A 57,005-nucleotide genomic window follows, 5' to 3' on the forward strand; every position below is an offset into this window, starting at 1 on the left:
ATCGATTGTGGCGGTAACATTGAGTCTTGGCAGGAGGCGAAATTGCAGCTTCTTGACGGGCGAGGCGCGAAGCACATAAGCGTTGGCAAGTTCCGCAGCATCGTCTCCAAGAGCTTGTCTGCCATGCCAGAATTGAAGCACGTCTCATTGAGAGTCGAGTTTGGAAACGACAACACAGACCTGTGCCTCATGTCGCTGGAAAATCCTAAGCATCGCGGTGATCGCGTCGTGATTGGGCTTGGCAATACGCGCGCCGTCTGCAAACCGGCTGAAAAAGCTTGGCGAGAAGTCAGTGGATCAGGTCAGTGTTTTGGCAGCGAAGAAGTATCAGCGAAACCATCCTCTTGTTGCTCTACATCCAAGGTGCCGGAAGGTGTCAGTTCTTGCTGCGCATAGCAACGTAAATTCGGCAAAGCTGACATTCTTTGGAAATTTGACGACGAACGCTTTGTCCCGCGTCTTTCCTACTCGATGATGTCGAAGCCAACGAGAGCTCGCCGGTCAGCCTTCGTTCATTCATCGAGCGGCGAAGCATCTTGAAGAGCCCGTTTCCATTTGAATCCTGCAATGCAGCGAAGGGCCGCTATCAAAAGCAAGGCTACGAACCTCATCAGCCGGTTTGGGTTCGAAGTGCATTTGTGGCTGCGCTACGCGAGGTGGCTTGCGCTTGCATGGCAAAAGAGCTCTGTTGAACAGCCTAGAAGATCCGCTGTGCTGCAAAAGGCGGTCGAGGCCCCGCATCTGTCATGCAACGCCATGATGTGCAACCAACCCTGTGCGGAACGGTTCAAGTGAAATGAGGAAGCCAATGAGAATTACCACAGTTGCATTGTTGGCCTTTTGGGCTGCGTTCGTTTCAATGACGACGACGCTTCGGGCGACTGCGGGTGAGCATAACGCAGGGGTGCAGCAGATCGCAATTCCCGCGCCAGAACGCGGAACTCATATTGATGTGACCATCTGGTATCCGGCATCTTCGGGGGGCGAGACTGTCCTCCTTGGCGACAGTGTTTTCTTCGAGGGAACCGAAGCAGTGCGAGATGCGCCAGTCTCAACTGGGCGGTTCCCCGTCATCCTCCTTTCGCATGGTGCGGGTCTGGCTGGACGTGCGGAGGCGATGAGTTGGCTTGCTACGGCGCTCGCCAAACAAGGCTTTATCGTGGCTGCTCCTACGCACCCTGGCAATACCGGCCCGGACCGTTCTGCGGCAGAGACAATGAAGCTTTGGCTGAGACCGCCCGACTTATCGGAGACACTTAACGCCATCGAAAAAAGCCAGGCTTTCCAAGCCCATATTGAAGCCGACAGAATCGGCGTTGTGGGGCTGTCGATGGGCGGCAATACCGCCCTTTCTATCGCGGGCGCTCGCCTCGATTACGAGCTTCTGGCAAGCTATTGCGACACGAATGATCTTAACGCATCGCTGTGCGATTGGGTGCGCCTAAGTGGCGTCGATCTGCGCGAGATGGACAAGGAGGCCGCCAGTAGGGACAATCGAGACAACCGGATGAGTTTTGTCATGGCGATAGATCCAGTCCCCGCCGACGTTTTTTTGGTCGAGTCATTTGCGGGAATTTCGATCCCAGTCACGCTGATAAACTTCGGCGCAGAAGGTGAAATTCCTTTGACCGCGCAAGCGGCGAACATCGCGGAAGCTATTCCCAACGCCACCTACGAGGTGATCGAAGATGCCAGTCACTTTTCCATGTTCGCAAATTGCAAACCGGGGGCTGAGGAGATCGCCCGAGAGGAAGGCATTGAAGAGCCGATCTGTGCAGATGGGAACGGGTACTCGCGGGACGCGATACATGCACAACTGATCGAGATGATTGCGACAGCCTTTGATCGTGTAGTGAGATAGGATCAATTCACGTTACGGATGATGCGATTTCACGCACCCATTGGACACATCAGAAGGTGACCGGGCTCTAAGCATTCGCTGGATGCATCTACGCTACCTACCAAAAAGACCGCTTATTCAACGTTATGAATACCGATGGTTGAATACCTTGTTCTTTATGAAGCAGTCATTCATCCGCGAATTGGAAACGGCAACTAAGTCCCGCAAATCGTGAGTTCGCCCATCAACTGATTTTGCGGTTGCAGCGAAAGTCCGCAATGACGGGCCGCGCCGCAGCATGGCGAGGCCATGACGGATGTCCGGTTTGGGCCGTCCGTATCGGGTCGTAAAGGATGGTTTCGAACCGATGCAGCGCCCGCCCCGAAGTCGGCAGCGAGCCCATAGTGCGCAATGCTGCACGCTGCACGAAGGTCCGCTCTTCAATAGATGCCACTGAACTTGCTCGCTAGAACTCCCTTTGGAAATTCGAAGCAGCGACCTGCACACATCTTGGCTTGACGCGTTCGAAGTGTGCGAGAAGGGGATTGACGAGCCAGCGTTCTTGGTGCTCGCTTGATCTGCTATGATTGAATACATTGTCGAAACCGTTTCAAGTGCGTCTCCGCTTGCTTTGGGGTTGATGTGTGGAGGTTTCTTACTATCCATTGCAGCCTGGGCTGAAAAGGAAGCTAACGACGAGATAAAAGGACGTTTAATCGAACGAATTGAAAGATTCGTTGCATATTCGACCATCTTAGACATACGAGAAATTGTCACTTCAGGATTCGATGTGATTTTTGGGAAGCACCCTTTAACGCTTCGCTTCATCGTTTCATCAACGCTGTATACAACAGCTTGGCTGGTGTTGATCAGCATTTTCGTTGCTGCCTACTGGCACAAGACCGACAACGTAAATGAAAGCGAGACACTACTATACATAATCAGGGATATTTTGAGCTTCAACTCAGATGCACAATACTGGGTTTTAGTGCCAATTTTGGCAGTGAACTACATCGGAGACTTTCTTTCAATCATTGTGACGCGTGTACTCGTATCCAGGATTCAAGGCGTCATAAGTCTGCTGGGATTGCTAGTGGTCGATGTCGTCACAAGCTTCCTAATATACCTCGTTAGCTTCAACAGCATCATTACAGCATTTGGAGCGAGAACCGTATGGGGGTTCGAGGAGGTGCTAGGAATCATCTTGTTGACTGACGCGGATGCGGGTCCGGAGCTACTGCTATCAACGTTTAGCACAACATTCTGGTTTCTTTTTGTTGCGCTTGGGCTGTTGATCTTACAGGTTGCGAAGCGGTTCTTTAAATTTCAGAACTACAAAAAGCGGCCATTTTTTTTCATTGGGTATTTGTCGACGATACCAGCTTTTTTGTTTGGCGCATTTGTTGCCATAGTCCTTTGATTGGCGAGCGTTTGTTTTTGGTTTGGCGTGCACCGCCCGAGTGGAGGTTTCGTTGATTGAGTCAAAACCCCAGAGCGGCATTATTCCGACTTTTATAAAAGCCGACATTGGCGCAAACGCAGCAAAAGCGCGCTTCGTCCCGCGTTGCTGACATCGGAAGATAAAATATTAGGAGGGCGATATGACAGACAGAGACAATGTGCGCGCTTTGGTTGGGGATATCATTAGCGAAAATAGGTCAAAGGTTTCTGACCCTGAGTGGGCTGATCACGTAGTGTCTGAGCTGCGCGGTATGCCGGTGAATTTGGTGCAATACGCTTTGCTGGCTGCGATAATGCGTGACGCCGCTGACTTGATTGAGCATCTGAAGTCGAGAAAAGAATAGGAGCCAAAGGTCGCCTCCAAGTCCGAGTTTGTCAGTACTGGCCCTTCAGCTACCATCTCTTCGTGAAGACGATAAAACGTAGCGCCGGGCGCTCTGCCACGGCAGCCGCTGCCTACCGTGTCGGGGAGCGCATCGAGTGCCAGCGTGAAGGCCGCGTCCAAGGTTGCACCCGCAAACAGGGGATCGAGGTGTCCTTCATCCTGGCACCGAAGGACGCCCCGGACTGGGCCACGGATCGCTCTCGTCTCTGGAACGAGGTTGAGGCCAGCGAGACCCGCCGCAACTCCGTCACCGCCCGTGAGTGGGAACTGGCGCTGCCGCCCGAGATCAGCGCCGAGGATCGGTGGCAGATCACCCGCGACTTCGCCCAGGAGCTGGTCAGCCGCTATGGCGTAGCCGTCGATGTTGCAATCCACGCGCCGCTCCGCGAAGGCGATCAACCGTCTGTGAATGAGCGACTGAGGGACGTTCTGAACAAGCCGCGTGAAAAGCTGGAGGTAGAGGACGAGCGCGAACAAGAAAAGGACCAGGAGGTGGAGAAGGATCGGGACATCGACCGGGGGCCTACGCATGATCTCTAGTTGTTGACTCGCCTAAGTCTTATGAGCGGTCGTGCCGGTCGATTGGCTGAATGAAGAGCACTAGGCCCTGCACTATGGAAGTTAGTGCCAAGAGAATTACCGCCGCCAGCATCGCCTCGCCCCTTCCACCGCCAATGTCCATAGTAAGCACGTAAATCTGAACCGCCAGCGGACTAGCGGATTCATTCAACCCACTAAGAATGACGAAGCTGACCCCAGAAGTCAGAAGCAGGACGGCTGCATCTCCAAGACCTCGCCCTACAGCCATTATCGTAGATGCGACGAGTGCGGGCATGGCAGCACGGAACTGCACAGAGCGCACAGCATGGTTCGCGTCAATACCGAGCGCAGAAAGTTGTGGCCGATACATCCGATCAGCGCTCAGTAAGCCGTCAACAAAGCTGTTGAACATGATCGGAACCATCATGCAGGCTAGGGCGGCAATTCCAGTAGCCGCACTAACTCCAAGGCCAAAAAGACTGCCAAAGAGAACGGCGCCCGCGACGCCCCAAACCAGACGCGGAAGACTTGCCCCGACTTCCATTATTCGGCGCATGATCCGCGCAAAACTACGTCCGCTATCAGAACTTGATGTTGAGGTTTCCAAAAAAAGGATCGAGGACAGCAGTGCAATCGGTGCGCTTATCGTGGTGGCACTCCCGACAATGACCAATGTGTTCAAAGTCGTTTCCAATACGCTACCTCGGTAGGATAAACCTAAGGGATCAGAGTCTGCGAGGTGGTTGTAGGCCCCATGGCCGAGCATAGAGAGTAAAGCCAAAATCACAACGACAGGCAAAAGAACGGAACTTTTTTCAAGGATGCGCATCATATCCAGAGCTCCAATCTAGCGGTTTTTCATCAGTTTGGACGCGAGAAATGCCCCGAGTACATTTATGAACACGATGAGCGCCCCCAGGATGAGAATGGCTACATACACCATTCCAAGATGCTCCCCAGATGCGGCCCCATGGTTCTTCAAAACCATTGTCGTAAGCGTGTGTGCGCCCTCAAATAGGGCAGGGAGAAAGCCGGCATGCGGAACGTTTCCAATCACGAAGGAGACGGCCATCGCTTCCCCCGCGCCCTTGCCGAGCGTGAACGTTGCCGCAAGCGTCAAGTCGCCACGAATTTTTTGGAATACGAGACGGTACACCGCTTTACGCTCAGGGATTCCCAAAGCCCTAGCGGCATCCACGATTTGACCACCTTGCTGTCGGAGCCGCGCATAGAGAACCAGTGTGAAAGATGGCCAGGTCATGAGGAAGAGCGCGATCACGCCACTTGCAACTGACAATCCAATGTACCGGGCAACGAGCTCGAGGCAGAAAAGACCTACGAGTACCGACGGTAGTGACGCAAGTACTGTCAGAACGAGTATAGACACTCGCCTTTCAGATGTGCTGGCGAAAAACGCCAAACTCACGGCTGCTGGGACACCTACCAGGACGCAGGCAATCGTTGACAAGAAGGCGCAAAATACGGTGCCAACCAGTAACGGCAATACGCCAAACGCGCCCGTTTCGGGTGCCCAACTGGCCGACAGCATCATACCAATTTCAACGGTTTGAAATGCGGGCACGGCCCTGATTGCCAAGAGCAGTACTAGTGCAATCACTGTGATGGGGGGGATCAGCCCCACGCCAAAGATAAGGACCATTCGCCAGCTTGGCTTAAGAGCAGGCATCAAACGACCCTCTGAATCCGATTGGGAGCTTGCCCGACCTTATTCAGTCGAGGATTCGCTAATTCGTCTCCTGCATTCAGCAGACGCTGTACAGTAAACGGAGCAGATGACGCACGTGCTTCGTGTGCTGGTCCGTCGAACTCCACACGCCCCTTGTTCATGACGATAACACGACTAGCCCAAGCAACCAGCCGAGTGTCATGCGTGATTAAGATGACAGGTTTTTCGGCGGCTTCCGCATGGATCATGCGAACGATATCCAAGCTCACTGGGTCATCGAGGCCAGACGTAACCTCGTCTAGAACCAGCATTTTCGGTCTCATGATGACGGCTCTCAGGATGGCTAAGCGCTGTCGCTGCCCTCCGGACAAGTCTGTAGCGTTCATGCCCAAATCGATCTGTCCGAGACCGTATTTCTTTAGCAATGCTTGTAATTCGTCGTTGTCCAACACTGGGTCGGGTTTGCGGAGAGCGAGTTTAGGGATCTCGACTAGGTTCTCCCAAGGCGTCCCAGGAAACATGATCGGGTCCTGAAATACCAAACCAACTTCAGAGCCAAGTTCCGGCAGTCCCCACTCATCAATCGGTCGGCCCAGTACGGAAAGCAAGCCTTTGAACTTGAGCCCAGTGCTGCCTTGGCCCGGCCGAAGCTGCCCGGTGAGAGCCTTAGCAAGTGAACTTTTGCCCGACCCGGAGTCGCCTAGGATCACGATCAAACCTGGTTTGTCGACGCGAAGCTGGACCCGGCTCAGTATGGTGCTTTCACCCGCCCGGACAGAGAAGTTACTCATATACACGTATTGCATGACCGCGCTCCCTTTCGACCCGCGCTTTACGAAGCAGGCGTGAAGCCTGCCTCCCTAATCGCTTGATGACCTTCCGGGGATTGAAGGAGGTTCAGAAAGTCGCGCGCGAGAGGTGTTGTAGACGGAGCCATCTCCAGACCTTGACGCGGCAACAAGCAGAAGAGGGTCCGTGTCAACGGATAGTCCGCATTACGCTCCGAGGAGGTGCCGGTGCTCAAATCATCGACAGCCAAGATCTTGAGCGGCTCGCCTGAAGCAATAGCCCGTTCTGCATCGGCAACAGAAACATAGCCGATACCACGGGTCGCACTGATAAGATTCAGGACTTCCCCATTGGAACCGCCCACAGCGTCCGAGCTGAGAGGCTCGCCTGACATCCCAATACCGTCCTGGAAGGATTGATAGGTGCCATGGGCGGCTGCTTTCCCGATGAAGGTCACGTCTTCGAAGCCTTCAACTCTGAGACCACTGCTCAGCGCTCTCAGCTCATTAGTGGTGACATTCTCACGGGCGAAGGTTTCATGGGCCACAATTGCAATCTGATCAATTGCCATAGGGATGAACAATACACGACGCAGCTCGTTCTCGGTTGGCTCTCTGGCCGCCGCCCCGGCGTGCGCATGACCGGATGCAACATCAAGAATGGCAACGGCAGAGCCGCCTGCAACAATTGTCACGCTTACGCCTGGGTTCGCTTGCTCGAAAGCAGGTGCCAAAGCCATGAACAACGGTGCGGCAGTTGTCGCAGTGGATATGTTGAGTTTTTCACGTCCACTGCAAGCCGGTAATCCAGCAAAGAACGTAGTTGCGAGTGCAGCCTGCATAAGCGATCGACGTGTCATGTCGGGGGTTTCGTTGTCGCCGATAGAATGCGGCATGTGAGAAGTGTTGACCCCAAGCATCGTCACCTCCTTTTTATATATCCTGTAATCACTATAATAGCTAAAATAGCTATTAAGTACATTTAAGAGATATCGGTGAGAGCGATTCGAGTCAACCTTTATGGCCGTTATGTACATTTATAGTACTATATAGATCTGGCAAGAAGTGCTCAGGTTAAGCCGTTCAGCCAGGATGCTCGTCTACTTGCCAGTCTTTTGCCAACTGGTGTTCCAACGCCCTACGATAATCGCCGAGCTCGATTTCTTCACGAGCATCGAGGCGTTCACAGATGAGATCGTGTAGTCGTTTTCGTTTGATAACTTCACTCGTTATAGCGCTATTTTTATTTCCAGGATTTGTTTTTACAACGGTATCTGTGAGGTTGGAAATATAGTAAAATAAGCCATCTTCACCCAACTCGCCAAAGCACTTTCGTGTGTTTTCCTTTATATCAGAGATATACTGCCGGATGGTCGAGTTAGTTGGCTTGGCTATCAAATCTGCTAGCCTACGTTCTTTTCTCATACTGCGTTGACGCTTTGTCCAAGTATGGTTTTTGTATGGTATCAATACGATACGGGCGGAAATAGGTCCGTGCTCGTCCTTGGATAGCACCGGACCTAGGAGAACCTCCGAGCTGTCGTTCAATTTCTGAAGGGCCTGCACACGGTAGCCGTTACTGCCGTTCCAGTCGTTCGCATGTCCAAATAGGTAAAGCGCTCCGTCGGCAAAAACGCCCCCCCCTAAAACTGTGACGGGTTTCTTTCCTCTAATGTATTGGTTCTCGTAAGTTACAAAACGACTATCCTCTCCACCTTTTGGGCGAATAGAAAAAATGAAGCGAATTACATCAGCCTCATTGGAGCTCCTGCGATATCCAATAAAATCTCCGTAGTAACCTGACGGGATTTCTTCGTTGTTGTTGGTTTCGGGAAGTTCTAAAGCAAGCCGACTAAACGGGTTCTTCATAACGCTGACGCTTTTCTTGATCTGGCTATGAAAGGCTCGGACCTTTTGGTCCAGGTTCTCAGCGTCGGCCTTGCTATATCCTTGGATGTCTTTGTAGCTGGGCCAAACGGTAAATTTCTTGCGGAACCTGAACACAAAGAAGTCCGCCAGTAAGGCCGACATTTCTGTATGTGCCTTTGGAAGGTTACCCGCAGGACCAAACACTTCAGCCAGTTTTGAACTTTCGCGGAGATGTTCTGCGCCGCGTTCAAGAGCGAAGAGGCGTATCTCTCGGCGTAGCTTGCGCATCAAAGGTGACCCACCGCGCTTGGCTCTACCGCCATTTATACGGGCGTCTATCGTGGAAATCTCAGTAACAATCTTGTTTAGGGCTGCTATTTGCTCCGTCCGAAGCGTGAGTGCGTAGATCATAATTTTCTCCATTTGTCCTAAAGGTTACATCAATAAAACGATAGGTAGCGAGCTATTTTAGCTGGAGAATACCAGCTAAAATAGCTGGAGATAGTCAATACAAAGACTCTCTGTGGCTTGCGTAGTTTGATCTAAAATCAAGTTGCTAGAAAGGAGTTTGAGATGATCAATGATGATGTATCACGTCTGCAGGAAGCGATACGCCTCAAAGAGAAGCAGTACAAAGCAGCGCAATCTCGGGAGCTTGCATATGAGATGTGGCTGGGGCTGGACCGGTTGCGCACTGAGCTAAGCAAGCTTGAGTACTCGGACAGCTTAGAGCAAAGATCGATTGAAGGTGGTTTTCGCTAGTTTTTCCGTCGTGAGAGAGCCGCGCATCAGATATGAATGCTAGACTTTGTGATGGGTGCTCCGAGCGAGTAAATGAGCTGTTGCTTAAGGAGGAGTAAAAGGGGGGCCATAGCCCCCCTTTCGAGGCTGCAAAAAATATCACTAAGCGGCCTTATCGTCTGGTGTGGGCCTTACTTTTTTCCTGAGTTGATCGGGATCACTCAGCATTTCCCGAAAGGTTGAACGAAGCACGCTCACATCAACCCCGAGCTCCTTTGCAACTTCGTGCATCTCGGTAATCAACTCGCCCTCCTCATGTGAAACAACAGACGCATAGTTCTTGTCGCGCTTAGAAATCATGACTGGAAGGCTATGATGGGCCTCTTCGAGTACTGGGCCAAGTCCCTTGCGCAAATCTGCCACTGAAACAGTAGTGGTCATATCGATCTCCTTTTTTTGTTTAGTGAAGTTGGTTCATTGCTGAGGTCTTATTGAGTGCAGTTGAGAACTGACTTAGCGCCCATTCACCCCCACTCGCAAATTCATCCAATTCACGGTTCTTATGGATCAGGTCTGCATTATATACGTTTGCACATTTTCTACTTTTCCTTTTCCCGTTGCTGTTGTTCCAAAAGGCGTCGTTTGAGTCATTTCCTGTCCCGCGTGTTTGCGGTTGAGAAAATACCGGTGTTTGGTTTGCATCGCACACCTTCCGTAGCGAAGGCGTTCTTGAAGCTATATGTTTGCTGCTGGAGCAAGCGTCGAGTTCCCCGCTGCTTCTATTTGTGACTGAAGTACGCTGACACAAAAGAGTGTGCTCATGCGTCTGCAGCATCGGGCCGTCGGCGGCGTTTACCACGAGGATCGCACCGTCCATCTGCGTGGCAACCGTGATCATGTTCTTCACGTAATCCGCGTGGCCGGAGCAGTCGACATGCGCGTAGTGACGGTTGTCTGTCTCATACTCCACATGCGCCGTCGAGATCGTGATCCCGCGGGCCTTCGCCTCAGGCGCCCCGTCAATCTGATCATACGCCTTGAAGTCGCCGAAATACTTCGTAATCGCCGCCGTCAGCGTCGTCTTGCCGTGGTCCACGTGACTAATCGTGCCAATATTCACGTGCGGCTTCGTGCGTTCAAACTTTTCCTTTGCCATGACGTCATCCTGTTCGTTGTAGCACTCATTCAAAAGGCGATTTAGTTCCTGAGGTGTAGGAGCCGCTCGCTCAGCTTTAGATGGCCGTCGCCCGAGAGCACAGTTTTTGCGGCTAACTGGAGCTATCTTGAAACTTAGTTGGGCGTTTCCAGTAGACTTGTTGAGTGCAAGCTCTCCCTTTGGATCAAGGTACAGCAGTTTGTGCCGTGTAGGCTGAATGGAATAGCACAGCCACCCAGTCCCAGAGGTCTTTCCAGAGCCGGGTCCACCAAAGAGCAAAGCTCGGCCTTCTTCGAGGAAGAAGCGCTTTGTTTTGAACTCTTCACTACGCAAATTCCTGAAGCGTACATCGTGACGTCTGCAGAGTAACCCATTTAGCAAACGCACATTAAGCCCCTTCTGATCATTGCAGAGTTGCGCAAAACTACGATCTCGCTGTGCAGACACACGCAGATATCGATCTATTTCTCTCGCGTGCCATTCACATAAAGTAGCAAGTTCTTTTGCATAAAGAGCGTTCAGTTTCATTCTATATTCTAGTGTTTCACATTCATTTTCATCGCCATCTCGTTGAGCGCGATAGTATGCGAGAAGCACGGCGTTGCTCATGGCGGCACTTAGTATCGAGAATAACAAGGAAAGAACTATCCGAGCGCCAGGTCTTATGAGGGCGCTACGCGTCTCAGAAACGTATGACTTGTCTTTTACTAAGCTCGCTAAGGAGCACATTGGGTTGCTCATTGCTTCCCTGTGAAGGGGGAAGCTCAAAACCCGGCCATCTTTTCTATGAACAAAAAAACCGTCTGAGTCATAGTCAGACGGGTCGTTAGGGTTTTCAGTAATCTTGGTCACTTTGAAGGTCGTCTGATTCAGAATGAACTTTACTTTGAAGCCACGACGGGTTGCGCTGCGAACGAGGCCTGTAGATTCGTCACAAACTAAAGCCGTACGCTCGTGCCCTAGGTAGGCGTCTTGTATGGCGCGCTCAGCCTGATGTCGCTTGGAGCTGACAAGTTTTGTTAGTTTGTCGTCTACATCTGAGGTATCCAACTCACGGTAGCTTCTCGGCGTATTCTGACCTGCCATCTCTTTACTCCTTCAAAAGTGACTATTGGGAAGCACCCCGAGGAATCAGGGCGCACTTAAGGGTCATTATGTACACAAAGACCATAAAGTCAAGCATGGCCAAAGTGTCCACTATGCTATGCTGAGAATGTACAGTTTCGAGATAAGAAGCTTACGGGCAAGAACGGTTCTCTGATTGCGGCCTTGTCAAGCGGGTGAGCGATGTGTCCGTTCGGGGTCATGGTTCTCTCCGAGGTCGCAGGACTTGCGCCTCATGACGGTGTTCGGTGGTTGACCGTCTCCAATGTCGTTTGCGGGGTGAGTAGGTAGGCCTGCGTCCCAACCGTTTTTGCGAGATCGATCTTCCTCCGTCCCGTCGGAACTTCGCTCCCCGCCTTCGGGGCGGGAACTCAGATCAGCTGGTGGCCTCCTTCGTCCATTCGTAGTCGGTTTCGCTCTTACAGAGCGTCAGCATGAGCACGGCGATCTTCCGTGCGGTCGCAACGGCCGCCTTGCGGAATCCGCGCCGCCCGGCCAGTAGCACGGCCCAGCTCTTCAGGGGCGAGAAGCGTTTGACCTGGCGGATCAGGCAGGATGCCGCCTCGAACAGCAGACCGCGCATCGCGCCGTCACCGCATTTCGACACTCGCCCAGACCAATCCACTTCGCCGGACTGATGCCTCTTTGGTGTCAAGCCGAGGAAAGCCCCTACGTCTGAGGTCCGGCTAAATCGGCCCGGATCATCGACCAGGGCGATAAAGCTGAGCGCGTTGACCGGCCCGACGCCAGGGATCGTCATCAGACGGCGCGCGACGGGATGTGCTTTGGCCCTCCCTTTCACGGCCTTGTCGAGGTCATCCGCTGCCTGGCATAGCGCGGCATGGGCGGCGATGAAGCCATCCGCAATCGCACGCAGAACCGGATCGGTCTCGCCTGCCTTGGCCAGCTGATCGCGAAACGCCTGGCGCTGGCGTCCCTGGCCCATGCCGGTCATGCGGATTCCGAAAGTCTTCAGAACGCCGCGGATGTGCCCTTCGAGGTCTTTTCGAAGTCGGATCAACCTTTCCCGCGCACCAATCAGGCTGCGCAACCGATCTGCGTCTTCGCTCCGGATGTGCACCGGAGTGAACCAGCCGGTCCGGGCGAACTGCGCCAGTCCTTCCGCGTCCGCAACGTCGGATTCGTTCAACCGCGCCGAGAGGCTCTTGTGCGCCTTGCGCGCATCGATGCAGGTGGCGGGCAAACCCAGCCGCGTCATTCCGCGTTGCAGCCAGATCGAGAGCATCCCGCTATCGTGCACGATCCGGCGAGGCCTTAGATCACGGTTGCGGAACCAGCCTGCGACGCCTTCGGGATCGGCAGGAGAGACCCCCCGCGCGATCGTCTTGCCATCCCCAGCCACGACACAGATCGAAATCTCTTTCAGCGAAACGTCCAAACCGGCATAATATTCCATAGGTCGTTCTCCTCACGGCATTTATCCATGAGGCCAACATACCGGACCTCGTTCGCCTTCGGAGAGCGATCGCCGCAATCACACCATGTCGTTTTTGACTGCATATATTGCCTGGCCAAAGATCAATCGCTTAGCCGTGACAAAACCCCACGGCAATACATCTGCGCTTTTTAGCAGGGTTTTGCTCCTGGATACGGTTGGATGGCTACCACTCCTCAATGACCGCTTATGGAAAGCTGCGGTGCAGCACGGCATAGTATGGTCAAAGTCCGCTGAGGGCCGCCTTTGTCCAACTGATTTGGAGCCGTCAGCGAGTTGCTGAGTTGATCCAGAGTTCAGCGGTGGACCCAATACGAGGGTCCTGGCGAGGAAGACTAACTCAACCTTAAGCTTGCCTGAGAACCTTCTGCACACCGACGTCATCCGCATCGGCGATATCGACCGCAACACTGACCGGGATCTTTCCACTTTCGACCGCGCGCAAGAGGCAGTGTTCATGGCTTTTCAGAAGCTTGATGACGCCGCGAACGTATTTGGTGGAAAGCTGTGTTTTGGCCGCGATCGACCGGTCCGAGTAACCCTCTTCTTTGAGCCGCCGAATGTCTCTCAGTAAATCAAGCGAGTGGTGGTGACGGCGCGCCAGGTTTTCCACAAGGCTCATCACAAGACAGTCTTCGCTGCCTGAACACCACGCAGGCGTTTGTTGATTTCAATGTAGCGATAATCCCGGTCCGGTTTGAAACCAACAAGACTGTAGGCTCGCAGCAGGCTGCCAAACCGGCTTCGATACGCGCCACTCGACGGCAGGCCAGAGGCTTCGTTAATCACAAAGCCGGAGAGAAATCCGTGTTGCTCCAGCGCTTCTTTCAGACCTTCAAGCATTTCTTCGTCAGACATCCGTTGAGACCGTGCGCCGATAATCGCGCCCGCAGCCTCAAATAGGTCTGTACTGACGATGGCTTCAAAGGCGCCAACCGCGCGGACCCAAGTGCTGGGATCATTGCGGACATGGCGTTTCTTCAGTTTGAACGAGTTTCGGTTCCAGACGTTGTTGCCGATGTACTTTTCGTTGGTCAGTATTTGACGCACAACGGCGGTCTCTTCATCAGGTCCTGGCACAAGCGTCACGCGATCTGTTTGAATGCTTTTGTGCTCGCCGCGCGCTAGAATGCCTTTCGTGTTGCCTGCCTCATCAATCAACATCCGTCTCAGACCAAACCCGAGCGCACCATTTTGGCGGTAGCCCAGTTCAATCAGTCGGCATTGGCCCGCGAACACCTTCTGGGACAGCTCTCGGCTGTATTCTCCAGCCATCGCCCGTTTGCATATGTATTCGTAGTAGGCGTTTTCATCCGTGTCTTGGAAACGCCCCAGCGACTGATGTCGTAAACCAGCACAGTTTTAAACTCAGTTTGGCCAACCTCGACATTTTCGATCAATTGGGTCAGACAGACCGACGCGGCCTTGAATAGGTAGTCCGCTTTCTCCCAGCATCTGAGTATGTCTTGATAATCTGATAGCCGCGCTCATCCGCATAACGCCGGATCGCATCCGCCTGATTTTCGGTCGAGCAACGCTGATGCTTTATCGACATGCGGACATACTGTGCAGCTTTGCGGCGATTGTCTTTTTCACAATTGTTATCTGGCCAACTCAAAGCTGCGGCCCTCCATCATCCAAATTCGCAAACCTGTACGGGATCTTTGCGATTCCTTTCTCAATCTTAACGAGAGAGAGGCGGAAACATGTTGCATAAAAAGGGCAACTCGTTTCATCGAGAATGTGGGGGGCGTGTTCCTGCGTCAGAGTATCGACAGGCCATCGCTGCTGCGCTGTCTCAAGAACTCGGTGGTGCTGGTCAGGCAGCAAAAGCAACCATGCGGTGGACCGGCGTGAGCGAACGGACAGCAAAGAACTGGATATCCGGTTCCTACGGAGCAACAGCCGGACATCTGATCGAACTGATGAGGCATTCAGACACCGTGCTTGCTGTTGTGCTGGAACTGGCTGGGCGAAACGAAGCGATGACGACTGAGCGCCTCAAGCGAATTAGAGAAGAACTGGAAGGCGTGCTTACAACCATTGAGACGATCTGCGCCGCTGAGGACGATCAAACGGCGGGCTAAGAGCTTACATTGACATCTGGCGGGTCGTGCGGCGTGGAAAACTTATGAGTTGCGAAAGGTAAAGTTGCTGCGTCGGCCTGAGAATTTCGCTTTTGAGATCAATGGCCCGGTATCCTGAAAATGGAAAAACTATGTGTCGCTCCACAGTTATTCAAGCATTTGAAACCAAGGAGAAATATGTAATAGGAACGTTTTTCCCACCATATTGGATCTTAGTTCGCGCTCTCCCCCTGCCATTTTACAAAACCTGGCAATACCCGCTCAACACATCACATTGGCCTGAATATGGGCTTGATCCGCGTATGCTTGCCGTGGAGTGAAGCGTGCGAAATTGACCAAGGTCTACGCCGGGATTAGGCCGCATTCGCCTGTGGTCACACCGCTCTTCGGCATCGTGCCGTTTCTCGGGGCATCCGTTTCGATTGCCCTGTCCGCGATCATCGTCCAGCCGCTAATTAGTGCTGCAGGCCGAACGCTGAGCAGTCTCGCCGCGCTGACGGCGCACCTGCATTTGCTGCTCAAGACTTTTCTGCGATTTCAGGAGTTTGCTGTTCGGTTACAAAAGTTTATTTTTCAGGGCGCCGCGGTGTGGCCAGTCGCAGCGACCGGCAGCTCACCGTTTTCCCGCTGCACCTGGAGAGTAATCGGCGTGTTTTGGCGGATCGCCGGGCCGATCAGTTGCCCGATGCGGGGCAAGCGTTACACTTGATCCGACCACTCACATTAGTGGCGTGTTTGGGATTTCAGCAATTATGGCGAGCTCTGATATCGACCTGCGAGCCCTGGATCATTTGGTCGAAATCGCCCGGTATCACGGTGTGCAGGTTGATCGTCAGCGGCTGATACATGACTACTCCATTTCCGAAGCCGTATTGAGCGAGATGCGCTTTTTGCGGATTGCCCAGGATCTTAAGCTTGAGGTCGCGGCCAAGCGGTTGTCCTGGCAAAAATTGCGTGCTCTGGGGCATGCTTACCCCGCGCTTCTGGTGTTGAATTCAGGTGAGACGTTTCTCGCGTCAGGCTTTGAACGGGACCCTGACACCGGGCAGGAAATCTTGCTCATTGTGCGAAAGGATGCCGCGACAAACCAGTATCTGCACGAACCGGTTGTGTTGGAAGACCTTAAAACGGGCTGGACCGGCACGGTATATCTCTTTCGGCCAGCGCATCAGGATGACGACGACAGCGGGACATTTAATCTTGGGTGGTTCGTGCGTGAAGCGGGTCGGCAGAAACGGATTTTCGCCGAGATCATCGTGATCGCCCTGATGATCCATGTCACGGCCCTCGCGGTGCCCCTGTTTTTCCAAATCACGGTGGACAAGGTGCTGGTTCACGAGAGTTTTCAGACGCTCAATGTATTGGCCGTCGTCGTCGTGATCATTCTGTTGTTTCAAGGTGTTTTCAACTTCCTGCGCGACTACCTGCTGGCTTTTGCCACCTCGCGCATCGACATGCGGACGGCGACGCGCACCTTCGGCCATCTGGTGCGGCTGCCATTATCGTTCTTTCACCGTGCAACCGCCGGTGTACTGACCAAACACATGCAGCAAACCGATGAAATCCGCCAGTTTCTAACCGGCAACGTACTGGAAACATTGCTGGATTCCACAGCCTTGCTGGTCTTTCTACCGTTGCTTTTTCTCTACTCCTGGCAGCTTGGCTTTGTCGTGCTGGCGTTCTCTATTCTGATCGCACTTGTCATCGCGGGGATGCTGCGGCCGCTTTATAGCGCGCTAACCCGGCTCTACGCGGCGGAAGGTGAGCGTCAGGCGCTGCTGGTGGAGACAATCCACGGTGTCTCAACCATCAAAAGCCTGGCACTGGAGCCGCGCCGCAACCGGGTCTGGGACACCAGCTCCGCCCAATCGGTGCGCACGCATTTCCGGGTTAACAAATTGGGCACGATTGCGGAAAGCATCGTGGAGACCCTCGAACAGTTGATGGCGGTTACGGTGTTGTTTCTCGGCGCGCATATGGTTTTTCAGGGAGAATTGACCGTGGGCAAACTGATCGCGTTCAACATGTTGTCGGGCTATGTCAGCCAGCCGCTGATCAAGATCGTGCGCATGATCCACGAGTACCAGAAAGCGCGTTTGGCCATTAAAATGCTTGGCACAATCATGAATGCGCGCACTGAAACCGGCAGCCAGTCGCAGGCGGCCACGCCGCAGATCACCGGCGAGATTGCATTTGAGGATGTACGTTTCTTTTACGATGGCGTCGAAAAACCCGCGCTGGACGACATCAGCTTTGACATCCGTGAGGGCGAGGTCATTGGGATCGTTGGGGAAAGTGGCTCTGGCAAGTCGACGCTGGCGCGGCTGGTGCAGGGGCTTTACACCGCGAACGACGGACGCATCGTAATGAACGGGACCGATATCCGCGAGATTGATCTGGCCCACCTGCGCCAATCCGTCGGGATCGTATTGCAGGAGAACTTTCTCTTTCGCGGCACCGTCCGGGAAAACATCGCGTTGACCGTGGCCTCTGCGTCCTTGGAGGACGTTAAACGTGCCGCTCGACTGGCCGGGGCGGCAGGTTTCATCGAAGAGCTGCCATCGGGCTATGACACGATGCTGGAGGAAAATGCCACCAACCTCTCCGGCGGCCAGCGTCAGCGCCTTGCGATCGCGCGGGCCTTGCTGCGTGATCCACGTCTGTTGATCTTTGACGAGGCCACCTCCGCGTTGGATGTGGAGTCCGAGACGATTATCCAGCGAAACCTTGGCAAGATCGCAGATGGGCGAACCATGCTGATCATCGCGCATCGGCTGTCGACGCTGCACATGGCCGGGCGCATCATGGTCATGAACAAGGGGCGGATCGAAGCCTTCGCGCCCCGTGACGCATTGCTTGAAAAGAATGGCCCCGATCGTTCGCCAACCTTTCAACGCATGTGGGACATCCAGGTGCGCAATGCGATGGGGGATGTCGATGCGTGACCGCTTTGGATACCGCAGGACGGCAGACCTGGCGCAGCATCAAGGCCGCCCAAAGGAGAAGGTGGATCGTCGCGCGCTCGACTTTCAGCCCGATGCAGTGGAAGTGGAGTTGCGCCGGGTGCCGGCCGCGGCGCGTGTGGCGCTCTATGCGATCTTGCTGATCATCGCGACTGCCATTGTCTGGGCCTGGTGGGCGAAGATTGATCGCACCGTCACCGCGCGCGGCAAGCTCGTGAGCCAGTCGCGTACCATCGTGAAACAACCTTACCGTCCTTCGGTGATCCGGACCCTTGATGTGCGTGCCGGGGATGTGGTGCAAGAAGGGGATATCATCGCCTCCCTGGATCCCACCCTGACCGAGGCAGATCAGGGGCAGTTACTGGCCAAGGCAGCGCTGCTCAGCGCTGAATTGTCCCGGCTGGACGCGGAAAGCGCCGGGGTCGACTTTGCCCCACGGGCGGCTGAGAGAGACGCAGTCATTCAGCAGGTGGCCTTGTTTCAGCGGCGCGAGTTGGAGAAAGCAGCAGCACTTGAGGGGTTCGAGGCGCGTCTCAAAACGCTTGAATCGCAAGCCGCTGTCGCCGCGGCGCAAGAAGCGCAAATCGTGGCATCGCTTGCTCTGGCGGACAGCAAACTGCAAACAGCAATCCGGCTTGTGCAGCGCAATGCAGGATCAATGATTACGCAACAGGAAGCGGAAACCGAGGTTGAGAAACTCAAGGCACAACGGCGTGAAAAAATCGAAGAAGCGGAAGGGTACAGGCGCCAGCAGCGCGTCGTCGAAAACGAACGGCTTCAATATCTGTCGTCCCGGGCCACGCAGGTCGAGGATCGGCGACTTGAGGTGAAAAACGAGCTAGAGCAACTGCGTTTCGAGATCCAGAAAGCCAACCGTGTGGCGGAGTTCGATGCGTTCTACGCCGAAACCGATGGGGTCATCATGGATGTGACGCAGAAATCCGTGGGCTCTATCGTTGAGACGGCGGAAGTTCTGTTCACACTGGTGCCGACGGACGAGGGGTTGGATATCGAGTTGGAACTCAGCGCGGAGGACATCGGATGGGTGCATCTGGGGCAGGCGGTGCGCGCCAAGCTCGATCCCTTCCCATTCCAGCGCCACGGGACGATGCAAGGAGAGCTGATTTCAATCAGCCCGGACGCGTTTCAGCGAGAGATGAACGGCCGAACAGAGGTCTATTACCGGGTCCGGGTGGCGATCACCGACAACCGGCTGCGCAACCTGCCGGAGGGCTTTCGGCTGGTGCCGGGCATCACGACAACAGCTGAAATCCGGATCGGGGAGCGCACGGTGCTGTCCTATCTGACAGATCCGTTTCACCGGGCGCTGGATGAAAGCCTAAAGGAGCCGAACTGATGCGGCGCATGCGGCCCAACCTGATCACCCAAGGCGCGCGTCCCGATGTGCAGGACGCAATTGCGGCGCGTGAGGCAAACCTTTTGGGCAAGCATGGGCCCGATCATGCGCAGGACGCCTACATTGCCAATGCAAAGCAGGGTGATCTGGTGGTGCCGACAGACGCATTATCCGAGGAGACACAGGCCGCATTGGCAGCAGAAATGGGCGAAGATGCCGGGCCGATCGTAGGGTGGGGGGGCGAGATCGACCTTGGCACATCAGGATTTACCGAAGGTATTGGCCTGGCTGACCCGAGTGATACAAAGGCGTTGCTGGCGCTCTGCAAAGCGATGCATGCGGAGACCGACTACCGCAAGATCCCCTTTTCAGAGGAGATCATGCGCGCGCATATTATCATGTATCTTGACACCCCCGCGACCCACCGGATTTTCGTGCATAAAGAGGCTGGCCGTCTGCAGGGAGCCCTGTTTGGCCATGTGAGCCCCTACTTCTTCTCGGAGGCGTGCATCGCCAACGATGATCTGCTCTATGTCGCCCCCGAGGACCGCAGCCTGCGTATCACACGCAAGTTGATCAAGGGCTTCGAGGTCTGGGCGATGACCTGTGGGGTGCAGGAAATTTGCCTGTCGGTTTCCACCGGGCTAAGCGAAGACCGTGCGGAAAAATTGCTGAATCGGCAAGGTTTCGCTCGCATCGGCGCGATCTTCAAAAAGCAAGCCTGAGCCGGGAGCAGCGGTGCTAAGCCAATTGGGAAACGGTTCGATTTAGCGAGGGATAAGGTGATGACGGTGTATGATCCAATGCAGGCTCCAATTCATGTCAAACTTGGCGAACGCGTGGTGCGTGGTGGCTCCTTGTCGCCCGAAATGCACAACAGGATAGCCGAAGAGCTTGGGATCGACCTGGCGGTGATCACCGTGGGCAGCCCGCTGGCAGCGCGCAATCCCACCTCAGGCCTCGATGCATTCTGTGGCGGCGGCTCAAGCTCAAGTTCTTCTTCGTCTTCCTCGGGCAGCATGTCGCGCGCCTCAGCGTCTCGCTTCACTTCGTCGACAACGCTTACCCCCTCGTCGACCACCTCGCCAAGCACCGGAAGCCTGTCACGCGCGGCTGCATCGCGGTACACATCCTCAATGTCCACGACCACGTCCTCGACACCCTCGCGCAGCACGTACAGCAGCCCCAGCAGCGTGTCTCGATCGACGGCATCGCGGTATACGTCGTCCTCGCCGTCAACCTCCTCTTCAACGACCACATCGCGGCCAAGCAGCCTGTCGCGCTCCGCCGCGTCCCGCTATACATCTTCCATGTCGACCAGCCCGTCGCCTTCCACCACGACCACGCGCTCCTATTCCACGTCGTCCACTGCGACCACCCGGTCATATTCAGCACCGTCCACACCAAGCAGCAGCGCGTCCCGCAGCCGGTCTTTCTCTTCCGGCGAAGAGTCCGATCGCTCATCATCGGCGAGCCTGACGCGGTCGACGGCGTCGCGGTATACCTCCTCAATGCGCACCACGTCGGCACCTTCGGGCAACAGCGGATCGTCACCCACGCCAACGTCTCGCCCCACAACGGTCGCGGAAACGTCGCCAACAACGTCGCGCAGCAGCGGCTCGACCGGCTCCAGCAGCAACCCCGTAACTCGCGCGAATGCATCGCGCTTCACGTCTTCGCTGCAGACAACGCCCAGGGCCTCAAGCACGACGCCATCCACCACGCACACAGTCGGCAGCCCGGCGTCCGTTACGCGTGCCAATGCCTCTCGCTTCACGTCCTCCCTCCAAACAAAGCCGACGCGGAGCCGCGCGAGCTATCCGTCCCGCGCAGCCGCATCAGAGTCCTATGCAGCGCGTTACGCCGCCAATCAGGAGCGGCGTCAGGCGGCTAACAGGGCCGGGCTGGAGATAGGCCACGATATGACCGGACAGCCGGGGCCAACCGTGCAGGCGGCCAGTGCCGCAGGTCATCTGGCGTCCTATACGGGCGCTACGATGACGGCACAGGGGTTGCAGAACTATGCGCAAAATCGGCGGGCATCGACTGTAACGCGGAATTACCGGCACGGCACTTCGTTTCAGAACCGAGGCAGCCTCACACCGTTTTCCCAGCGCAAGTTTACAACGGCCTACAGTACCAGCCTGCCGCGCGGTGCCACCGGTGCGACCGGTTTTTTCCCCGACAGCTTTGCGCCAGCACCAACCAATCCAAATGCGGTTGACTTGGTCGAGCGGAAAGCCGTCTCCAATGTGCGGATGACGCCACAGGTGCGCAACTATGCAAGCTCCTTGCAGGGCGGTGCGACAATGGTCAGGACCGGTCAGAATTTCGGGGTGAATTCGGTCACTTTTGAGCTTGGACGCCCCAGATTGGGCAACACGACCGTGGTGCAACCCAATGTCGCCCAGCAGGGATTCAACTTTGTCGATAGTCGTGGGCGTGCGGTGACCGCGGCGACCTCGGGCCCGAATGCAGGATCAATCGTGGTGAACCATGGCCCGAACTGGTCAGCGGTCGGCAATCAGGCGCTGCGCTGGGGGGGCCGGGCACTGGTTGTCGCCGATCCGCTGGTGCACGGTGTTGTGGCTGGCACCAACACGCCCGCCTCCGCGCCCTGGCACGAACGCTGGACGGCGGGTATCTCTGCCGCGGCGCAACGTGCGGACAACGTTGTAGTCGCGGGCGGCGCAGGGATCGCTGGCGCGGGGGCGACATCGCTCACCGGCCCCGGGGCGTTCGCCGTCGGCGCGGGCACGGCCGTGGCTGCGGGCACCGCTTACGAAGACACGCCTGTTGACCGTTGGGTCAACCGCCAGGTCGCGCGGGCCGAGCCTGTCATCGGTGCGACGCTGAGGGGGGTGGACACCGGCGCACGATACGTCGGGCGCACTGCGACGCAGGCCGCAGATTACGTTGCCAATTCCTATGTCGGTCAGCGCACGGCAGATGCTGCATCGGCGGTCTCGTCGGGGTGGAACTCCCTGACATCCTCGGTTGGAAATCTGTTCAACCGACCGGCAGCCCAGGCCGAGGTTTGGTCAGGATCGCGCAGCCCGTTGCGCAGTGGCTCACTTGTGGCACCCACAGGCATCGCGACCCCGGTGGAAACCCGCACGCCATCACGCAGCGGAGGGGGTGGGCTGTTTGGATTTTAGCGGCTTTCATGATCGGATCAGGGCGCGCGGCGACATCGACAGCTCTGCACCCCTTTCTTTTGAGAGGGACGCAGCATGAGTGCTGAGGCGCCCGAATACTACCTGATCGACTTCGATTGGGACGGCTACACGCAATGGACCCTTGGGCCTGAGGCGGCGGATGCAATGCTGGCGACCTGGGTTGCGCAGATGCCCGAACGGGTTAACAAGCTGCTGCACTTTCTCGGGACAGAAGGGGTTATTCGCACCCGTGAACGATTTGACGCGGACGAATTGGAAAACCTTGAATGCTTTATTATGCAGCACGGCGATCTCTATCAGCACCCGCAAGATCAGGACTACTATCTGACCGATTTCACATTTGAGCTGTGCAAGGATACGGCCGCGTTGATCGGCTCGCTGTGTCAGGACAGAGTTCCAGACCTGCAGTGGTCTCTGAACAAAGACCGGACGAGCCAGATGATGTACCAGTCTATCGGAATGAACTCTGTCATTGATGGCGACCACATGCCGATCCCGCATGCGGTCGTCGAATTTGCGCAAGAAGGTCTGCGGAAGAGACGCAAATTCCTTGGGGCCTTCAGGAAGCAAAGATGGGGCTTTCTGACCCGTATGATGTTGGTAATCAGCTATGAACAGGAGACGACCTCATGATGATGCCGCGCGCCTCCTTCCGGATTGTGCTGGGCGTGTTTCTGATCATTGTCTGGAGCATCAACATCTGGCTGACCGGTCTGCGCCTGGACATGATCCTGGTGCTGATCATCGTGATTGTCTCGACCATTCTGACCGTGCTGGAATGGCGCCAGCATCCTGGCATCCAGCCGCGCCAGAAGGGCGAGACGTCTCCCTATCTTGTCGTGTTTATCGGCGCCGCGATGGGCCTGGATGCACTGATCAAGCTCCTGTGGAACTAAGGTGTCTTCTGCCGTTCCAGAACGGCGCTGGCTGAATCCAGATGAAAGCGCCGCATGATCTCGCTGTACCCTCGTAGTCCGTCGCCCGATCCGGCAAACGCAATGCGGTGGTCCAGAATATCACCGCTGTCCATATCCTGCAGGCATATGACATCCGGGCTGAGCTCCGAGACCAGCATGATGACCGGCAGCGGGCTGCCTTCGATAAAATGAGCGCCGAATTCCATCCTAATATCTTCCAGCCGGACACCAATTCCGAAAAATGCCCCGGTGAGCAGATCATTGATCCGTAGGGCTAAATCGACCACACCGCCGATGTCTTCGGGATCAATGAGATTGAAAGCCAGCAGATGGTTTTCAGACACGCGTGTGGGGCGTTTATCGAGGCTGTCCGGGCGCACGAAGAATTCAACCAGCGGCGGGATCAGCTGGTGTCCCTGCTGAAGCCCGAACTCCGAGACCAGATCCCCCGTAGCGAGGTTGCGCACCATCAGGTCGAAGGGAAGTTGGACCGTTTCAAAAACAGCCTGCGCCTGCGGTCCTGACCGCGCAGCGAAATGCGTGCTAATCCCGTTCTGGCGCAGAAACTGATGAAGATGGACCGAAATCGTGTTGGCCAGCGGCGCCTTGCCAGGCAGGGCACGCCGCTCGAGACCCGGATAGCTGACGACCATATCGGAGGTTTCAAGCGTCGGGCCATCGGGTGTTGTGGTAAAAATTCGGATGTCTTCGGGTAATGTCTGATCGTCGGCGATGATCTAGCCCTCCGTGGCATCATAGTCGGTTGCCGGGCTTTAGCCTTAGTTGGAAAGACGCTCGCGCAGCAAGCACGGGGTCGCGAATGTGAAACCTTGCGGCGGAATGCAGCCAATGCCGACACCCGACCTGCGCTGTTCTAGCGCCCACATTCATGTCCCCGCAGATCTGATGGCGTTTGTGGTTGCCCTCTGGTGCGATTTCTCTCAAGTGCTCATCAAAGGGCAGATCAGACGAAATGTCCGGATACCACGCTTTTCGAGGCCGCCACCCTTGGTGTGCCGATCTTCTGCCACGCCCAATAGGCGCGCAAAATCGCCTCAGCTTCAGCACAGCCGATACTTGGCGCCGGTTTGGCGCTCTTTCTGGATCTGCCAGCGCGGACGATGGGCAGATGGTGTTCCTCAAGGGTCAGGCGTAGGATCACCTTGTTTGGCGTCTTAGCCTGACCCGCGGTTGCGTCGACGTCTTGCCCGCGACCTAGCGTATTCTATGTGCTGTCATGCCCAGGGAAGGCTGACGACGCCGGCTTGTGTTGCATGGTCTGAAATTTCGACAATGTAGTCTTGTGCAATGTCGCGAAGAAATAACGCCGGACGATCTTGCTTGCCATCTCAATGCCCGGGTCGCTTGCTCCTGGATTTCTGTTTCGTGATTTGGCGCACCATCTTGCCAAATGCTTTGTCCTTGCTGCGCCTTTCGGCCAGGCTGGCAGAATTGAACGCTTCTTCTGCCACCAGTTTGCGCCATCGTTGCAGTCTGGCCATATCGATCTGTCCCGCCTCAAGCGCTTTGATAAGGGCACAGTCAGGTTCGGTTTCATGATTGCAGTCGTTGAACCGACATTGGAGCGACAGCGCATGAATGTCCGCGAATAGGTCTTCGATGCCGGATGCCGCATCCGTCAGCTGCACCTCGCGCATGCCCGGTGTGTCCAGGACAAGGCATCCGCCTTGTATCAGGTGCAACTGTCGCCGCGTGGTGGTGTGGCGGCCCTTTGCGTCAGCTTCACGAATGCCCTGCGTTTCAATCCCGTCTGTGCCGGACAGCGCGTTTGTCAGCGTTGATTTTCCCACACCGGACGATCCGAGAAACGCAACTGTCTGGCCAGGTGCACACCACTCTGCCAGCGCTGTTCTGGGTTCGCTGCCGCGTGCGTCAAGGGCGACAACGGGCACACGGTCAGAGATTTCCTGTGCCTGATCGACATAGATCCGAAAATCGGTGGCGAGATCGACCTTCGTCAGAACGATCACGGGCGTAATCTCAGCCTCGAAACATAAGGCGATGTAGCGTTCCAGCCGGGCTATGTTGAAATCCTGGTTGCAGGACGTCACGACAAAGCAGGTGTCGATATTGGCGGCGATCAGTTGTTCTTGCCGGTCGGTCCCGGGCGCGCGACGTTTCAAGAGGCTTTTGCGTTCCAACACGCGGCTTTTGATCGGATGACTGCGGTCCAGCATCAGCCAGTCGCCGACGGTCGCATCCGCGCGCGGCGGAAGCGTTTCATCAATGGCGTCGCCAATCACGTGCAGCCCGTTGCGGTGAACTTCAATCACACGCGAAGGCGGCGTCTCCATCAGCTCTTCAACGCTGATTTGTTGCGCAAAAAACGGCTGCCAGCCATGGGTTTCGAGGATTGAGCGTTGCCGCTCCGGTTTTCCGTTTTTTGGGGTCGGAGGAAAGAATTTGGAATAGTCACGTGTCATTTTGGGACGCTTTCATGTCTCGGCTCTGAGCAAGGCTCAGGCGTAAAGGGTCAGATGTGTCTGAGATTGCGCCTCAAGAGACCGCCGAAAGAGTTCGGCGGTGCTTTCAAATCTTGAGACTGCGTTGGGAAGCTTTGTGCCTCCCCCCTTTACCGGGACATAAAATCTCCATTCCAGTAAACGGAACTTAATTTGGCATGGCCCGAAGTTCAAGTTCCAGAAAGGCCTCTGGTCCGTTAGTAGTGGATTTTATTGAAAAGTCAGTCGGTTAACCTAGGCACGAAAAGGCAGTGGCCGGTTAGTTTTTCTTGAATGTTTGAGGGTCTGCTAGTTGTCGGCGGCCCGAAGATTGTCGCGCGTTCCGAGAAACATGCCGTCGGGATCGTATCGCGTTTTGATCTGTTTCAGGCGTGCCTGATTGGTCCCGAAAGCGTCCGCGCGACGACCGCCGCTTTCAGATATGAAATTCACATAGGCGGCGCTTGACCCGAGCGCTGCAAGGGAGGCGCCCGCCTGTTTTGCCCAGGCGATCATCGTTTCATCCTGTGCTTCATCGTGAAAACGCGCGCCGGGCACAGCCATGATCCGAGTGCCGCGATGAGGGTATGCCGTCGCGTCCGGGGCAACGTCATCAATGGCACCGCCAAGACCGCACAACAGGATATCGGACTCCTTTGATGGCAAGGTGGCACCGATGTCCAAAAGCCCTGCAATCAATGCGTCAGTCAACGCGACATGCGCCGAAGGCGACCAATAGTTGCGCGCGCCTTTTGCGTAAGCCTCGTCAATGAACTGCTGGGCCTCGACAAACGGGCGTTGGGTCACCCAGCTTCCAAGGGCGTCGGGATGCTCCTGTATCGCGGCAAGCGCATCCGCACCTTCATCGACATTGCCGACCCAGCATTGAAGCAAGATAACAACCGGTGTGCCGTGAACATGTGGCGGCAGGAAAGGCGCGGGCGGCGCCATCGCGATGTCGACCCAGATGGTTGCATGATGTGGCGCGGATTTCAGAAACGCATCCCAGAGCCGCAGCGCCTTATGGCCCTCTTCCAATGCAAACACCGTTGGCCCAAACAGAACTTTTGGTCCGACGGGATGCAGGCGGAATTCGAACTGCGTTATCACGCCAAACCCACCGCCACCGCCCTGCAAAGCCCAGAAGAGATCCGGGTGTGTATTGGATTCCACACGCGTCACTGTGCCATCCGCGAGGATGATCTCTGCGGCCAGCAGATTGTCGCATGTCAGTCCAAATTGCCGGGATAGCCATCCCATGCCGCCACCAAGCGCGAGCCCGCCCACGCCGGTCTCTGACGCAATTCCGAGGGGAACGGCAAGGTTATGCACCTGCGTCGCACGGTCTACATCAGCCAGCGTCGCGCCGCCCTGCACATAGGCAACGCGGGTCTCGGGGTCGACCAAGACATCGCGCATATCAGAGAGATCGATCATCAGAGCACCGCTTGCCATGGCTGCGCCCGCTATGTTGTGGCCACCGCCCTTGATGCAGATTTTCAGCCCGAGCGTTTTCGCGATCTTTACGGCGTTCTGCACATCGCGCTTGTTCTTGCAGGCTGCGATTGCGATGGGCTTGCGATCAATCATGCTGTTCCACAATTGGCACCGGCTTTCGAACTCCGCCACATCCGGCAATACAATTGGGACACCTGAATTTGAGAACCGGGTTTGTTGTTCTTCATCTAGCATCGCAGCGCGCCGCCCTCTTTATCTTCAATCTCGTGACCATGCTGTCGCGATTCGGCGACGCTCGATACTGACGAATGTGGAGTAACTACAGATTCGAGAGTTGTCTGACCGCCCGGGGGCTCCTAGCATCGGGATGTCATTTGCCAGATCGAGGAAGTTACGATGCCTTACAGAGGATATGGCCAGTATTGCCCGCTTGCCTTAGCGGCGGAGGTTCTCTGCGAACGCTGGACATTGCTGGTGATCAGTCGCGTGATCGATGGCTGCACAAGGTTCAACGACATACATCGGGGCGTGCCGAAGATTTCGGCAACATTGCTAAGCAAGCGACTGGCGCACCTTGAGGAGGCTGGTCTGATCACGCGCCAGGCCCTGCCAAATGGCCGTGGGTTTTCGTATGAGCTGACCGAAGCCGCGCAAGAGCTCGATCCGATCATCATGAGCCTTGCGGCCTGGGGGCAGAAGTGGTCCCGCGATATGGAGCATGCAGACCTTGATCCCGCATTTCTGGCCTGGAGCATGCACACGCGCCTGAACATTGCGGCCATGCCGCCCGGCCGGACCGTGATGGAGTTTGAATTCTCAGGGACGCATAAAGGTTTCAGCCGGTTCTGGCTGGTCGTTGAGGACGGTGACGTCGATATGTGCCTGAAGTTTCCGGGCTTTGAGGTCGATGTGACGGTGTCGGCAGACATCAAACGCTTTGTTGAAGCCTGGCGCGGGTTTCGCAATCTTCGCGATGAAATTGCATCGGGCCACATCTCGATAGAAGGCAAGGAAGCCTACCGCAGGCAGGTCCCCGATTGGCTGATGCTGAGCGCGTTGAGTAAGGTCCCCCGATTGCGCGGCAGAGAACGCGATTTTTTCGAAGCAATCCCAACGGTTGAGGATACCACAGAACGTCTTGCAGGCGGGTAATACCCTAAAAAGCTCAGCAAGTACTGCCCATCACAGTCGGTATCGTGTGTCGCGCCGCATCCCGAGCCAGCGGAAATCCTAAGGTGCCTGAACATCTTTCCGAACGGTAGGCGGGTGGGTGTATTGTGACGTGGGAGTGCCTTGTTTCTCTATGATATACAATATAGTCTAATTATAGATGGTTTTGTATAATTTGAGATAAGGTAGATGTTAGACGACCCAATACGGCAAGAATTCGATTGCTGTGGCCCAAATGCCTTCAATGATGGCCCAAATCGCCCTTTCAGAGGGTGGCCTAATGGAACCTAGCCCCGCAGTTTTAGCACTGGCTGCGAACGCGCTTGCGGCGCGCTACCGCAATCGGGATGCAGTTGTGGAAACGCCCTGCCTTATTTCACGCGATGACCGGTTTGCGGGCTCTGACCTGATCTTCAAATGTGAGAATTTCCAGACCACGGGATCGTTCAAACTGCGGGGCGCGATATCGAAGCTGTCCACGCTGCCGATAACAACTCCGCTGATCACTGCGTCTTCTGGCAATCACGGTATCGCATGTGGCCATGCAGCGCAGATCATGGGGCACGACCTGATGGTGGTTCTGCCCGAGACGGTTGCCAAGGCAAAACTGACGCAGATTGAGCGGTATGGTGCCACGCCCATCCTGTATGCTGGCGATTCCGGTTTGGCAGAACGGCACGCGCGCGCGATGGCTGCTGACAAAGGGTATGTTTACGTCTCTCCCTACAACGACAACGCCATCATGGCGGGGCAGGGCACCATCGCGCTGGAGCTTTTGGAACAGGTGCCGCGTTTTGACCGGGTTTATGTCTCCATGGGAGGTGGCGGTCTGATCTCCGGGATTGGTTCGGTCCTCAAGACCTGCGCGCCCGAGATCGAAGTCGTTGGCGTCAGTGCTGAAAATTCCGGTGCTTTGGCCGCCAGCCTTAAGGCGGGTCATGTTGTCGACACCGAGCATCTGCCGACGCTCGCGGATGGATGCGCGGGGGGTATGGATCACGACTCACTGACCCTTCCGATTGCGCGCGAAGTCATCGACAGAGTTGTACATTGCTCTGAAGAACAGATTGAAGACGCGTTGCGTCATCTGGCCTGGGCCGAGAATTTATTGGTGGAAGGAGCGGCGGCGCTTGCGCTGGCGGCCTATATGTCCGAGCCTGACCTGCCCAAGGGGCAAACCAATGTTGTCCTTCTTTGCGGGGCAAACTTCGACCGTGCCGCTCTGCAACCGATCCTTACGCAGGACACATCATCCAGTGACCCTTAATCTGCCAGAAACGGCGAATACGCCTCAAACCGATCTGATCAACATCTGCGATGCGCTGGTAAAGCTGTTCGATCCCTTTGCAGAAGTGGTTCTGCACGATTTGAAAACACAGACGATCAGCCACATTACCGGGCAATTGTCACATCGTCAGATCGGCGATCCGTCGTTCATCGACGGCATCAATCCGCGAAAAGACTATGGACCGGTCTTTGGGCCTTACCGCAAAACAAACCCTGACGGTCGGCAGATAAAGTCTATCAGTATTCTGTTCAGAAATGACGTCGGCGATCCTGCTTCGCTGTTGTGCATTAACATGGACACCTCACGATTTGCTGCAGCGCACGCAGACCTGTCGCGGTTCATATCGATCCCATCTGATGATCACGACAACCCGCTTGCCGACGACTGGTTGGATACGCTCAACAGGTTTGTCGCGGACTGGCGGATTGAGAAGGGTGTTTCAGGCACATCGCTCTCCGTCGAGAACCGGCGCAGGTTGCTCAAGGTATTGATCGAGCGCGACGTCTTTGACCGATCCAAAGCGGCAGATGCCGTGGCCCGCGCCATTGGGGTTAGCCGCGCGACCGTCTATAACGACCTCAGAACCCTTGGGACATCAGCGAGCTAACCGCGATCCGATCTTCAACCGATGACACTGGCACATAACAGCGCGACCCTCACGTTCGCGGGCAGGCACCTTTTGCCATTTGGCTATGCGCTGCGCGGATACATCATCCAGATGGCTCACCTCAAAACAGCGCTGAGCTAGATCGCCGTCATCTCACCTGGGCCGTAACTTGGCGTGTGTGTCGGTCATTGTCCTTGGCACGTTCCTTTGTCGATCACACTCCATGTGTTCTGCAAAGTGGCCCTCTCCACACTGATACATTCGTGGGGCACTTCCTATGACCCCCTGAGATCAACGCTAAGCAGCTTTCTGACCGGGGGTGTAATGCCCGTGGTCGCGATAGAAAGCGCGTTCAGCTAAAACGCCGCGCTACCAAAGTTGCAATCCTCGGGCAGATCCGGGGTCACGTCAGGCTGATGCGTGATGATACCTATTCTACTCCCCTGATCCAGAGTGGGAAGGCCTGGGTCGATGGTGCAGCATCGATGTCTGCCCAAACCAAAATATGTCTCACCACCCGTCTATACGGCTATTCGCAACATTGACCGGACCCTGTACACCTCATTAGACAGCGGACCGAAAGAAGTGGAGCAAGAATGAATGTAGATACCTCGCCAGAAAACCCCTGCGCGCGTTCGCATGTCGTTGTTGGCGATGGGATAACAGCGGTGGCTTTCATTGAAAATTGTCAGCTGAATGCGGGCGATGAACTGGTGGTTCTGGGCAAGAACGCGTCTCAGCTCGGGCGTGGCGTGGCCTATGCGGCAGGGGAAAGGGGAACTCCCTGGCGCTTTGCTTACCTGCTGAATTCGCCAGCCGACGATATTGATCCTGCATTTGCGCACTGGCTATCTGAACGGTGGGGTGACGTTCAAAACATCATGCGCGGGCGAAGGCCGGATTGGCTCGCCGCAGCGCAGCCGCTTGCAGCCGCCGGGGATGTATATGGCGTTAATGCACCACGTGAGCTCTATGGCGATTTTGTCGTAGCACAAGCCGAAGAACGGATGGAAAAACTCCGCGCAGTTGGGGTGAAAGTCCGGCTGATGGATGTCTGCGCCATTTCTATCGCAGAAGTGGATGGGATGCTCCAAATAAAAACAGCGGACGGGCAAACCATTGTCGCGGATTCTGTCGATGTCGCGCCAGGCGGTCCGTCAAACCTGCGCATTGATGGTGACGATGGCCGGTTCAGCGCACCGACCCTCTTTGGCCATGAAAAGCGTATTGCTGAGCATGTCAGACGTGGCGCAGAGATATTTTGTATCGGCGGCAATGCGGCGATGTTGGACGCCTTGCGGTTGTGTCAGAGCATCATTCCAGAAGACGCTTTGCGGTTTGTTGCCTGCGCCCCCGATGGTGAAGTGCCGCCGCCGTTGATCCCACGCATACCGCGCAAGTTAACAAAACCGAAACTGTCGACAGGCCACGCCTCGGCCAAGTCATTTTTAGATGAGATATCTGAAGCGATACAGATTGCGAGAGATCAAGGCGACGAGATGCGCGAAATTCGGGCCGGTTTTCGTGCCCATTTCCTCGAGAATGGCGTGTCAACATATGTCAGTGAAAGCGCTGAAGCGCGCCAAGTCCCTGCGACTTTACGGTTTTGGCTCCGCGGCGGGACGCGCGACACTATTGTTGATATGCACAAGCTGATCCAGAGGGGTAAGGCCCGTATGATCAAGGGCATGGTTGTGGAAATTGAGCATGGCGATGATCGGGCCAGAGTCTTGATCCGCGACACCGAAGGGAAAGAACTGGTTCATGAGACCGGATTTGTCATAAATTGTGCAGGTGCCGGACCGACGTCAGAATATGATCCGCTTACGGAGCACATGATACGGCAGGGTTGGGTTGACAAGTGCCCGGTCAGTAAAGGTTTGGTGGTTGGCCCAGGCTGTTCGACCAGATTGCCGAAGGTCCGTCATTTGTCCCCCGCAACCACCGTGATCGGAGATGAGGTGATGGCAATGCCTCTTTATGACGCCCACATTCTGCGGACGTATGCGCGTCGAGCGTATGTTTAGAAAAGTAGGCCCGGGCCTAGTCAGACCTCGACTGACCCTCGCCATTCATCTGCGTCAGGATCAGCTGGTCTCAGTCTGATCGCTGCCGGTGAGGGATCGTCCAAGGGGGCTATGACCTGCCGCGGGTCCAGCTTTCGGCGCCCTTCACATCGACAAAGATGCGATATACCCCGCTCGTTGCGGTGATAAACATACGATAGCCGTCGGGGCCGCCGAAACAAAGATTGGAGACAACCTGCGGGACGCGTATTTTGCCGAGCAGCGTGCCGTCTGGCGCAAAGCAATGAACGCCATCGGCGGCAGAGGACCACAGATTGCCCTGAGCGTCGCAGCGCATTCCATCCGGCAGCCCGGTGTCGATGCTGGCGAGGACCCCCGCATCCTGCAGGCCCGCCCCGATCACCTTGAATTGCCGGATCACGGAAGGCACGGTGTCATCGTGACTGGAGCCACTCTCCGCGACATATAGGCGGGTCTCATCGGGCGAGAAACACAGCCCATTGGGTTGCGCGAAATCTGTGACGACCGCGCTCAACTCCCCATCTGTTCCCAGCCGGTAGACGTTGCGGGAGGATTGTTCTGGATCAGCCTTGTAGCCCTCGAAATTCGAAATGATCCCATAGGTGGGATCCGTGAACCAGATCGTGCCGTCCGATCCGACGACCACGTCGTTTGGTGAATTGAGCCGCTTGCCCTCGAAGCTGTCGGCGAGAACCGTCAGGCGACCATCGGTTTCCGTGCGCACCACATCGCGGTGTCCATGACGGCACCCGATCAGGCGCCCCTCGCGGTCGCGGGTGTTGCCGTTGTTGAACCCGGACGCGGTGCGATAGGTCGACAGCCCTTCGGCCTCGGACCAGCGCAGGATGCGCTGGCTGGGAATGTCGGAGAATAACAGGCAATCATGATCGCCGAACCAGACGGGCCCTTCTGTCCAGGTGAACCCCTCCGCGATGAGTTCAAGCTCAGACATGGGGTGAGCCAGGGCTCTAAAGCGATCATCGTGAATTTCCAAATGCGGGGGTGTCGAAATCATATGCGACCCTTCCTTGTGCTTGCGGCGATCACAATGGCGATGACAATCGTGCCTGTGAGGACGTTCTTGGCGCCTGCTGCAGCGCCGTAGCTGTTGAGCATCGAGATTACGAGGAACATGAAAAGCGAGGCGCCCCAGACCCCCGGGACGTTGGAGTTGCCGCCCGCAATCGAGCTGCCGCCGATCACAACAACGGCAATCGACATCAGCAGGTATTCCGCGCCCATGTTCAGGGCGGCGCCCCCGGAGAAGCTGGCCAGCAGGTAGCCCGCAAGACCGGCAAATACGCTGACACTCAGATAGGTTGTGGCGCGGACAAATTCGATAGGCACGCCAGCGAGCCGGGCCGCGCGCATGTTCTGCCCGGTTGCCAGGAGCCATCGTCCCCAGACCGAACGCTCCAGCACGATCCAGACGACAACGGCGAGGGCAAGCCCGACCCAGGCGACATTGGGGATGCTGAGAAACCGACCTGTGGCAAACTCGGCCAGCTCCTGTGGCGGTTTGATCCGCAGCCCGCGGTTCGACCAGATCGCGAGCGACTGGTAGATCAGCGAGGCGGCGAGCGTCGCGATGATCGGCGGCAACCGCAAAAGGAAAATGAGCGCGTAATTCGCGAGCCCTGCGCCCAACCCGACAGCCAGTGCAATCATCAGGCCCAGAAGGGCGGTGCCTGGCATCGACGCCATCGCTTTCAGCGCCAGTGTTGCCGCGAGTGTCATCGTCGCCGGGATCGACAGGTCGACGTTGCCGGGCCCAAGCGTGATCACCAGCATTTGACCCAACCCGACGATGGCCGCGAATGCCCCGAAACTCAGCGCGGCATAGGCAAGCTCTCCCGCGCCTCGGCCAGATGTCAGCCCGATGGTGAGCACAAACGTCAGAGCAGCAGCACTCCACGACCAGATCCACGGTTTGGACAGGAGGTTCATGTCTCGCCGCCTTTCCGGCTGAAGATCAACCGCGCCGTCAGCACGAGGATCAGGATCGCTCCCTGCGCGCCGATCTGCCAGTCCGGGGAGAGACGCAGGAAGCTCAGGAAAGATGCCGCGAGCGTCAGCGTCAGCGCGCCGATCACCGCGCCCACGGGGCTGACCTTGCCACCGACGAATTCACCACCGCCAAGGATCACACCGGCAATCGACAGCAGCGTGTAGCGCAGCGCGATATTGGCGTCCGCAGAGGTCGTCAGACCGACCAGCGCCATGCCCGCCAACACCCCGAAAAACCCGGCCAGACCGTAGGCACAGGCCTTGAGTTTCAACACCGACCACCCGGCGCGTGCGACCGATCTGGTGTTGCCGCCAACCCCGCGCAAAACCGTGCCGATCCCGGAGCGAATGATCAGAAAATGCGTGAGGATGGCGATGAGGATCGAGGCCACCACGGCCATGGGGGCGAATGGCGGCTTGACGGTCATCAATGTGCGCAACCAATCAGGGCTGGCACCACCCGGGCTGGGCAGGATGAAAAGCGCCAATCCGCCCCAGACAAAGGACATGCCAAGGGTGACCACGATCGCGGGCAATTCCAGCGCGTGGATCATCGCGCCCAAGGCGGCATAGCCCAGGATCAACGTCACAAGCATGGCAAGACCCAGGGCAGGGGTGTCAAGCAGGTAGGTCGCGGTGATACAGGCGACCAGGCTGACAAAGGCGCCCAGCGACAGATCGATGTCGTTGACCATGATGATCATCATCTGCGCGATGGTCGCCAAAGCGATGGGCACGGCGAGGTTGAAAAGCAGGTTCAGTCCAAAATAGCTCATCGCGCGGGGCTGCATCCAGAAGGTGGCGGCGAGCAGAACGGCCAGAGATACCACCGGCAGAAGGATCCTGTAACGGGACAGGGCGTTCATGAGGCGGTTTGCATCTGAAAAGAAGCCTCCAGTATTTTCTCTTCGGTGATGTCCGCGCCGGTCAGTTCGGCGCTGATCGCGCCGTTTCTGAACACAAAGACACGGTCGCATTGGCAGGCCTCTTCGGTCTCGGTCGAATACCACAGGAAGGTACGGCCCCGCGCGGCCTCGGCGCGCAGCATGGCATAGACGTCCTGTTTGGTGCCGATGTCCACACCGCGCATCGGGTCATCCATGACAACGATCGGGGCCGGACTGGCCAGCGCGCGGGCAAAGAGCACCTTTTGCTGATTGCCGCCTGACAGAGACAGGATCGGGTTTTGGACGTCATCGGTACGGATGCCGATGCGCGCTTTCCAGTCTGCGGCAACGCGGGCCTCACTGGCTGTATCGACAAGACCCAGCTTTGCGCCCTGTCTCAATACGGAGATGGAGATATTCTGCAGGATCGACCACAGCGGCAGCACGCCGTCGCGTTGCCGGTCCCCGGCCACAAAGACCACATCGGGCGACGTGCCGCTGCGCCAGGCGGAGGAGCGTGACAGGAAAAGTTGCGCCAGTGCCGCCGCCTGTCCGTGACCGGCCAGCCCGGACAACCCGACGATTTCGCCGGCCCGTGCGGCCAGCCCTTGCGGTGTCCGCACAACCTCTGCGCCAAGAGCATGTGCGACGATTGCTGTTTCGGGATCATCTGCCGCCACATGGCCCATGGCATCGACCAGCGCCTGCCGGGTGAAATCCTCCGTCGGGTGTTCGGCGACAATATGGCCGTCTTTCAATACCGTAACGCGGTTGGCGACCTCAAAGATTTCCCCCAGCATGTGCGAGATGAAGACCACAGCGCCGCCCGCCGCGCAGAACCTTTTGACGTGTGCGATCAACTGACTGGCGATCCCGGCATCCAGCGCAGATGTCGGCTCGTCCAGGATAACGAGCCGCGCACTTGTGCCGCGCGGCGCAAAGGCAATGGCGATTTCGACCATCTGGCGCTCGGCGATACTCAGGGTATCAACCTCGGTATCTGCGTCTATGCCGTGGTTTGGAAAAACCTCATCAAGGCTGGCGCGGATTTCCCTGCGCGCTTGGCGGCGCCAGTGGATCCCTTTGAGCGCGTTGTGTGAGATGCGCAGGTTCTCGGCCATGGTCAGGTTCGGACACAGGGACAATTCCTGAAAGACCGAGCGTACACCCGCCTGCATGGCCGTGTCGCCAAGATCAAAGGCGATATCACCCTCGCTGGCCTGAAGCCCGCCATTGATCAGATTGACCAAGGTGGATTTACCGGCACCGTTATGCCCCACCAGACCGATGCAGTCCCCCCGCGCGATCGACAGGCTGACCCCGTCCAGCGCACGCACCGGTCCGAAGTGTTTCTTTACCCCGGTCAGTGTGACGATCGGCGCACTCTCGTATTCAGTCATGAGCGCTCCACAAAAAAGACAGGCGGGCAGACCTCAAAGCCCACCCGCCCGCGCGGAAGAAAGTTAATTGGCCTCTGCGATGACCGCCTGGGCATCTTCCAGCGCGTAGGTCACATTGGCCACCGACCCTTCGGGCGTGTTGGCCAGCGTCTCTTGCAATGTGTCCTGCGTCACCTTCAGGAAAGGTACCGTGAGATCTTTTGGCACTTCTTCACCGGCCAGCACCTGTTGCGCCACCCAGAAGGCCAGCGTGGACACACCCGGCGCGATGGAGAGCGACAGCGTCTCGTACCCATTCTCGGCGTGCTGATCCGCCCACCACTGCATTTCGTCCTGACGGTTGCCCAGAACAATAAGCGGCGTCGGGCGCCCGGCAGCTTTGAAGGCCTGTGCCGCGCCATAGCCATCGCCACCCTGGGTCACAACACCGATGATCTCGGGCAGGGACGGCAGAATGCCTGCGACAGCCTTCTGCGACACATCCTGTGCCCAATCGCCATGTACGGAGCCGACGATCTCGAACTGCTTGTGCTCCTCAACGCCCGCGTGGATACCCTCGCTGATCTCGTCGTCAACGAACACTCCGGCAAGGCCTCGAATTTCCAACAGCTTACCGCCCTCTGGAAGACGTGACGAAAGATAGTCGACCTCTGCCTTGCCCATCGCTTTGAAATCGACAGCGATGCGCCACGCACAGGGTTCGGTCACGATACCGTCAAAGCTGACGACGGTGACCCCGGCATCGCAGGCCTCCTTGACCGCGCCGTTCAGGGCGGTGGGCGATGCGGCATTGATGACAATGGCGTCATAGCCCTGCAGGATCAGGTTCTGGATCTGTGCCGCTTGCTCCGTGGCCTGGCTTTCGGAGGTGGTATAGGCGTCCGCGGCTGCGACGACGCCGTCGGCAACGGCGGCGCTGCCCATCTCTTCCCAGCTTTGCAGCATGGCCTGGCGCCAGGAGTTGCCGGCATAGTTGTTCGACAAGGCGATCCGTTTGTCTGATGTGTCGGTCAAATGGGATCCTGCGTGACCTGCGCCCGCAATCAAGGCAATGCTCGCCGCGCCGAGCAGCATCTTCGAAATCTTCATTTTTTCCTCCCTAATGCGCATGTTCATGCGCTGTTTACCTGCTCAAAAAGAGCACAGTCTGGGGAAGGGTGCGGCTGGTGCGTGCGAGCTGTAAAGACAGTCGCCCGCAGATGTGTTGCGGGTTCCCGCAAGTTTTGCAGGCCAAAAGGTGCTTTTATTCCCCGTATGACTCGGCAAACTTGCGTAAACGCGCAGGGTACGGGGGAGAAAGGCTATGTCTCAGGCTCAACTGGCGCCTCAACGCAGCGATGTTTTCCTGCGGATTTCGGCGCATCTGGCGCAGCGCACGGATATTGCTTCTGCGCTTGAAGCGGTTGCGGATGAGATTGCGGAGGTGATCCCGTTCACGCATGCGGATCTGTGCCTGATCGACCGGCCCGGCTGGTTGGCGAGCTACGAGGTGGGCATCCGCACCCGCTGGTCGCGCGCCCGCACCCGCGTGGATGTGTCGCCCATCCGGGATCTCTTGACCGGCAAATGCGACTACATGCTCTGTGACAACGCGATGCAGGATCCGCGTCAGACCTTCAAGGATGCCTGTTCGGAGCCGATCTTCAATCACAAGCTCCGCTCACGCGTACATGTCCTGATGAAGGTCATGGGCCAGCCGATTGGGACGCTGAACATCTCCCACTCAACACCGGCGCGGTATGACGCGGACACGGTGGCGCGGGCCCAGCATATTGCGGATGCGCTGTCGCCTTACTTTCACGCGCTGCACACGGCGGAGCTGGCCCAGCGTGCCACGCAATTCGAACAGGAAGCCCGCGCGCGCGAGGAGGGGTTGCGCAGGGGCGCTCTGGAACTGACCCAGGCTTTGGAGCAGGAACAGCAGCGCATTGGCATGGACCTGCATGATCAGACCCTGGCGGATCTGACGCGGCTGCTGCGTGACGTCAACAAAGAGGGCTCTCCGGAGGGTTCAGAGCTGGCGCGCCGCATATCGGAGACAATCGGTGATCTGAGACGGATCATCGATACGGCTGTGCCAACGCTGCTGGAGCTTTTTGGCTTTGCGCATGCGGTCCGGGTGCATCTGGAGCGCGCGGTCGGCATCGAAGCGATCGATATCGAGGTTACCGATCAGACCAATGGCGCAGCGGACCGGCTTGAGTCCACTGCGCGTTCCGCGCTTTTCCGCATTGCACAGGAGGCCATCAACAATGCTGTCCGTCATTCGGGCGCCCGCAAGATTGATGTGAACCTCGAACAGGCCTCGCCAAAGGGTCTGGTGATGACGATCCGCGATGATGGCTGTGGTATCCCGATGGATTTACCGCGCCAGTCGGGGCTCGCGAATATCCGGACCAGAGCGCGGCTGATCTCGGCGCAACTGGATATCCTGGGCGAGAATGGCACGACGCTGCGGGTGACACTTGAGGAACCGTCATGAAAGTCCTTGTTGTCGAGGATGATCAGTTTCACGCTTCCTATCTGCAGGATGCGCTGTCCGAAGCGCTGCCCGAGGTCACCGAGATCATTCACGCCGTGGACGGTGCTGAAGGAGAGATTGCAGCACGGCAGGGCGATATTTCCGCCGTTGTCATGGACCTGCAGATGGAGCGGCGGAACGGGATTGAGGCCGCCTGTACGCTATGGGCGGAACGGCCTCTGACCCGCGTCTTGTTTTGGTCGAACTATGCCGATGACGCCTATTTGCGCGGGATTGCACAGATTGTTCCGGATGACAGCGCCTATGGGTATATTCTGAAAACCGCCTCACCGGATCGGCTCAAACTGGCGCTGAGGGCGGTTCTGGTGGAGGGCCAGATCATGGTGGACCGGGAAATCCACCGGCTCCAGAAGCAGAGCGCTTCCCCGCGCACCCGGCTCAATGACAGCGAATTCGCGGTGCTGCTGGATCTGGTGCTCGGCTTGCAGGACAAGCTGATCGCGAAACGGCGCCGCATGTCCCTGCGCACCGTACAGAACCGTTTGTTGTCGCTCTATGACAAGCTGGGCGTAGAGCAGGAACATGATGAAAATATCAGCCTGAACAAGCGCGTGCGCGCATTGAACCGCGCGTTGGTGACGCGGACAATAAATGTCGAGACGCTGGAGGCGGCAGAGCGCGACCTGGAAAAATGGTTGAAATCGACGGGGTGAAATTGACAGGTCCGCGTTGCGGGTCCGGCTCTTGGCGGGTCAGCCAAAGCACATGCGAGAGGCTTCGGTGCGATTGCGTGCTTTTGTGCGTTTGAGAATGGCCGAGATGTGCAGTTTGACGGTCCCAATGGTGATGGACAGCGCGGTCGCGATCTCTGAATTCGATGCACCGGCGTGCACCATCTGCATGATCTCCAACTGTCGGGCCGTCAGAGCCTCTCTTACGGCGACGCGGCTGCTGTGTTCGCGTTCCTTTTGTGCCGGGCTCGCCTCGACCATGGCGCGCGCGGCTGAGAGTGCTTTGGTGAAGGCATCAAAGCTGCGTCTCACTTCCATCGCTTGCGGCGACAGGCCGGAGGGTCCGCTTTGTTCAGCGGTCAGCAAATGGTCGATGGCGTCGCTCAACGCATTCAGCGGGGCGGACATGTCCTGAGCGGCGATTGCGGCATAGCGGCCTTCTGAAACCTCATTCCGCTTCGCGTCCCTCAGGGCCCGCTCAAGCGCCTGCAAGGCCTCGCGCCGGTCGGTGACGTCGAGCGCTACGCCGTCCCAGATCACCGTGCCATCCGCCATCCGACGGGGCTGTCCGAGGGAGCGCACCCATTTGTATCCTCCGCCCGGGAGAACAACGCGCACCTCTTCGTCCAAAGTGGAAAGCCGCGCGGCGGAATCTTCCAGCGCTGCGACAAAGCGCGGGCGATCCTCATCATGAATCCAGGCGTGATCGACCGCCTCCGCAGCCATGAGCGCCGTCGCATCCAGCCCAAAGGCCGCCTGAACTTCGCCGCTGACATAGGTGTAACGATACTTGCCGTCAGGTGTGCGCAGACGCTGCATCGTATGTCCGGGAAACACACCCCCCAGCAGCGCGGTGACATCATGGGTCAGGGAGAAGTCGGTGTCAGTCATATATCTAAAGATATAGATAAATGAGATAACCAGCAATAGATATATAACTTTTTGTATTCAATCTCGTGATTCTGCTCTATGCAAGATGCAATCGCGGTCAGAAATTGACGCATTCGGGAGGAGATAAGCGTGGATAAGATCATCATCGAGGCGCGTGTGAACGAGCTTGCGACGCGCCGCGGTAACCCGCATGTGCCCTTTCTGCCGCATGAGATCATTGCCGATGCCAGGGCCTGTTATGATGCAGGCGCATCTGTTTTTCACTACCATGGCCGCAAAGAAGACGGGGCCCCCGATCACGCCCCCGAATTCTACCTGGAAACCAATGCAGGTATCCGTGCGCAGTCTGACATCCTGATCCATCCGACGCTCGGCTATGTCGCCAATGACGCGGATGCGCGCGACCGGTTCGCGGCCGTCGAGGCGATGATGCAATCCGCGGACACCGCGCCGGACTTCGCGCCGATGGATTGCGGCAGTGTCAATGTGGACTGGTGGAACCCGGAAACCGGCAGTTATGACACCACGGATCTGATCTACAAGAACTCAACAGCGACGCTGATGTATTTCGCAGAGCGGATCGATCACTATGGCCTGAAACCCTACCTGGTCAGCTGGAATGTGAGCTTTACCCGGCAGATCGAACAGTTTCTGAAAATGGGCGTGCTGCAAGACCCGGCCTATGTCTGTTTCTGCATGACGGATGAGATCATCTTTGCCGGTCACCCGGGTACGCAGGCCGGACTGGATGCGCATACGGCGTTTCTGCCGAAAGACTTTCAGACGGTGTGGACGGTCGTGAATTACAAGGGCGATCTGTTCCAACTGACCGAGAATATCATCCGGCAGGGCGGCCATATCTCCATTGGGTTGGGCGATTACGCCTATATGGACGGCGCGCGCCACATGACCAACGCGGAAGTGATCGACAAGATCATCGCCCAGGCCCGCAGTCTGGGTCGCGCGCCTGCGAGCGTCGCGGAAACGCGGGAGATACTTCAAATGCCAAAAGTGAGAATAGCGGCCTGAGCCGCAAGATAACTCAATGGGAGGAAAGACAATGACACTGAAGCTGAAACTCTTGGCGGCTGCAGGTGCCGCCGTATTTGCCAGCGCAGCGGGTGCTGGCGACCTCAAGATGCAGACGTTTCTTGGGGCAAACGCATCGACCACCAAGGCCTTTGAGGCGATGGCCGCAAAACTGAAAGAAGACACCGGCGGCGAGGTCGCGATCACCGTGTTGCCCGGCGGTGCGGTTGTGGGTGCGGGGGAGACGATTGATGCCATTCAGAACGGCTTGCTGGATGGGCAGTACACCGCGCCCAGCTACTTTGCGGGCAAGGATGCGGCCCTTGGCGTGTTGGGCGACACTCTGGCCGCCTATCCCGACAGCGCCACACGCGACCGTTGGTTCACCGAAGGTGGCGGTCTGGAACTGGCGCGTGCGCTCTATGCAAAATACGATCTGCATCTGGTTTGTCCGGTCTACTGGCCATCTGAACAGATCCCGTCAAAGGTCGAAATCGGGTCGGTCGCTGATCTCGATGGGATCAAGATGCGCGCGCCCGGGGGGCTGGCCTCTGATCTGCTTAGCCGTGCCGGAGCCGCGCTTGTGACAATGGGCGTTGGCGAAAGCGTCACGGCGATGGAAACCGGCGTGCTGGACGCAACCGACCTTGCCAATGTGGCATTGAACGTCGCGCTGGGCATGCACAATCAGGCCAAGTATTCGGTGCTGGCCCGTCACTCCATGGCCGTGACCGAGATGTCGGTGTCTCTGGACAAGTGGAACGCGCTCTCGGCTGAGAGCCAGCAGAAGTTCGAAGCTGCCTGCAACGCCATGTCGTCCGACCTGCAAACCACGCTGAGTGACGAAGATGCCGCCGCCGAAGCCAAAGCCAAAGATGAACTGGGCGTGACCTTCATCGCCTTCGGGGATGAGGACGCATCGAAGTTCCGCGCGATGACAAATGAGGTCTGGGCCGACTGGGGTGCCAAATCTGCCGACGCGCAGGCCGTCGTCGACAGCCACAAAGCCTTCATGGCCACCATTGGTCTGAACTGATCCTGCCCATCACCGGGGTCGGCTTGCAGGTCGGCCTCCGTCGGAGCCGCAAATGACAATTCTGGACCGCTTTGCACTTTGGCTTGGCCGCATGACGGCCTGGTGTTTTGGCGCGATCATTCTGGTCATGGTCTACGAGGTGACGGCCCGATACGGGTTCAATGCGCCCACAGCCTGGGCCCATGAGACATCGGTCCTGCTGGCCTCATTCGGGTTTGTGTTCGGAGGGGCCTTCTGCATGGCGGAGGGCACCCACATGCGCATCTCGTTTCTGGTGGACAAGCGCCCTGGGCTGGCACGGTTTTCAAACGAGCTCAGCCTTGCAGCGGGCGCAATCTACCTTGCGGGCCTGTGCTATGCGTCCTGGCGGATGGCGGAAAAGGCGCTGTGGCGGTTTTCGATTTCCGGTGCGTGGGACCCTGAGCGCTCAGGCAGTACGCTTAATTCGCCCTTGCCGGGCTACCTCAAGGCGCTCCTTTTCGTGGGCTGTGCGTTGTTTCTGCTCTTGGTGCTGAACCGCATGATCCCGCGGCGGAAATTCTGATGGACATCGGCACGCTCACCCTGCTGATCATCGCGGCGATGGCGTTGATGCTGATGCTGGGTGTGCCGCTGGCCTTCGTGTCCGGCGCGATTGCGGTGGTTCTGACCGTTACGCAATTCGGTTGGAATGCGCTCTTTGTGGTGGGCAGCCGTACGGTGGAATTCCTCGACAGCTTTGCCCTGATCGCGGTGCCGATGTTCGTCATCATGGCGTCAATCATGGAGAAATCCGGCGTGGCAGGTGACCTCTACCGCGCGTTCCATGTCTGGGCAGGCGGGCTGCGCGGCGGGATCGGGGTGGTCACCACCTTTGTTGCGGTGCTGCTGGGCGCGACAACGGGGATCATCGGTGGAGAGATTGTGCTGCTGGGGCTAATTGCCCTGCCGCAGATGCTGAAACTGGGATACGATAAGAAGCTCGCCATTGGCACGATCACGGCGGGTGGCAGTCTGGGCACCATGATCCCGCCATCGATCATCCTGATCTTCTATGGGCTCACCGCAGAGGTCAGCATCTCGCACCTGTTTCTGGCCACGCTGATGCCCGGGCTGATGCTGGCGGGCTTTTACATCACCTATATCCTGATCCGCTGCGGGCTGAATCCCGCCATGGGGCCACCGTTGAGCGCCGAGGAACGCGACATGCCATTGGGCGAGAAGCTCCGACTTTTCGGCGGAGTGCTTTTGCCGATGCTGGTGGCAGGCGGTGTGCTGGTGTCTATCTATGCCGGGTTTGCCTCGATCACGGAAAGCGCTGCACTCGGTGCCTTTGGCGCGGCGGTTGCCGCATGGGTTCGCGGACGGTTCAGCTTCGAGATGCTGCACGATGTGCTGGTGCAGGCTCTGCGCACCTGCGGCATGGTGTTCTGGCTGGTGTTCGGGACCAACGCGCTCATCGGCGTCTACAATCTCATGGGAGGCATCGACTTTGCCCGCACGACGCTGGGCGGTGTCTCGAACGAACCCGCGGTCATCCTCGCCGTGATGATCGGTGTCTTCGTTCTGCTGGGGTTCTTCATCGACTGGATCGGCATCCTGTTCCTGACGATGCCTGTGTTCCTGCCGGTGCTGACGTCGCTGGGCTATGATCCGATCTGGTTCGGCATCGTCTTCAACCTGTCCATGCAGATCGCTTATCTGACGCCGCCCTTTGGGCCCGCCTGCTTCTATCTCAAGGGGGCGGCCCCGCCGGGCGTGACCTTGCAGGACATATTTGCCGCGCAGTGGCCCTTCATCGGCATCCAGATTGTCGCCCTGATCATCGTTGTGCTCTGGCCGGGTCTGTCGCTGTGGCTGCCGCAACTGGTTTACGAGTGATCCGACATGGCTGATGCTTCGATCCTCGATACGCTCCCGCGTCCTCAGACAAACCGGCTGAGTGGGAAGGACCATCTGGCGCTGCTGGAACAGATGATGCGGATCAGACAGTTTGAGATACGCGCCAAGGAGTTGTTCCTGAAAGGCGTGATCAAAGGTACGGCGCATTCATCCGTGGGGCAGGAGGCGATTGCCGTCGGCGCCTGCCACGCGCTTGAACCGCGCGACTTTCTTTTGACCCACCACCGGGGGCATGGCCATACCCTCGCCAAAGGGGCGGATATCGGACGGATGTTCGCGGAGCTGATGGGCAAGGCCGAAGGCTATTGTGGCGGCATCGGTGGGTCCATGCATATCGCGGATTTCGACCTCAATATTCTTGGGGCCAATGGGATTGTCGGGGCAGGCATGGGCCTTGGCGCCGGGGCGGCACTGGCGGCCAAGCTGGGCGGCGATGGATCGGTTGGGATCGCGTTTTTTGGCGATGGCGCTTCCAACGAAGGGATATTCCACGAAGCGATGAACCTATGTGCCCTCTGGAAGCTGCCGCTGATTTTCTTTTGCGAAAACAACCAATACGGTCTGACGACGGCCACGGAAAGCGTGATTGCCGGTAAGGGCATCGCGGCCCGTGGCGACGCCTACGGCATCCCCAATACAGTTATTGATGGCAACGCGCCGGTTGCAGTTTTTGAGGCGGTGGAAAAGGCTGTGTTGCGCGCCCGGGCAGGTGACGGCCCCACGCTGATCGAGGCGATGACCTATCGCTGGGATGATCATTCGATGCGCGCCAACCTCGCAGGGTACCGGAGCGCGACCGAAGAAGCCGGCTGGCGGGATCGTGATCCAATTGCGCGCCAGCGGGCGCTTGTGCTTGAGACAGGCGAGGTCGACGCAAGTGTTTTGGAAGCGCTGCAAGAGAGCGTGGCCGCGGCGGTCGAGGAGGCGATCACCTGGGCGTCAGACCTGCCCGAACCGGAGCTTGCCAGCGCCTTGCAAATGGTAAAGGTGCCGCTCGGTAAACCCGATCTGCTGGAACCACCACCCGGCACACGGTCGCTGACCTACAAGATGGCGATCAACGAGGCCTTCCATCAGGAGATGGCACGCGATGAAACCGTGATCCTGATGGGCGAGGATGTCGGCCCTGTCGGAGGCATCTTTGGGACCACCACGGGTCTGCACGCAGCATTCGGGCTTGAACGGGTGCGCGATGTGCCCATCGCCGAGGGCGTTCTTGCCAATTGCGGTGTCGGTGCAGCGCTGCGCGGGCTCAGGCCGATCATCGAGATTCAGCTGTTCGACTTTGTCACGCTGATGATGGATGCCATCGTCAATCAGGCCGCCAAGGCGCGTTTTATGCTGGGGGGCAAGGCGCGCGTGCCAATCGTCTTTCGCGGCCCGCAAGGGGCGGGCATCCGGCTGGCGGCGCAGCATACGCAGTCGCTGGAAATGCTCTTTGCCAACGTGCCGGGGCTGGAGGTCTATGCGCCCGCGTCCGCCTATGATGCAAAGGGGTTGATGGCCGCGGCCATAAGGTCCGACAACCCGGTTGTCTTTCTCGAACACAAACTTCTCTATCTTGGGGCAGAGACACCTGTCCCGGAGGCACCCTACGAGATCGCCCCCGGAACGGCGCGGATCGTCCGCAAGGGCCGTGATTGCACGGTCATCGCCACCTTGGCGATGGTTGAGCGTGCCCAGCAGGCCGCCGAACGGTTGGACAGGAAGGGGATCAGCGTTGAGATCATCGATCCGCGCACGATCAAGCCGCTGGATATGAAGACAATCCTGACTTCGGTGCGCAAAACCAACCGGGCTGTCGTGGTGCATGAAGCGCCGCTCTTTGGCGGCTTTGGCGGAGAGATCGCCGCCAGCATCATGGAACAGGCCTTTGACTGGCTGGATGCACCCGTTGTCCGCGTGGGCGCACCTGAGATGCCGGTGCCCTACAACGACCGGCTTGAGCGGGACTACATGCCCGATGCCCGAGATATCGCAACCGCCATCGAAACCGCCTGTTACAGGAGTTAACCTATGCCCAAGCGCCAGGTCATTGTCCCGCAAGGGATGGAAAACATCTATGATACCTACCACTACGCCCCCGGTATTCTGGTGGGCGATACGCTGTATTGCTCTGGCCAGGTGGGCCGCGATGCGGATCTGAACGTTGTTGAGGGTGTGGAGGCGCAATATACCCAAGCCTTCGAAAATATGGGCAAGGTACTTGCTGCCGCGGGGGCCGATTGGGATGATGTGGTGGAGCTCGAAAGCTGGTTTGCCCCTGACATGGGTGATCTGAAAACCTTCATGGCCGTCAAAGATCGGTTCTTCACCAACCTCTACCCTACCTGGACGGGCTTTGCCGTGCGCGGCTTTTCGATGCCTGGCATCATCGTCGAAATCAAATGCAAAGCCATCCTCGGGCTGACGTCATGAGCTGCGATCTCAAATCCTTGCTGGCTCGCGATCAGACGACGCTGGGGACATGGACACAGATTGCGGCCCCTGAACTGATTGATTTGATCGGGCTGAATGGCTTTTCCTTCACGATCATCGACTGCCAGCACGGCCCTTTTGGGATCAGGACGGCGGAACGCCTCGCGCGGGCGGCGGATGCCAACGATGTCGCTTGCGCTGTGCGCCTGCCTGACAACGACCCGGTGCAGATCATGAAAGCGCTTGATGCGGGCATCCGTCACGTGGTGATCCCTAATCTGGAAACCGCAGAAGCGGTGGAGCGCGCCATCGCGGCCACCCGTTTCGGGCCTCACGGTCTGCGCGGGGCCTGTCCATGCTGCCGCTCGGGCGGTCATTTCATTCGCAACTGGAGTGACTATGTCGCCGCCGAAGAGGCACGCGTGGGGGCCATTGCTTTGGTTGAGACGGCCAAAGGGGTCGAGAATATTGAAGCGATTGTGCGGGTGCAGGGCCTCACCGCATTGATGTGTGGTCCTTTCGATCTGTCGGTTTCCATGGGATTTCACGGCGACTGGCGCGCGGCGGAGGTGTCTGAAGCCGTTGAGCACATGGTTGGCACTGCTGTCGCAGCGGGGGTACCGGTGATGATGCCAGTATTTTCGCCTGACAAGGACGAGGCCAAAAACCTGATCGAGCATTGGCGCGGTCGGGGTGTTGCAACCTTCGTGATCGGGTCCGACAAAATTCTTATCGCGGATGCCTTTGCACAGTGGACGGGCAGTCTGGCAGGGCCATAGCTCAGCTCGAAACGCCCAAACGATTTCACCGGATCACAATGCGAGATTTCGCCAACGAACAATTGCTGAGCGCAATTTTCGACAATGTGGCGAAACGACCGCGGTGGCAGCTGGGACGCAGAGGGCCGTTTTGAGGCGCGCATTCTGGTCTGTTACTGTCTTTCGCCAAGAGGGAAGATCACACCGCAGTAAAATGCCCGTTTTGGAACAGCTGCCGGACGCGACGCAAAAGACCGTCGTAGCCGTTTTTTTCGCAAAGGCGGGTCAACTGTCCGACGATTGCTTCGCTGCCGGTCAATTCGCCAATCTCGTATCTGATGTCGACTTCCGCGGCCAGCAATTGCGCGTGAAAGGCTTCTGTGCCCGTCGGAATTGCAATATTGTACCCGGCCGTCAGTGCGCCGTGAGCATTTTCAATCTGGCCCAGCTTTGCATAAGCCCGTGCGCGCGGGGCTGACAAAAAGGCGGGAAGCACTTCGATGCGCGCGTGTTCGCAGATTTTCATGGCCTCGTTCAGAATATCGAGGCTTTGCGCGTGGTCTCCGCGCTGCAGATGGTAAAAGCCCAGGGAAATGCTGCCGAATGCGCGATCATAGGGCTTTGCTGATCGCCCAACCAAGGCTTTGACCTGCTCGCAAACACGGCCTGCATCTTCGAGATGGCCAGACAGGCTAAGCGAATTTGCATGGGTGCAGGTTCCCAGCACCGATAGGGTGCCAGCGGTTCTGTTGTTCAGGCGGTCATTTTCCGGCGTGAAGAGATGACCGAAGTCGGTTTCGATCTGAACGGCGGCGTCGTAGTCCGCCCTGAACCAATAGGCCTGGCTCAGCGCAAATGCAGCCGTGGCGATGAAACCCGGGGCACCCCTGTCGATGGCCCGGTCCAATGTCTGACGACCGATCTTGATCGCCTCGCGGAGGTCCGACAGGATTGTCATCATGATGGTCCGGTCGATGCTTGCGCCAAGCGCGGATGCATCATCTCCCACCTGCTGCGAAAGGCTTTCGATCTCGGCGGCGATGGCCATGATCTGTGTGAAATCCGCCTTGGGCAGCAGAGCGACGCGCAACCCCTGACGGGCCTGAATGCCGATGGACGCGGTTCTATGCGGATTAGCGTCGACTTTTTCGGCGCATTTGAGAGCTTCCCTGAAATGGATCACGGCATCATCAAAGGCCGCGCGCTCGATGGCCAGATGGCCGCAGCGCACATAGGATGACGCAGCTTCGACCCAGCGCTGCGATCTCTCCGCATGAAAGGCGAGGGACGTCATGGTCGCCAGGTCGCTGCCACGGCTCATACCATCGATGATGTCCACGGACACGCCGTGCAGATGCCTTAGCCGCCGTTTCGGTAGCCCCGAGTATGTGACCTGATGGATCAGCGCGTGGCGAAATTTTGCAACGGGTTTTTCAATGTTCTCGATGAGGTCGAGCTTGGCAAGCGAAACCAGGGATGCGTCATCTTCCAGACCTTCCCGGCGAAGCATCATCCGCAGTAAATCAACCGAGAACTCAGAGCCAATGACGGCCGCCATCTGCAATGTCTGGCGGGTCGCGGTGGGCAGCGCATCGAGGCGTTGCGCGATCAGGGGTTGAACACTGTCGGGGACCTTGAAACCACCGCCCTTGCGCCTGACTGCGGGCAATCCGGACGACTTCAGATTGCGGATGATTTCTTCGATGAAAAGCGGTGTCTGCCCGCAGATGTCATCTACGAAGTCACTCAGGTCTTCCTTGCCGTCCGAACGGGGCAGCAAGTTACTGATCAGATCGCGGCTTGAGGCATCATCGAGCGGCCCAAGCGTGATCTTGTCAATCGTTCCATCGGCATACCCGGGGACATCCGTCTCGGTGCGGGAGGTGACGATCACCAGAAGCGGGAAGGCCGGGGCAGCTGCAACCAGATGTGACACAAGCGTTTTGGTATATTGATCGGTCCAGTGTATGTCTTCAAAGACCAGAACAAGCGGCTTTTTTATCGATAACGCCTGAAAGATCGCCAGCAGCGCATCGACGATGGCCTCTTGTTGCAGCTTCGGACTTAACATCACCCAGGCCGGATCTTCGCTTTTGGAGTGCAGAACAGAGTAGAGTGCGTTTGCCCGCCGAGCGCGTTTTGCTGAATCCTGTTGCAGATACGGCATCAACTTCTGAGAGATGCGCGCAGGATCAGGGGTTTTCGGCAGGTCAAGCCAGAGGCCGAGGGTCCGGGAAATCGGCGCATAGGCCACCTGCCTGTCCAGCGCGGTGGCGCTGAATTCCAGCACCTCAGCAGCCGTATGGTCAATCTCGGCAGTAAACTCGTGAACCAGCCGCGATTTTCCGATGCCAGCCTCGCCCACAAGTGCCACGGCTGCGCCCGCGCCCGAGCGCGCCCGCGCCCAGGCCTGTTGAAGCCTGTCGAGGTCGGCTTTCCGTCCGACAAAATGCGACAGCCCGCGATCAACGCGCGTTTTCCAGCGAGAAACGGATTCGTTGCGTTTTTCGACTTCAAACAGTCTGAGCGGCTGATCCATCCCGCGCACGAAGGTTTCGCCCAACTCTCGAACATGAAACATCTCGCCAACAGCATCGATGACGGTCGGGGACACGGTGACAGAGTTATTGGCCGCCACGGACTGGATTTTATCGGCCAGATGCACGACAGATCCGGTCAAGGTCAATTCGTCGAAACTGGTGTGGGACAGATTACCAAACAATACCGGGCCGGTGTGGATGCCCACGCGAATGTCGACGCGGTCTTCCTGCATGTCGGCAATCCGCTCGACCACGGTCAGGCCGGCTTCGACAGCGCGCAGGCAGTGACTTTCATCAGCTGCGGGAAAGCCGAAAGCGGCCATGGCACCATCCCCCACAAACCGAACGGAGGCACCAAATTCTTCGCAGGTATCCATGATCAACTCGACCGCGGGCCCAAGCCGGTCCAAAGCCTCTTCCGGGTCGAGATCTTCGATCAGCGCTGTGGAACTGACAATATCGATGAAGACGATTGTACATATCTTCTGCTCGCGCGCTTCGATATGCACTTTACGATTTTTTCGACCTGGTTTCTCGTGGCGATCAGGCAAAGTTTTCTCCAAACAGGGCTGCATAAACCGCCTCGCGTGTATTATGATCTTTAACAACTTGCGGACACAAGAGGGACATTCAACTTACACTCTGAGGTTGTGTCTATTGACGTGGGAACAATGTTGCCCAATGAATTGGCAAGTTATGCAATCAGAAATTTGAAATAGGGGAAATTTCATGGCAGACGGCGAACACAAACACGGCTCCAAGCATCTTTCACTCGATGATGTGCAATCAATTATCGGTCGCGCGATTATGGACCGAGGTTTCCGTGAGGCATTCGTCAAGGACCCTGACGGCACGCTGAAAAAGATGCAGATCAGCACGACGGTTGACGGGGTCGCCGACGAAAAGGCAATCGCGCTGATCAAGGCCATTGCAGAAGCCTTGGGGGAGGGCAATCGCGGTGTCAGCCTCGAAGAGGCGCTAGAAACCCTTCGGAAATCCTATCTGGATTCGGCGGATGGCGTTATTCGTCCGAGGTGCGGCTAGGGCACCCCGCTCTTAGCGCTGGGAAATGACGCCGCATGAAAAGAGGCGAGGTGTTCATATTGTCTCCTTGCCCTTCACCTCGTTGCAATACCCGAACCTGGGTGCCAGCCTGCTGACGACGGCGCTGCGGGGTCGCGGCATAAAATGCGCGCTCGATTACTTCGCATTCGACTTCGCGACGAGGATCGGCGTTGAATCCTATCTCATGCTCTCCCATGAGAATTTTTATCAGGCATTTTTAGGAGAATGGATATTCTCCGATCTGGTTTTCGAGCGACCCGAAGATCTGGATATGGAATACCTCGCGACCGTCCTGCCAGACTTTGCGGAACCACTGGAGGTGCTCCAGCTCATGAGCCTCGCGCTGTCCGCACGCAGCAAAACCCGGGATTTCATCGACAGCTGTGCGGCATCGGTGGCCGCGCAAGAGCCTGCCTTGGTTGGCGTCACGACCTCGTTTCAGCAAAATCTGGCGTCGGTTGCCTTTGCTAAGGCTCTCAAATTGCGGGCCCCTCACATTCCGATCATCTTCGGTGGTGCGAATTGCGAGGCGGAGCTGGGCCAGAACCTGTTGAAACAGTTTGATGCAATCGATGCGGTCTGCAGCGGCGAAGGGGACATGTCCTTTCCCACCTTTGTTGAGATGTATCTGCAGACGGGCGTGCTCCCGAACGTGGCCGGTATCCTGACCAGAGAGGCCGGCGCGACCGATAGCCAGACAACGCCCGGTGTCCTCGACCTGGACGCTTTGCCGATCCCCGATTTCTCAGACTTTTACGCCAGCTTTGATGGCACACCCGGTTTGAGCGACCTGTTGCAGCCCGCGCCCACCATCGAAACCTCGCGCGGCTGTTGGTGGGGGGCCAAGCACCATTGCACGTTCTGCGGATTGAACGGAAATTCGATGGCTTACCGCAGCAAGTCGCCTGAGCGTGCCCTTACCGAATTCCGCCATCAAGCGGATCAGTATGGTGCCGATTTCGTGGTGGTCGACAACATCCTGGACTACGCCTATTTTGACAGCCTGTTGCCGATGCTGCGCGATGACCCGCACCCCTACCTGATGCACTACGAGGTCAAATCCAACCTGTTTCCCAAACATATCGACGCAATGGCCAAAGCCGGTATTCGCAAGATCCAGCCCGGCATTGAAACGCTCGATACCGGTATTCTGAAGCTGATGAAAAAGGGCGTTACGGCGCTGCAGAACATTCAGACCCTTAAGCTTTGTGCGCAGGCGGGTATTTTTGTCGATTGGGGTTTCATCTTCGGATTTCCCGATGAAGACCCGCAAAGCTATCAGCGGATGGCGGATCTGATCCCCCATCTGCACCATCTACAACCGCCCGCCGCGTTTGCGCCGGTGCGTGCTGATCGGTTCAGCCCATATTTTTCAAGACCGGCGGATTACAATGTCGATCTCTCTCCGGCCGCACCTTATCGCTATATTTACGCAGGCGTCGGCGAGGATCTCGGGCAATTCAGCTATCATCATCAGATGTCGGGCGCGGGCATTGATGCGGCGCATGAATACTCGCGTTGTACCCGGACCGCTGTCACCAACTGGATCGAATGCCACGGGCAGGCGCTCTACTATATCGAGGATCAAACGGCACAGGATTTTACGCTGATCGACCATCGGGGCCCGTCAAAGCGTAGATCGCACCTGAGCAGACTTGAATCGGATATCATCCGCCAGTGTAGCTGCATCAATTCATATCATCGCGTGGTCGAGCAACTGGCGCCCGATTACGAAACGAAAGAGATCGAGGCGGCAATTGACGGGCTGCTGGAGATCAGCGCCCTCGTGTCGGAACGTCGCACATTGCTTGCTCTCCCCCTTGCTGGTGGGGGCTATAAGTGTGCGCCCAACTGGTCGGAAATCCGCGCTCGAAATCTTCAGGAGGCCGGGCAAAGCGTCGAAGCGTGAGGGGCCAGGGTGATTTTTTCACAGGTGAATGAGTATATCCGTCTCATCTCCGCTTGCCGTGGCGTGGGAAGAGCCGGAACTGTCTCATTGGTACCGGGGCGCGAAGATTTGATCTACTTCAGTCGTCCAATGCCGATAACAGGAGATTGGCCGCAGCCTCTGCTGATCCGTCACCAGCCAGTGCCAAGGTGACAATGGCGCGCCGTGACGGTACATAAGCAGCAACGGCTTTCGCACCCTCAACGCCACCGGAGTGCCCAAGCCAGAGCGTCGGGCCTTCGGCAGTGGGCACGTCGTAGGCCATCACGCCCAGCCCGTACCAAAGACCGGGATCCGCCATCGGATAGAGGTCATGAAACATCTCTTCGACCTGTGCAGTGGGCAGAATATCTCCTGCAAAAAGGTCCTGCAGGAAAATCGCCATGCTGCCTGCATCGGCAACGACACCTCCGGCAGCCTGTGCGTGCGCCGGGTTAAATTGATCGGTTGCAAGTGGGGCCAAGTCAGTGAGGGGATCGTCCGGCGCCAGCACGCGTATGCGCGGTGCCCGGCTGCGCGACAGCACCAGGTCCGTTGCCGCCTGATGATAGGGTTTACCGGTTACCTCTTCGAGGACCACGCCGAGCAGGGTGTAGCCCGAGTTGGAATAGCGCCAATATGTGCCGGGGCAGGCGTAGGAGCCGCGCCGGTTCAGGACGTCAATAAGGTCGGGTAAATCCAGCACGGCACTGTTTTTGCGCACCTGCGCATCTTCATTCGCGCTGAACAAGCCGGAAGTGTGGTTCAGCAGCATTTGCAACGTGATCAGATCTCCGTTCGGCACACCGGACACATAATCGGAGATCGGGGTGTCGAGAGAGAGGCGATCATCGGCCTGCAGCCGAAGAATGGCCGCAGCGGTGGCGATTTTCCCAACGCTTGCCCAATAGTGCAATTGCTCTGCGCCGGAGCCCTCCTGATGCGCCCAGGGCGATCCACCCTCTTGCCAAACGGCGGCAGTCATTGAGCGGGCTTTGGTTGCCCGGAAGGCGGTGTCAAAATTTGCGGCGAGACGGGTTATTTCAGTTTCCGACAGACCGGATTGTGCTGCTGGGTTGAGGGTCACGCTCGACTTTGGAAGCGGGTCCCGCAGCGATGGTCCGGCATAGGTCGCAGGGGCGGAGCATGTAGCGGGCACAATGGGAGTTTGTGACGTGCAGGCGACGGCAACCGCAATGCCTGCAACTCCGACCGCGAGCATGACTTTCGCCAAATGTCCGTGCATGATCAGATGTCTCTTTTATGAAGTCTGACTGAGTAAAATGCCGTCGTGAAGGGGGCGTTGGGCTGCCACCGCAACGTTACGTATTTTTTGACCGACGTTCCAAGAGTGAAGCGCGTTTTTTCGTTCAAACAGGGCTAAGGAACCCCCTGGAAAAGAACCAAAATCAGCTTTGCGGCAGGCCGGCATTTTCGGTGTACTTCGCACTTTCACCTGACCAGCTTCTTCCGGTGCATTCTCTTGCCTGCGCTGATCTTGCGTTTGACCGTGGGAATGGATGCGACATTGGATCATGTGCGCATCGAGATCCTATTACCCGCAGATGCCAGTACCCACGCTTGGGTTACCGCAGATTGAAAAGGCGAGCCGGTCGCCCAAAGCCGAATTTCGGTTTCAGGGTCGTCGGCTCGCCTCAGTCAAGAAACGTTACATTTCGTGGTCAAGGAAGCTTAGCGGTCAAGCGCCCCCACGCCCGAGAACCGGAAGGCTTCTTGTTCAAGGGCATCGATTTCCTCCACCGTCATTTCGTCATGCGCGATGGTGATCCGACCCAGGAACACGAACGGCAGTTCCGAGGCGCGGTCTTCAAGATGATACTTGATCGCTTCGGCCGTTGCGGCACCTACATCGTCGCCCATCCGCATCGGGGTTGCGTCCAGCTCGCCGCGGCGGATTGCATCCAGCTCCAGGCCGGTGCCACCCCATCCGGTTGAAAAGACATCCTTTTCAGCGCCAACCGCGATCTGTGCCTCGACCGATCCCATGGCCATGGCGGTGTTCGCATTGTGGATGATCTTGGCTTCGGGGTAGGCCTGCAGGATCAGGCTGGTACCTTCGAAACCACCTTCGCGCTGGTATTCGCCGTAGTGCTCATAGACCGCGTTCCAGTTGCCTTTCTCGGCCACGCAATCCTTGAAATCACCGGACCGCTGGTTGTCGGTGATCCCGGGAATGCCGCGGTTCATCGCATAGGTGACATCATTCCCCAAGCGTCCGAGCATATAGTCGCACATCTTGAGCGCACCGAAGGCCGAGGAGAAATCAAACCAGTTCGCCGGTTGGTTTTCCAGATAGGTCAGCGGCGTGTGGAACGCCCAGACAAAGGTGGTCAGATCCGGATTGCCCGAGAGCTTGTCGATGTTGTCGGCCTGTGTCGCCAATTCCGACGGACCGAAAATCACGAAATCATAGAGATCGGCATCCTGGTCTACCTGCGATGCGTAGGTGGATTGCAGCGAATGCTCAATCTGACGCGAGGCGAATTCAGTTGTTTCATAGGCAATGCCCAGTTGGTCCAGTCGTTTGACCAAGGCCAGATAGTTGCGCGCCCAGAAGTCCGAAGTGTCTGCCGAGGGATAGATCAGAGCGATCTGGATCGGGTTTTCCAGGCTGCCTTTGAAGGGCACGGCTTCGGCCCCGACGACGGCTTGCAGCGCTTCCAAAGTGCCCTCGGCGTTGACCTGTTCAGGCACCCAATAGTCGCGTTCGCCATCGTTAGGCAGGGTTTTGAGCGGCAAGTGCCCATCGGCAAATGCCATGCTGCCTGCCAGCATTGCCGCGACACAGGTCGCTTTGCGTAGATACGTTTTCATCATGATACCTCCCATGGTGATGAAAAGGGGGTTGCCCCCGGTCGATTGTTTTAGGTGGTTGCCGGGCCGCCGAGGGCCGCACCAAGTGCGAGGAGCACGAGGATTGCGACGGCCAGGCCAATGGCCAGAAGGCCGATTTTCCGGTTGTCAGGATTGGCGATAACTGCCGCCATGCCACCGCTGCCGTCGCGGTCTTTCTTTTGCAGCCAGGTGTAGATCGCGACCGACAGGATGATGACGACGCCGGAGGCCACCGACTGCCAGAAGAATTCGATCCGCAGTGTCACCAGCGCGTTGATCATCATCGACAGCAGCAGCACCCCGGCCAGAGACCCGATCATCGAAGCACGTCCACCAAAGAGAGACGTTCCCCCCACAACCACCGCCGCGATGACGTGCAGATTGAAATAGGGGGCCGAGGTTGCCTGCACCGCGTTCAGCTTGCCGGTGAGCATCAGGCCTGCCAGTGCGGCCATCGTGCCCATCAGAACATAGGCATAGACGCGGTGCCGGTCGACGCTGATCCCGGTCATCTCCGAGGCTTCGGGGTTCGAT

The 57,005-nt window shown here is 57.3% G+C and carries 54 protein-coding genes and 1 pseudogene (1 of these 55 running past the window's edge); 29 read left to right on the forward strand and 26 right to left on the reverse strand.

All coding sequences use genetic code 11. The features are described 5' to 3' along the window. The 5 genes from Q1A63_RS16440 to Q1A63_RS16460 all read left to right on the forward strand — a co-directional run. On the forward strand, positions 1-396 hold a 396-nt coding region (locus Q1A63_RS16440), incomplete at its 5' end, for a DUF6428 family protein (RefSeq protein WP_299632246.1). 463 nt (positions 397-859) lie between these two features. After that, the gene (locus Q1A63_RS16445) at positions 860-1,861 is read left to right on the forward strand and encodes an alpha/beta fold hydrolase (protein ID WP_299632247.1); all 1,002 of its coding nucleotides are present in this window, start codon (positions 860-862) and stop codon (positions 1,859-1,861) included. A 562-nt stretch (positions 1,862-2,423) separates the two neighbouring features. Then, the gene (locus Q1A63_RS16450; protein WP_298976212.1) at positions 2,424-3,260 is read left to right on the forward strand and encodes a hypothetical protein; all 837 of its coding nucleotides are present in this window, start codon (positions 2,424-2,426) and stop codon (positions 3,258-3,260) included. Positions 3,261-3,441: 181 nt separating this feature from the next. Next, the gene (locus Q1A63_RS16455; RefSeq protein ID WP_298972679.1) at positions 3,442-3,645 is read left to right on the forward strand and encodes a hypothetical protein; all 204 of its coding nucleotides are present in this window, start codon (positions 3,442-3,444) and stop codon (positions 3,643-3,645) included. A 62-nt stretch (positions 3,646-3,707) separates the two neighbouring features. Further along, the gene (locus Q1A63_RS16460) at positions 3,708-4,226 is read left to right on the forward strand and encodes a MobA/MobL family protein (RefSeq protein WP_298972681.1); all 519 of its coding nucleotides are present in this window, start codon (positions 3,708-3,710) and stop codon (positions 4,224-4,226) included. Positions 4,227-4,245: 19 nt separating this feature from the next. Here Q1A63_RS16460 and Q1A63_RS16465 read toward each other — a convergent pair whose 3' ends face one another. The 5 genes from Q1A63_RS16465 to Q1A63_RS16485 form a co-directional block, all read right to left on the reverse strand. Beyond that, positions 4,246-5,058: an ABC transporter permease subunit gene (locus tag Q1A63_RS16465; protein ID WP_298972683.1), complete on the reverse strand. Its 813-nt coding sequence runs from the start codon at positions 5,056-5,058 to the stop codon at positions 4,246-4,248. 15 nt (positions 5,059-5,073) lie between these two features. Then, positions 5,074-5,913 carry an ABC transporter permease subunit gene (locus tag Q1A63_RS16470; RefSeq protein WP_298972685.1) on the reverse strand — a complete coding sequence of 280 codons (840 nt, stop codon included), beginning with the start codon at positions 5,911-5,913 and terminating at the stop codon, positions 5,074-5,076. Continuing rightward, entirely contained in the window at positions 5,913-6,719 is an 807-nt protein-coding gene (locus Q1A63_RS16475) for an ABC transporter ATP-binding protein (RefSeq protein WP_298972687.1), read from the reverse strand. The genes Q1A63_RS16470 and Q1A63_RS16475 overlap by 1 nt, the downstream gene beginning before the upstream one ends. Before the next feature lie 26 nt (positions 6,720-6,745). Beyond that, positions 6,746-7,621, reverse strand: coding sequence for a substrate-binding domain-containing protein (locus tag Q1A63_RS16480; RefSeq protein ID WP_299632248.1), 876 nt, complete (start codon positions 7,619-7,621; stop codon positions 6,746-6,748). 163 nt (positions 7,622-7,784) lie between these two features. After that, a complete protein-coding gene (locus Q1A63_RS16485; RefSeq protein WP_298972690.1) occupies positions 7,785-8,981 on the reverse strand; it encodes a hypothetical protein in 1,197 nt (398 codons plus the stop codon). A 162-nt stretch (positions 8,982-9,143) separates the two neighbouring features. Here Q1A63_RS16485 and Q1A63_RS16490 point away from each other — a divergent pair, with 162 nt between their 5' ends. Then, positions 9,144-9,332, forward strand: coding sequence for a hypothetical protein (locus Q1A63_RS16490; RefSeq protein ID WP_298972693.1), 189 nt, complete (start codon positions 9,144-9,146; stop codon positions 9,330-9,332). 141 nt (positions 9,333-9,473) lie between these two features. Here Q1A63_RS16490 and Q1A63_RS16495 read toward each other — a convergent pair whose 3' ends face one another. The 6 genes and pseudogenes from Q1A63_RS16495 to Q1A63_RS16520 form a co-directional block, all read right to left on the reverse strand. Beyond that, positions 9,474-9,752, reverse strand: a complete 279-nt coding sequence (locus tag Q1A63_RS16495) for a hypothetical protein (protein WP_298972696.1) — start codon at positions 9,750-9,752, stop codon at positions 9,474-9,476. Between the two features lie 355 nt (positions 9,753-10,107). Beyond that, positions 10,108-10,467: pseudogene (locus Q1A63_RS16500) on the reverse strand (GTP-binding protein); the annotation flags it as partial. Between the two features lie 1,480 nt (positions 10,468-11,947). After that, a complete protein-coding gene (locus tag Q1A63_RS16505) occupies positions 11,948-12,988 on the reverse strand; it encodes an IS110 family transposase (RefSeq protein WP_298972699.1) in 1,041 nt (346 codons plus the stop codon). Positions 12,989-13,373: 385 nt separating this feature from the next. Then, a complete protein-coding gene (locus tag Q1A63_RS16510; protein WP_298972701.1) occupies positions 13,374-13,649 on the reverse strand; it encodes a plasmid partitioning protein RepB C-terminal domain-containing protein in 276 nt (91 codons plus the stop codon). Next, positions 13,649-14,302 carry a recombinase family protein gene (locus Q1A63_RS16515; protein WP_298972703.1) on the reverse strand — a complete coding sequence of 218 codons (654 nt, stop codon included), beginning with the start codon at positions 14,300-14,302 and terminating at the stop codon, positions 13,649-13,651. The genes Q1A63_RS16510 and Q1A63_RS16515 overlap by 1 nt, the downstream gene beginning before the upstream one ends. Before the next feature lie 130 nt (positions 14,303-14,432). Next, on the reverse strand, positions 14,433-14,582 hold the full coding sequence (locus tag Q1A63_RS16520) for a recombinase family protein (protein ID WP_298973460.1): 150 nt from the start codon (positions 14,580-14,582) through the stop codon (positions 14,433-14,435). A 151-nt stretch (positions 14,583-14,733) separates the two neighbouring features. Here Q1A63_RS16520 and Q1A63_RS16525 point away from each other — a divergent pair, with 151 nt between their 5' ends. From Q1A63_RS16525 to Q1A63_RS16545, 5 genes are all read left to right on the forward strand, one after another. Next, positions 14,734-15,114 (forward strand): XRE family transcriptional regulator, encoded by a 381-nt coding sequence (locus tag Q1A63_RS16525; RefSeq protein WP_298972705.1) that lies wholly within the window; start codon positions 14,734-14,736, stop codon positions 15,112-15,114. Positions 15,115-15,445: 331 nt separating this feature from the next. Further along, a complete protein-coding gene (locus tag Q1A63_RS16530) occupies positions 15,446-15,823 on the forward strand; it encodes a hypothetical protein (RefSeq protein WP_299632249.1) in 378 nt (125 codons plus the stop codon). Positions 15,824-15,866: 43 nt separating this feature from the next. Then, positions 15,867-18,059 (forward strand): peptidase domain-containing ABC transporter, encoded by a 2,193-nt coding sequence (locus Q1A63_RS16535; RefSeq protein ID WP_299632250.1) that lies wholly within the window; start codon positions 15,867-15,869, stop codon positions 18,057-18,059. Then, a complete protein-coding gene (locus Q1A63_RS16540) occupies positions 18,052-19,434 on the forward strand; it encodes an HlyD family type I secretion periplasmic adaptor subunit (protein WP_299632251.1) in 1,383 nt (460 codons plus the stop codon). The genes Q1A63_RS16535 and Q1A63_RS16540 overlap by 8 nt, the downstream gene beginning before the upstream one ends. Then, the gene (locus Q1A63_RS16545) at positions 19,434-20,159 is read left to right on the forward strand and encodes a hypothetical protein (protein WP_298972715.1); all 726 of its coding nucleotides are present in this window, start codon (positions 19,434-19,436) and stop codon (positions 20,157-20,159) included. The genes Q1A63_RS16540 and Q1A63_RS16545 overlap by 1 nt, the downstream gene beginning before the upstream one ends. A gap of 92 nt (positions 20,160-20,251) precedes the next feature. On the opposite strand, the gene Q1A63_RS16550 is transcribed toward Q1A63_RS16545, so the two are convergent. Further along, positions 20,252-20,692 carry a hypothetical protein gene (locus Q1A63_RS16550; protein ID WP_298972718.1) on the reverse strand — a complete coding sequence of 147 codons (441 nt, stop codon included), beginning with the start codon at positions 20,690-20,692 and terminating at the stop codon, positions 20,252-20,254. Positions 20,693-20,785: 93 nt separating this feature from the next. Further along, positions 20,786-21,211: a hypothetical protein gene (locus tag Q1A63_RS16555; protein ID WP_298972720.1), complete on the reverse strand. Its 426-nt coding sequence runs from the start codon at positions 21,209-21,211 to the stop codon at positions 20,786-20,788. A gap of 145 nt (positions 21,212-21,356) precedes the next feature. Here Q1A63_RS16555 and Q1A63_RS16560 point away from each other — a divergent pair, with 145 nt between their 5' ends. From Q1A63_RS16560 to Q1A63_RS16570, 3 genes are all read left to right on the forward strand, one after another. Then, the gene (locus Q1A63_RS16560; RefSeq protein ID WP_298972721.1) at positions 21,357-22,592 is read left to right on the forward strand and encodes a hypothetical protein; all 1,236 of its coding nucleotides are present in this window, start codon (positions 21,357-21,359) and stop codon (positions 22,590-22,592) included. 75 nt (positions 22,593-22,667) lie between these two features. Then, on the forward strand, positions 22,668-23,246 hold the full coding sequence (locus Q1A63_RS16565) for a hypothetical protein (RefSeq protein ID WP_298972722.1): 579 nt from the start codon (positions 22,668-22,670) through the stop codon (positions 23,244-23,246). Next, on the forward strand, positions 23,243-23,509 hold the full coding sequence (locus Q1A63_RS16570; protein ID WP_298972724.1) for a hypothetical protein: 267 nt from the start codon (positions 23,243-23,245) through the stop codon (positions 23,507-23,509). Before Q1A63_RS16565 ends, Q1A63_RS16570 begins: the two co-directional genes overlap by 4 nt. On the opposite strand, the gene Q1A63_RS16575 is transcribed toward Q1A63_RS16570, so the two are convergent. The 3 genes from Q1A63_RS16575 to Q1A63_RS16585 form a co-directional block, all read right to left on the reverse strand. Continuing rightward, complete coding sequence (locus Q1A63_RS16575) at positions 23,506-24,267, reverse strand: phosphoribosylaminoimidazolesuccinocarboxamide synthase (protein ID WP_366524376.1); 762 nt, start codon at positions 24,265-24,267, stop codon at positions 23,506-23,508. The genes Q1A63_RS16570 and Q1A63_RS16575 overlap by 4 nt on opposite strands. Before the next feature lie 612 nt (positions 24,268-24,879). After that, a complete protein-coding gene (gene rsgA / locus Q1A63_RS16580; RefSeq protein WP_298972726.1) occupies positions 24,880-25,974 on the reverse strand; it encodes a ribosome small subunit-dependent GTPase A in 1,095 nt (364 codons plus the stop codon). 327 nt (positions 25,975-26,301) lie between these two features. Further along, a complete protein-coding gene (locus tag Q1A63_RS16585; RefSeq protein WP_299632252.1) occupies positions 26,302-27,684 on the reverse strand; it encodes an FAD-binding oxidoreductase in 1,383 nt (460 codons plus the stop codon). A gap of 162 nt (positions 27,685-27,846) precedes the next feature. Here Q1A63_RS16585 and Q1A63_RS16590 point away from each other — a divergent pair, with 162 nt between their 5' ends. From Q1A63_RS16590 to Q1A63_RS16605, 4 genes are all read left to right on the forward strand, one after another. Next, positions 27,847-28,602, forward strand: a complete 756-nt coding sequence (locus Q1A63_RS16590) for a helix-turn-helix domain-containing protein (protein WP_298972729.1) — start codon at positions 27,847-27,849, stop codon at positions 28,600-28,602. Between the two features lie 298 nt (positions 28,603-28,900). Further along, positions 28,901-29,887, forward strand: a complete 987-nt coding sequence (locus Q1A63_RS16595; protein ID WP_299632253.1) for a pyridoxal-phosphate dependent enzyme — start codon at positions 28,901-28,903, stop codon at positions 29,885-29,887. Next, complete coding sequence (locus Q1A63_RS16600) at positions 29,877-30,515, forward strand: PAS domain-containing protein (RefSeq protein ID WP_298972733.1); 639 nt, start codon at positions 29,877-29,879, stop codon at positions 30,513-30,515. The genes Q1A63_RS16595 and Q1A63_RS16600 overlap by 11 nt, the downstream gene beginning before the upstream one ends. A 596-nt stretch (positions 30,516-31,111) precedes the next feature. Beyond that, a complete protein-coding gene (locus Q1A63_RS16605) occupies positions 31,112-32,542 on the forward strand; it encodes an FAD/NAD(P)-binding protein (protein ID WP_298972735.1) in 1,431 nt (476 codons plus the stop codon). Between the two features lie 109 nt (positions 32,543-32,651). Here Q1A63_RS16605 and Q1A63_RS16610 read toward each other — a convergent pair whose 3' ends face one another. The 5 genes from Q1A63_RS16610 to Q1A63_RS16630 all read right to left on the reverse strand — a co-directional run bounded on the left by Q1A63_RS16610 (position 32,652) and on the right by Q1A63_RS16630 (position 37,946). Then, on the reverse strand, positions 32,652-33,515 hold the full coding sequence (locus tag Q1A63_RS16610) for an SMP-30/gluconolactonase/LRE family protein (RefSeq protein ID WP_298972736.1): 864 nt from the start codon (positions 33,513-33,515) through the stop codon (positions 32,652-32,654). A 59-nt stretch (positions 33,516-33,574) separates the two neighbouring features. After that, positions 33,575-34,510 (reverse strand): ABC transporter permease, encoded by a 936-nt coding sequence (locus Q1A63_RS16615; RefSeq protein WP_298972737.1) that lies wholly within the window; start codon positions 34,508-34,510, stop codon positions 33,575-33,577. Continuing rightward, the gene (locus Q1A63_RS16620; protein WP_298972739.1) at positions 34,507-35,436 is read right to left on the reverse strand and encodes an ABC transporter permease; all 930 of its coding nucleotides are present in this window, start codon (positions 35,434-35,436) and stop codon (positions 34,507-34,509) included. Before Q1A63_RS16620 ends, Q1A63_RS16615 begins: the two co-directional genes overlap by 4 nt. Further along, positions 35,433-36,857 carry a sugar ABC transporter ATP-binding protein gene (locus Q1A63_RS16625; protein ID WP_298972741.1) on the reverse strand — a complete coding sequence of 475 codons (1,425 nt, stop codon included), beginning with the start codon at positions 36,855-36,857 and terminating at the stop codon, positions 35,433-35,435. Before Q1A63_RS16625 ends, Q1A63_RS16620 begins: the two co-directional genes overlap by 4 nt. A 63-nt stretch (positions 36,858-36,920) precedes the next feature. Next, a complete protein-coding gene (locus tag Q1A63_RS16630; protein ID WP_298972743.1) occupies positions 36,921-37,946 on the reverse strand; it encodes an ABC transporter substrate-binding protein in 1,026 nt (341 codons plus the stop codon). A 214-nt stretch (positions 37,947-38,160) separates the two neighbouring features. Between Q1A63_RS16630 and Q1A63_RS16635 the strand changes: the two genes are divergently transcribed. Both Q1A63_RS16635 and Q1A63_RS16640 read left to right on the forward strand, forming a co-directional pair. Beyond that, the gene (locus Q1A63_RS16635) at positions 38,161-39,339 is read left to right on the forward strand and encodes an ATP-binding protein (RefSeq protein WP_298972745.1); all 1,179 of its coding nucleotides are present in this window, start codon (positions 38,161-38,163) and stop codon (positions 39,337-39,339) included. Further along, positions 39,336-40,052, forward strand: coding sequence for a response regulator transcription factor (locus tag Q1A63_RS16640; protein WP_298972747.1), 717 nt, complete (start codon positions 39,336-39,338; stop codon positions 40,050-40,052). Before Q1A63_RS16635 ends, Q1A63_RS16640 begins: the two co-directional genes overlap by 4 nt. Before the next feature lie 39 nt (positions 40,053-40,091). Here Q1A63_RS16640 and Q1A63_RS16645 read toward each other — a convergent pair whose 3' ends face one another. Next, complete coding sequence (locus tag Q1A63_RS16645; protein ID WP_298972749.1) at positions 40,092-40,961, reverse strand: LuxR C-terminal-related transcriptional regulator; 870 nt, start codon at positions 40,959-40,961, stop codon at positions 40,092-40,094. Between the two features lie 129 nt (positions 40,962-41,090). Here Q1A63_RS16645 and Q1A63_RS16650 point away from each other — a divergent pair, with 129 nt between their 5' ends. Genes Q1A63_RS16650 through Q1A63_RS16680 form a run of 7 tightly spaced genes read left to right on the forward strand, consistent with a single transcriptional unit; the run spans position 41,091 to position 48,104 of the window. Next, positions 41,091-41,990 (forward strand): 3-keto-5-aminohexanoate cleavage protein, encoded by a 900-nt coding sequence (locus tag Q1A63_RS16650; protein WP_298972751.1) that lies wholly within the window; start codon positions 41,091-41,093, stop codon positions 41,988-41,990. A gap of 31 nt (positions 41,991-42,021) precedes the next feature. Continuing rightward, a complete protein-coding gene (gene dctP / locus Q1A63_RS16655) occupies positions 42,022-43,026 on the forward strand; it encodes a TRAP transporter substrate-binding protein DctP (RefSeq protein WP_299406832.1) in 1,005 nt (334 codons plus the stop codon). A 52-nt stretch (positions 43,027-43,078) separates the two neighbouring features. Further along, complete coding sequence (locus Q1A63_RS16660) at positions 43,079-43,570, forward strand: TRAP transporter small permease (RefSeq protein ID WP_299632254.1); 492 nt, start codon at positions 43,079-43,081, stop codon at positions 43,568-43,570. Further along, on the forward strand, positions 43,570-44,886 hold the full coding sequence (locus Q1A63_RS16665; RefSeq protein WP_299632255.1) for a TRAP transporter large permease subunit: 1,317 nt from the start codon (positions 43,570-43,572) through the stop codon (positions 44,884-44,886). Before Q1A63_RS16660 ends, Q1A63_RS16665 begins: the two co-directional genes overlap by 1 nt. Before the next feature lie 6 nt (positions 44,887-44,892). Beyond that, entirely contained in the window at positions 44,893-46,920 is a 2,028-nt protein-coding gene (locus tag Q1A63_RS16670; protein WP_298972759.1) for a dehydrogenase E1 component subunit alpha/beta, read from the forward strand. A gap of 3 nt (positions 46,921-46,923) precedes the next feature. Continuing rightward, the gene (locus Q1A63_RS16675) at positions 46,924-47,325 is read left to right on the forward strand and encodes a RidA family protein (RefSeq protein WP_299406843.1); all 402 of its coding nucleotides are present in this window, start codon (positions 46,924-46,926) and stop codon (positions 47,323-47,325) included. After that, positions 47,322-48,104 carry an aldolase/citrate lyase family protein gene (locus Q1A63_RS16680; RefSeq protein ID WP_299632256.1) on the forward strand — a complete coding sequence of 261 codons (783 nt, stop codon included), beginning with the start codon at positions 47,322-47,324 and terminating at the stop codon, positions 48,102-48,104. The genes Q1A63_RS16675 and Q1A63_RS16680 overlap by 4 nt, the downstream gene beginning before the upstream one ends. A gap of 178 nt (positions 48,105-48,282) precedes the next feature. Here the strand turns inward: Q1A63_RS16680 and Q1A63_RS16685 are convergent, their stop codons facing one another. After that, the gene (locus Q1A63_RS16685; RefSeq protein WP_299632257.1) at positions 48,283-51,132 is read right to left on the reverse strand and encodes an adenylate/guanylate cyclase domain-containing protein; all 2,850 of its coding nucleotides are present in this window, start codon (positions 51,130-51,132) and stop codon (positions 48,283-48,285) included. Positions 51,133-51,352: 220 nt separating this feature from the next. Here Q1A63_RS16685 and Q1A63_RS16690 point away from each other — a divergent pair, with 220 nt between their 5' ends. Together Q1A63_RS16690 and Q1A63_RS16695 are read left to right on the forward strand one after the other, a co-directional pair. After that, positions 51,353-51,667 (forward strand): Os1348 family NHLP clan protein, encoded by a 315-nt coding sequence (locus tag Q1A63_RS16690; protein WP_298972768.1) that lies wholly within the window; start codon positions 51,353-51,355, stop codon positions 51,665-51,667. A 25-nt stretch (positions 51,668-51,692) separates the two neighbouring features. After that, positions 51,693-53,597 carry a RiPP maturation radical SAM C-methyltransferase gene (locus tag Q1A63_RS16695; protein WP_298972770.1) on the forward strand — a complete coding sequence of 635 codons (1,905 nt, stop codon included), beginning with the start codon at positions 51,693-51,695 and terminating at the stop codon, positions 53,595-53,597. A 118-nt stretch (positions 53,598-53,715) separates the two neighbouring features. On the opposite strand, the gene Q1A63_RS16700 is transcribed toward Q1A63_RS16695, so the two are convergent. From Q1A63_RS16700 to Q1A63_RS16710, 3 genes are all read right to left on the reverse strand, one after another. Then, positions 53,716-54,861, reverse strand: a complete 1,146-nt coding sequence (locus tag Q1A63_RS16700) for a serine hydrolase domain-containing protein (RefSeq protein WP_366524375.1) — start codon at positions 54,859-54,861, stop codon at positions 53,716-53,718. A gap of 446 nt (positions 54,862-55,307) precedes the next feature. Beyond that, positions 55,308-56,453 (reverse strand): substrate-binding domain-containing protein, encoded by a 1,146-nt coding sequence (locus tag Q1A63_RS16705; RefSeq protein ID WP_298972774.1) that lies wholly within the window; start codon positions 56,451-56,453, stop codon positions 55,308-55,310. A 47-nt stretch (positions 56,454-56,500) separates the two neighbouring features. Beyond that, positions 56,501-57,005, reverse strand: the end of a protein-coding gene (locus tag Q1A63_RS16710) for an ABC transporter permease (RefSeq protein ID WP_298972775.1). The gene runs 608 nt beyond the window's last position; the window shows 505 of its 1,113 coding nt (coding positions 609-1,113); the start codon falls outside the window, past its right edge; the stop codon is at positions 56,501-56,503.

The organism is uncultured Roseobacter sp., from assembly GCF_947499265.1.
In the GTDB taxonomy this organism is placed as follows: domain Bacteria; phylum Pseudomonadota; class Alphaproteobacteria; order Rhodobacterales; family Rhodobacteraceae; genus Roseobacter.

Coding starts and splice junctions, on each gene's coding strand:
- Q1A63_RS16445 (WP_299632247.1), top strand. CDS start 860: ATGACGACGACGCTTCGGGCGACTGCGGGTGAGCATAACGCAGGGGTG.
- Q1A63_RS16450 (WP_298976212.1), top strand. CDS start 2,424: ATGATTGAATACATTGTCGAAACCGTTTCAAGTGCGTCTCCGCTTGCT.
- Q1A63_RS16455 (WP_298972679.1), top strand. CDS start 3,442: ATGACAGACAGAGACAATGTGCGCGCTTTGGTTGGGGATATCATTAGC.
- Q1A63_RS16465 (WP_298972683.1), bottom strand. CDS start 5,058: ATGATGCGCATCCTTGAAAAAAGTTCCGTTCTTTTGCCTGTCGTTGTG.
- Q1A63_RS16470 (WP_298972685.1), bottom strand. CDS start 5,913: ATGCCTGCTCTTAAGCCAAGCTGGCGAATGGTCCTTATCTTTGGCGTG.
- Q1A63_RS16475 (WP_298972687.1), bottom strand. CDS start 6,719: ATGCAATACGTGTATATGAGTAACTTCTCTGTCCGGGCGGGTGAAAGC.
- Q1A63_RS16480 (WP_299632248.1), bottom strand. CDS start 7,621: ATGCTTGGGGTCAACACTTCTCACATGCCGCATTCTATCGGCGACAAC.
- Q1A63_RS16485 (WP_298972690.1), bottom strand. CDS start 8,981: ATGATCTACGCACTCACGCTTCGGACGGAGCAAATAGCAGCCCTAAAC.
- Q1A63_RS16490 (WP_298972693.1), top strand. CDS start 9,144: ATGATCAATGATGATGTATCACGTCTGCAGGAAGCGATACGCCTCAAA.
- Q1A63_RS16495 (WP_298972696.1), bottom strand. CDS start 9,752: ATGACCACTACTGTTTCAGTGGCAGATTTGCGCAAGGGACTTGGCCCA.
- Q1A63_RS16505 (WP_298972699.1), bottom strand. CDS start 12,988: ATGGAATATTATGCCGGTTTGGACGTTTCGCTGAAAGAGATTTCGATC.
- Q1A63_RS16510 (WP_298972701.1), bottom strand. CDS start 13,649: ATGAGCCTTGTGGAAAACCTGGCGCGCCGTCACCACCACTCGCTTGAT.
- Q1A63_RS16515 (WP_298972703.1), bottom strand. CDS start 14,302: ATGGCTGGAGAATACAGCCGAGAGCTGTCCCAGAAGGTGTTCGCGGGC.
- Q1A63_RS16520 (WP_298973460.1), bottom strand. CDS start 14,582: ATGTCGATAAAGCATCAGCGTTGCTCGACCGAAAATCAGGCGGATGCG.
- Q1A63_RS16525 (WP_298972705.1), top strand. CDS start 14,734: ATGTTGCATAAAAAGGGCAACTCGTTTCATCGAGAATGTGGGGGGCGT.
- Q1A63_RS16535 (WP_299632250.1), top strand. CDS start 15,867: ATGGCGAGCTCTGATATCGACCTGCGAGCCCTGGATCATTTGGTCGAA.
- Q1A63_RS16540 (WP_299632251.1), top strand. CDS start 18,052: ATGCGTGACCGCTTTGGATACCGCAGGACGGCAGACCTGGCGCAGCAT.
- Q1A63_RS16545 (WP_298972715.1), top strand. CDS start 19,434: ATGCGGCGCATGCGGCCCAACCTGATCACCCAAGGCGCGCGTCCCGAT.
- Q1A63_RS16560 (WP_298972721.1), top strand. CDS start 21,357: ATGACCGGACAGCCGGGGCCAACCGTGCAGGCGGCCAGTGCCGCAGGT.
- Q1A63_RS16565 (WP_298972722.1), top strand. CDS start 22,668: ATGAGTGCTGAGGCGCCCGAATACTACCTGATCGACTTCGATTGGGAC.
- Q1A63_RS16570 (WP_298972724.1), top strand. CDS start 23,243: ATGATGATGCCGCGCGCCTCCTTCCGGATTGTGCTGGGCGTGTTTCTG.
- rsgA (WP_298972726.1), bottom strand. CDS start 25,974: ATGACACGTGACTATTCCAAATTCTTTCCTCCGACCCCAAAAAACGGA.
- Q1A63_RS16585 (WP_299632252.1), bottom strand. CDS start 27,684: ATGCTAGATGAAGAACAACAAACCCGGTTCTCAAATTCAGGTGTCCCA.
- Q1A63_RS16590 (WP_298972729.1), top strand. CDS start 27,847: ATGCCTTACAGAGGATATGGCCAGTATTGCCCGCTTGCCTTAGCGGCG.
- Q1A63_RS16595 (WP_299632253.1), top strand. CDS start 28,901: ATGGAACCTAGCCCCGCAGTTTTAGCACTGGCTGCGAACGCGCTTGCG.
- Q1A63_RS16605 (WP_298972735.1), top strand. CDS start 31,112: ATGAATGTAGATACCTCGCCAGAAAACCCCTGCGCGCGTTCGCATGTC.
- Q1A63_RS16610 (WP_298972736.1), bottom strand. CDS start 33,515: ATGTCTGAGCTTGAACTCATCGCGGAGGGGTTCACCTGGACAGAAGGG.
- Q1A63_RS16615 (WP_298972737.1), bottom strand. CDS start 34,510: ATGAACCTCCTGTCCAAACCGTGGATCTGGTCGTGGAGTGCTGCTGCT.
- Q1A63_RS16620 (WP_298972739.1), bottom strand. CDS start 35,436: ATGAACGCCCTGTCCCGTTACAGGATCCTTCTGCCGGTGGTATCTCTG.
- Q1A63_RS16625 (WP_298972741.1), bottom strand. CDS start 36,857: ATGACTGAATACGAGAGTGCGCCGATCGTCACACTGACCGGGGTAAAG.
- Q1A63_RS16630 (WP_298972743.1), bottom strand. CDS start 37,946: ATGAAGATTTCGAAGATGCTGCTCGGCGCGGCGAGCATTGCCTTGATT.
- Q1A63_RS16635 (WP_298972745.1), top strand. CDS start 38,161: ATGTCTCAGGCTCAACTGGCGCCTCAACGCAGCGATGTTTTCCTGCGG.
- Q1A63_RS16640 (WP_298972747.1), top strand. CDS start 39,336: ATGAAAGTCCTTGTTGTCGAGGATGATCAGTTTCACGCTTCCTATCTG.
- Q1A63_RS16645 (WP_298972749.1), bottom strand. CDS start 40,961: ATGACTGACACCGACTTCTCCCTGACCCATGATGTCACCGCGCTGCTG.
- dctP (WP_299406832.1), top strand. CDS start 42,022: ATGACACTGAAGCTGAAACTCTTGGCGGCTGCAGGTGCCGCCGTATTT.
- Q1A63_RS16660 (WP_299632254.1), top strand. CDS start 43,079: ATGACAATTCTGGACCGCTTTGCACTTTGGCTTGGCCGCATGACGGCC.
- Q1A63_RS16665 (WP_299632255.1), top strand. CDS start 43,570: ATGGACATCGGCACGCTCACCCTGCTGATCATCGCGGCGATGGCGTTG.
- Q1A63_RS16670 (WP_298972759.1), top strand. CDS start 44,893: ATGGCTGATGCTTCGATCCTCGATACGCTCCCGCGTCCTCAGACAAAC.
- Q1A63_RS16675 (WP_299406843.1), top strand. CDS start 46,924: ATGCCCAAGCGCCAGGTCATTGTCCCGCAAGGGATGGAAAACATCTAT.
- Q1A63_RS16680 (WP_299632256.1), top strand. CDS start 47,322: ATGAGCTGCGATCTCAAATCCTTGCTGGCTCGCGATCAGACGACGCTG.
- Q1A63_RS16690 (WP_298972768.1), top strand. CDS start 51,353: ATGGCAGACGGCGAACACAAACACGGCTCCAAGCATCTTTCACTCGAT.
- Q1A63_RS16695 (WP_298972770.1), top strand. CDS start 51,693: ATGACGCCGCATGAAAAGAGGCGAGGTGTTCATATTGTCTCCTTGCCC.
- Q1A63_RS16700 (WP_366524375.1), bottom strand. CDS start 54,861: ATGCACGGACATTTGGCGAAAGTCATGCTCGCGGTCGGAGTTGCAGGC.
- Q1A63_RS16705 (WP_298972774.1), bottom strand. CDS start 56,453: ATGATGAAAACGTATCTACGCAAAGCGACCTGTGTCGCGGCAATGCTG.